Consider the following 56,903-nt stretch of genomic DNA (forward strand, 5'->3'; position numbering starts at 1 on the left):
CCGAGGCCACGCCGCCGGCGCGCCTCCGCCACCCGGCGGCCCACGTCGCCGGGACCGGCGACGGCTGTCTCCCTGCCCGCGGTCTCCGCACTCCCGCTCTGCGCGTCCGTGTTTTCGGACGGCGGTGCGCCCGGCGCCGTCTCGTCGTGGCCGGGGTGATGGACGTGGGCGTCCGGCCCGGGAAAGACGAGCGTGATGTCGCCCGTGTCCGACCACCGCACGTCGTACGGCGGGGTCCCGTCCTGGTGGTGGAGGCCGACGATCTCCCCGTCGCGCCGGACGACGCCCGTGGCCGGGCTCTCGACGATCAGCCGGTCCCCAACATGTGCGTGCATGACCGTGCCCTCTCACTGCGGATCCCCTTCCAGCATCGCTCCGCGACGCCGACCGCACCACAGGGCCGACGGTCCCGTCGAAGCGGGACCGTCGGTCCGCTGCGCCGGGACCCCCGGGCCGGTCCGAGGAGGCCGGGGCATGGCGGCCGCCGCCGGGTTCTGCTGGGCTCCGCCGGCCAGGCCGTGCTTCGTCACGCGCACAGTGCCGTGGCTGTCGTGCGGGGTGAGCCGCTGCCGAACGGGCCCCGCGGAGAGCTCGTGCGCCCCTTTCGGACCGTCGGCGGGCGGCGTGCGGCTCAGCGGCTGCGCAGAGCGGCGAGCGCCGCGTCCAGGTCGGCCGCGCGCGGCCGGTTGTGGGGCAGCTTTCCGAGCACGGCCGCCATGCCGCAGGTGTTCGTCAGGGCGGAGAAGACCAGGCCACCCGCGATGCCGGCGGAGATGAGCAGGAGGGCCGGGTGCACGAGCAGGCCGAGCAGGAGACCGAGCAGGACCAGGCTGCCGGCGGTGAGACGGACCTGGCGTTCCATGCTCCAGCCCGCCCGCGTGTCGCATGCGGCCGGTGTCTGCAGGTCGTGTCCCTCGGCGGCCCAGGCGCCGGTGCCGCCGACCAGGGTGGCGGTGCCGATGCCCTGCTCGGCCAGGAGCTTGCAGGCGTTCTCGGAGCGGGCGCCGGAGGCGCACACCACGAGGACGTCGCCGCGCTCGGCGGCGTGCCGGATCTCCGGCAGCGCGCGCCGGATGTGGTCGAGGGGGATGTTCACCGCGCCGGGCAGGTGGCCGGAGCCGTACTCGGCGGGCGTGCGCACGTCGATGACGGTGAACTCGTGCAGCCGGGTGCGGGCCTCGTCGGCGCGGAGGGCGGAGGGGGCGGAGGGGATGGTCATGGCAGAGGTGATCCTTGCGGGTCGGTACCGGGCGGTAGTGGTTCGAACTGCGACGTACGATACCCCTAGGGGTATCGACTGAAGGGGCGTGGAACGAGGAGTGGTCGTGGAACTGGAACTTGCGGGCGCGGACCTGGCTGCCGTGCTGAACCGGCTGCGCCGTGCGCAGGGTCAGATATCCGGCGTGATCCGGATGATCGAGGAGGGACGCGACTGCGAGGACGTCGTCACGCAGCTCTCCGCGGCCTCCCGCGCCCTCGACCGGGCCGGGTTCGCGATCATCGCGACCGGCCTGCGGCAGTGCGTGGCGGACATCGACTCGGGGCGCGGGGACGGAGAGGATCCGCACGCGATGCGCGCCAGGCTGGAGAAACTGTTCCTGTCGCTGGCGTGAGCCGGCGTGCCGCGGTGGCCGTCACAGCAGCGCGTCGATCAGCATGAAGGCCGCCACGGCCAGCAGCACCCCGGCGAAGATCCGCTGAAGCGTGTCGCCGGTGACCTTCGCGGCCAGCCGTTTCGCGTCCCACGCGCCGAGAATCGCGGCCCCGACGAACGGACCGACGACCGCCCAGTCCAGCTGCTGGACGGTACCCGCACGCGTCACCAGCGCCGCCACGGAGTTGGCGGTGATGACCAGCAGACTGGTGCCCACCGCGTTGCGCATCCGCATCCCGACCACGCCCACCAGTGCCGGTACGGCGAGGAAGCCGCCGCCGACGCCGAGGACGCCGGTGACCGCGCCGAGCCCGGCACCGGCCCCCGCGGCGCGCGTCTGCCGGACCGGCACAGCGCCCGCCGCGGCCGGCGCGGACCGCATCATGCGCAGGGCGGCCACCGCCGCGACGAGGGCGAAGGCCCCCGTCAGCACGGCGGCCGGCACCTGGGCGGCGAGCGCGCCGCCCAGCATGGCCGGGCCGATCCCGGCGGCCGCGAACAGCAGTCCCGTACGCCAGCGCACATGCCCGTCGCGGGCGTGCGCGAGCAGCGCGGTGGCCGAGGTCAGGGTGACGATGACCAGGCTGGCGGTGGTGGCCCCGACCGGGCTGAAGCCGAGCAGGTAGATCAGGGCGGGGACGGCGAGCACGCTGCCGCCGCCCCCGAGCGCGCCCAGCGCCACACCGATCACGGCGCCGGCGGTGAGGGCGAGGACGACCGCGCTCACGCGACGGTGCCGTTTTTGCCGCTCGCGTCCACCACCGGCAGTCCCTCCTTCGCCCAGGAACGCATCCCGCCGATCACGTCCACGGCCACCGCGCCGCGGGCCGCCAGCAGGCCGGCGGCCCGCCGGGAGCGGTTGCCGGAGCGACAGATCACGATCAGGGGCCGCGCCTGCGCGTGGGCGGGCAGCGCCGCCCCGACGGCCAGCGCGGACAACGGCAGGTGCAGGGCACGGGGGGCATGCCCCGACTGCCACTCGTACGGCTCGCGCACGTCCAGCAGCACGGCGTCGCCCGCGCCGTCGGCGGCACCGTGGCCGGTGCGCGCGGCCGCTTCCCGCGCGGTCACCCGGCCCGGACCCCCCTGGTCCCGTCGGAAGATGCTCATGTGGTTTCTCGCTCCTGTTTCCCGTGTCGGTACGGACGGTCGGCGGGGGCCGGTGCGGCGCCCGGAGCCGTCAGGGGTTGCGGATGGTGAGTCCTGCCGCCGCGGCGGCGTCGAAGGAGTCGTCCACGGCGACGACGTCCCGGCCGGCGGCGTCCAGCAGGGAGGCGGCGACGGCGGCCCGCGCGCCGCCCGCGCAGTGCACCCACACCTCACCGTCGGGGACCTCCGCCAGGCGGCGGTGCAGGGTGTGGACCGGAATGTGGACCGAGCCCTCGATGTACCCGCCCGCCCGCTCCGAGTCGCGCCGGACGTCGAGGACGACGACTCCCTCCGCCGGGTGCCGGCCCGCGAGGCCGGCGAAGTCGGACCGCGGGAAGGAGACCGGCGCCTCGCCCTCGCGCACCCATCGGGCGGGCTCGCCGGTGGCGGCGGCTGCCGGCCTGTCGATGCCCACCCGGACCAGCTCGCGCTGCGCTGCGGCGAGCTGGGCGGCCGATTCGGCGAGCAGGGTGACCGGCTTGCCCCACGGAATCAGCCAGGCCAGGTAGGTGGCGAGCTGGCCGTCGGCCTCGAAGTTGAACGAGCCGGACACGTGCCCGGCGGCGAAGGCGACACGGTTGCGCAGGTCGACCACCCACTCCCCGGCGGCCAGCCGGGCGGCGATCTCCTCGGCGTCGGCCACCGCGGGCGGGGTGAGGTCGACGGGAGCCGGTCCGGCGGCGTTGGCCGGACCCATGTGCGCGTAGTAGGCGGGGATGTCGTCCAGGCCGGCCAGCAGATCGGTGACGAAGGTGTCCACGTCCCGGACGAGGGCCTCGTTGGACGCCTTCTCCTTGCCGATGGTGGTGGCACCGCCCTCCGCCTGGGAGGAGGAGCAGAAGCTGCCGAACCCGTGGGTGGGGAGCACCGCCGCCGCCTCCGGCAGTTCGGCGGCCAGCCTGTGCACGGAGGCGTGCTGCGCACGCGCGAGGTGCTCGGTCAGTCGCGGTTCGACGAGGTCGGGGCGGCCGACGGTGCCGATCAGCAGCGAGCCGCCGGTGAACACCGCGACCGCCGTCCCGCCTTCCTCCAGCGCGTAGGAGGTGTGGTGCGGCGTGTGGCCGGGGGTGGCGAGCGCGCGCAGGGTCAGGCCGGCGTCGACCTCGGTCCGGTCGCCGTCGTGCACCGGCACCCGCGCGAAGGAGACCCGGGCCCCGGCGGGGACGTGGTACGCCGCCCCGGTGATCCGGGCCAGCTCCAGGCCGCCGGTCACGTAGTCGTTGTGCACGTGCGTCTCCACGACGTGGGAGATCCGCACCCCACGCCGTACGGCCGCCGCGATCACCTGGTCGACGTCGCGCGGCGGGTCGACGGCCACCGCCGTCCGCTCACCGCCGGCGAGATAGCTCCGGTTGCCGAGCCCCTGCACCTCGATCGTGTCGACGAAGAACACGCGTTACTCCCTTCCAGTGGAAAATTACCCCGGGGGGTATACATACGAAGGTAACACGAGTACCCCGGGGGGTATTTTGGAGGGCAGGGAGAACCCCGGAAAGCACCCCACGGACCGCTCGCCCCACCGGACGCCCGTCCACTGCCGTGCGAGCCACGAGAAGGGCCACCGCCATGCGCTACGACCGCACCGTCCACCTCGACACCGACTTCGCCACCGCCGTCGACCGCACCCGCGACGCCCTCGCCGCCCAGGGCTTCGGCATCCTCACCGAGATCGACGTCACCACCACCCTCAAGACCAAGCTCGGCCGCGCCGCGGAGGACATGGAGGACTACGTCATCCTCGGCGCCTGCAACCCGCCCCTCGCCCACCGGGCCCTGGACGTCGACCGCACCATCGGCCTGCTCCTGCCCTGCAACGTCGTCGTCCGCCGCGACGGCGACCGCACCGCCGTACAGGCACTCGACCCGGACACCATGGTGACCCTGACCGGCAGCGACGCCCTCCGCCCGGTCGCCGAGGAGGCCGGGCGGCGCCTCGACGCCGCCCTCGCCGACCTCACCGCGACGGACCTGAAAAGCTGACGGCGGACACCGGCCCGTCACCGGGCGGACGGTCGGCCCGGGGTTCCCGCTCCCGGCGCGCGGAGGGCGACGCCGTACCCGAGCCGGTGACGCGCCGCGCGGAGGGGATCAGTCCTGTGCCGCGGGCCGCACGATCAGCTCGTCGACGTCCCCGTTCGCCGGCTGGTCCAGGGCGAGGGCGCTGGCGTCGGCGATGGCCCGGGCGGGAACCGCCGACGGCGCGGCCGGTGTGCCCCTCGGGTCGTCACACGCGTTTGCCCACCGTCGGCAGCGGCAACCCGTACCCCCACGATCCGCCCCGCCGTTGTCGTCCGCGCCCGTGTCACTTCCGACGGTCGGCGCACGAGCCGGGGCGGTACACACGGGTCCGACAGGGGGTTGGGTGATGACGGTAGCGGCGCGGCAGGGTGGCGGCGGCGGAGGTTCCAGCGGGCTCTACGACGTACTGGAACTCATCCTCGACCGCGGACTGGTGATCGACGCCTTCGTGCGGGTCTCCCTCGTGGGCATCGAGATACTCAAGATCGACATTCGGATCGTGGTCGCCAGCGTCGACACGTATCTGCGGTTCGCCGAGGCGTGCAACCGGCTCGATCTCGAGGCCGGGCCGCGCAAGCCGGCGGGTCTCACGGAGTTGCCCGGAAAGATGATGGAGTCCGGCGCCAGGGGCAAGACGAAGGGCGTGCTGTCCGGTGCCGCGGAGACGGTCGCCGAGGCCTTCCAGCAGGCCCGCGGCCAGGACCGGAGCCAGGAGGGACGGTCCGGCACGCGCAGGAGGGCGGACTGAGCGACGACCGTGTGACCGGCCCCCCGCTGCCGTGGCGTGCCGTCCCGGTGCGGCGACCGGATCACCTCGCACCACCCCCGTGTCCGAGCCCTCGGCCGTGCCCCCCGCTCGGGGGCACGGCCGTGTCCGCACGCCGGGACCGGGAGGCCGCGCCCACCGTCGGTGGCTCACTCGTGCAGGCGACACCCCGGATCGGCCAGGGATGTCTCGACCGGTTGCGGAAAGACGTAGGGGCGACCAGTCAGGAGGTTGTCGTGGCCGATGAGTTCGCGTTGGGAGAAGTCCTGGCGGCTGCCGAGGACGCCGCGCCGATGGATTCCGTCGACGTCGTCGCACGCAACGTGCAGAAGCGCCTCGGGGCCGTCTCCGTCTCCTTCCTGTTCCTGGACTTCGTCGGCCAGGAACTGGTGCGGCTCACCGCTGCCGACGACGCCGAAGCCGGTGGCACCAGCCCCGTGCGCATCCCCGTGCAGGGCAGCGTCTACCAACTGGTCCTCCACGAGCAGCGGTTGCACCGGCAGCGGGACGCCGAGGGCCGGCAGCGGGTCATCGCGCCGGTCACCAACCGTGGCGACTGCATCGGTGTCCTCGAGATGACACTCCCCCACACCGACGGGGACGTGCTGCGGCACGTGGCGGAGGCGGCCCACGCCCTGGCGTACATCATCGTCACCGACCGCCGCTTCACGGACGCCTACCAGTGGGGACAGCGCACCAAGCCCCTGACGCTCGCCGCGGAGATCCAGCACCAGCTGCTTCCCTCCGCCTCCTGCTGCGAGGCACCCCAGTTCACCGTGGCCTGCGCGCTCGTCCCCGCGGACGACATCGGTGGGGACACCTACGACTACAGCCTGGACCGCGACACCCTGCACCTGTCGCTGACCGACGCCATGGGCCACGACGTGAACTCCGCCCTGCTGGCCACCCTTCTGCTCGGCGCCCTGCGCGGCGCCCGGCGCGCGGGGTGCAACGTCGGCGACCAGGCACACCAGGCCCACCAGGCGCTGCTGTCCCACGGACGCGGCGCCATGGCGACCGGGCAACTGCTCTGCGTCGACCTCGTGCAGGAGCGCGTGGAGCTGATCAACGCCGGTCATCCCTGGCCCCTGCGCCTGCGTGACGGAGTCGTGGAGGAGATCCCCCTCGGCATCAACCTGCCCTTCGGAGTCCCCTCGCCCGTCCCCTACCGCGTGCAGAAGCTCGACCTGCGCCCCGGTGACCGGATCGTCCTGCTCACCGACGGCATGCAGGACCGGGAAGCGGCGGCGGTCGACCTGCCCGCGCTGCTCCGCCGGACCCGCCGTCTGCATCCCAGACAGACGGTGCAGGCGCTGACGGATGCGGTGAAGGACGCCTGCCACGGCCGTCCCCAGGACGACGCCAGCGTCATGTGCCTGGACTGGTACGGCCGGACGGGCACCGCCTGAGGCCGCGCGGCCGGCGCATCCCACCGCGCGTCCCGCTCGTTTCGACGGCAGGCTGGCCGTATGGACGGCACACGGCCCATCGTGATCTACCCGCCCGCCGAGGACGGCGGCCGACGCGTCCGCGTCAATGAGCGTTTCGTCGGACTGGCGTACGGGCTGCTGGACGTCGTCGATTTCCTGCGCCTCGTCGGCCTGGACGACGTCGACGACGCGTGGGTGCGGCGGTCGGAGACGGTCGAGTGGCGCGGCGGCGGCCCGGAGGCCTGGACGCGCTGACGCGCCGGCCGGCCGGGAGGCGACGGGCGTCAAGGTGTCGTCGTCCCCGCCGAGGCCGTCCGACGGCGAGGGCTCCGATCGCCGGGCAGGAGGCCATCGCGCCGGTCCGCGCCTTCGGCGGTCGGGCTGCCGGGGGGAGCGCTTCGGTGCCCGGGGGGCACCGGGTCGTAGGATCCTGAGTGCCGGGACGACCGTGCGCGGCACGTGCGTTCGCGTGCGGAGAGGACCGTTCCGGCATCATGCGGAAGGTGCCGCCGGCGCCCTCCGGGAGGGAGCGGGAATGGCAAAGCCTCCGGCGCGGGAGCGCAGGCCGACGGCGCCTCACCTGAGGCTGGACGAGCTGCTGGAAGGGCTCCAGGCGCAGGTCGCGCAGGTGCGCGCAGCCCGGGACCGGGTGTCCACGCTGTTGGACGCGGTCCTCGCCATCGGCTCCGACCTGGATCTCGACGTGGTGCTGCGGCGGATCGCCGAGTCGGCCGTGGCCCTGGTGGACGCCCGGTACGGAGCGCTGGGGGTGCTGGGTGACGAGGGCCGGATCAGGCAGTTCATCACGGTCGGCATGGACGAGGAGACCGTCGGCGCGATCGGCCACTACCCCGAGGGCCGGGGCATCCTGGGACTGCTGGTCAGGAACCCGGAGTCGCTGCGCCTGGCCGATCTGGGCAGCCATCCCGAGGCGGTGGGCTTCCCGGAGGGGCATCCGGTGATGACCACGTTCCTGGGGGCGCCGGTCCGGGTGCGCGACGAGGTCTTCGGGAACCTGTACCTCACCGACAAGCGGGGTGGCGCGGAGTTCGACGAGGAGGACGAGGCGGTGCTGCGCACGCTCGCGGCCGCGGCCGGTGTGGCGATCGACAACGCCCGCCTGTACGAGGACACGCGTCGCAGGGAGCAGTGGCTGGAGGCGAGCAGCGAACTGACCCGCAGCCTGCTGTCGGGCACCGACCCCGACCTCGTCCTGCACCAGGTCGCCGCCACCGTCAGGACGCTGTCCGGCGCGGATCTGGTGACGGTGGCGGTGCCGTTCGACGGCGGCGAGGGGCTGGTGGTCGAGGCCGCCGAGGGAGAGGGCGCCGAGCGGGTGCGCGGGCTGGTGCTGCCCCCGGCCACGCAGGCCGCCGGGGTGTACCGCACCAATGAGCGCGTCACCAGCGGCTCGCTGTCCGACGAGCAGCGGGCGGACGGCGGCTGCGCGGCGGAGGTCGGGCTGGGGCCCGGCTTCCTGCTCCCGCTGGGAGGCGGCGAGCACGTGCGCGGCGTGCTGGAGGTCGCCAACCGTCCCGGCGGCCCGGAGTTCTCCGAGGCCGCCATGACCATGATCAGCGGTTTCGCCGACCAGGCCGCGCTGGCCCTGGAGATCGCCGAGCACCGGCGCGAGGCCGAGCACCTCCTGGTCCTGAGCGACCGCGACCGCATCGCCCGCGACCTGCACGACCTGGCCATCCAGCGGCTGTTCGCCTCCGGACTGACCCTGAACTCGGTGCTCGGCCGCGTCGGTGACCGGCCCCAGGTCGCCGAGCGGATCCAACGGGTCGTCGAGGACCTCGACGACACCATCAAGACCGTGCGGGGCACCATCTACGCCCTGGGCGAGCAGGACCGCCCCGGATCCCGCGGCGGGCTGCGCGCCAAGCTGCTCACCGAGACCGACCGGGCCGCCGGCGTCCTCGGCTTCAGCCCCGCGCTGCGCATGACCGGCCTGTTGGACACCGACGTGCCCGCCGGTCATGCCGAGCACCTGCTCGCGGTCCTGCGCGAGACGCTGTCGAACGCCGCCCGCCACGCGCGGGCCACCGCGGTCGAGGTCACCGCCGAGACCGACGGCACGTGGCTGCGGCTGCGCGTCGCCGACAACGGGCGCGGGGTCGACCCGGCCGTCACCCGCCGCAGCGGCCTGGCCAACCTGCGCCGGCGCGCCGCCGATCTCGCAGGCACCTTCACGCTCACGCCGAACCAGCCGACCGGCACCGTCGCGGAGTGGACGGTGCCCCTCCCCGCACCGGCACCGTCGTGAGCCGGAGCCGGAGCCGGAGCCGGAGCCGAAACCGGACGGTGGGCCGATCCCTCGCTCACGATCCCGTGCGTTCCCAGCCCCGGCGCGGGGTCCGGGCGCCGAGCCGGCTCTCGTCGCGGCTGCGGTAGACGATGTAGGGCCGGGTCAGGTAGCCCAGCGGCGCGGTGAGCATGTGGACGAGCCGGGTGAAGGGCCAGAACGCGAAGAGCAGGAGCGCGCTGAGGGCGTGCAGCCGGAACAGGATCGGGGTGCCGGCCATCAGGTCCGGGTCGGGCTGGAAAAAGAAGATCGACCGGAACCAGGGGGAGATGGTCTCGCGGTAGTTGTAGCCGCCGCCGACGAGGTTGGCGGCCACGGTGGCGGCGAGTCCCAGGGCGATGGTCAGGGTCAGGGAGACGTACATGGCCTTGTCGTTGCGGGTGGTGGCCGAGAACACCGGCCCGACGGTGCGACGCCGGTAGATCAGGATGGCGATTCCGCCCACGGTGGCGACGCCCGCGAGGGTGCCGAGCACGACGGCGGACACGTGGTAGGTGTGCTCGCTGATCCCCGCGGCGTCGGTCCAGCTCTCGGGAATGACGAGGCCGCCGATGTGGCCGATCAGGACGACGAGGATGCCGAAGTGGAACAGCGGGCTGCCGATGCGCAGCAGGCGCCGTTCGTACAGCTGGGAGGAGCGGGTCGTCCAGCCGAACTTGTCGTAGCGGTAGCGCCAGACGTGGCCGAGGACGAACACCGCCAGCACGACGTACGGCAGGGCGACCCACAGCAGGATGTCGCCGGTGCCGGCCTCGGCCGCGAGGATGGTGTGCTGCGCCGACGCGGTCATCGGGGTCCTCCTACGACGGGGTCCGGCAGGAATACCGGGGAGGCGTACGGGTCGAGGCCCACCTGCTCCTCGGGCGGGCCCTGGGCGGCGAGGCGCAGGACGGCCTCGCGGTCGTCGCCGGCCAGCGGGGGCAGGGTGGCCGACACGGAGGTCAGGACGTCCGCCCACGGGGAGCCCTCGTCGGCCAGGGCCAGCCGCAGCAGTTCCAGACCGGCGCGGTGTTCGGTGAGCAGCGTCGCGCCGGTGTCCGGGACGGTGGCGGCGAACTCGAGGACGACGGCGAGGTGATCGGGCAGTTCGTCGTCGGCGAGGCGCCATCCGGCCGCGGTGTAGGTCTGCTTCAGCCGCAGCAGCGCGAGGCCACGCTTGCGGGTGTCTCCGTGGGCGTAGTACGTCAGGTACGGGCAGCAGCGTTTGCGGTGGTCGAAGGTCTCCACGTAGGCGGCCGCCAGTTCGTCGGCAGGGGTGCGCTCGGTGTGCCGGGTGAAACGGATCAGGGGGTCCCGGACCTCGGGGGGCGCTGCCGCGGCGGCCCGGCGGGCCAGGTCGAGGCGGGGCCGGAGCTGGTCGTCCGGATAGGCGAGCAGCAGGGACTGGGTCTGCCAGGCGAGGGGGTGCCAGGGCTCCGTGCGGGGTGTGCGTGCGGTCTTCCTGATCATGGTTTCGGCTCCACCTCGCCGCCGCTGTCCGTGTCGCCGGTGGTACCGGTCCGTTTGTCCGGGAACAGGCCGGGTGGCGAGCTCTTGCCGTCCCAGTTGAGGAGGTTGACCCGGGTCGCCTTGTCGGTGGGCGCCGCGGGGGTGTCGGAGGTCTGCCGGTCGCGCAGGGCCTGGAAGTTCTCCACCGCGATCGGAGCGGCGCCGCCGGAGGTCTCACCGAAGGGGCCGGAGCCTCCCATGCCGGGGCCGCCCTCGTAGTCCAGGCTGCACTCGGTGGCCAGCTCCTCCAGCTTGTGCGCCTGTTCCGCGTGGGCGGGCGGGATGACGTAGCGCTCGTCGTACTTCGCCAGGGCCAGCAGCCGGTACATGTCGTAGACCTGCTCGCCGGTCATGCCGACCGACTCCGGGATGGCGTCGTCCGGCTCGCGGCCGAGGTTGATGTCGCGCATGTACGAGCGCATGGCGGCGAGCCTGCGCAGTACCGCGTCGACGGGCGCCGGGTCGCCGGCGGTGAAGAGCTGCGCGAGGTAGTCCACGGGGATGCGCAGGGTGTCGACCGCGGCGAAGAGGTTGCGGTGGTCCTCGGCGTCACGGCCGGTGTCGCGGACGGCGTCGACCACCGGGGAGAGCGGCGGGATGTACCAGACCATCGGCATCGTCCGGTACTCCGGGTGCAGGGGCAGGGCCACCTTGTAGGTGTTGATCAGGGCGTGGATCGGGGAGCGCTGCGCGGCCTCGATCCAGTCCCGGGGGATCCCGGAGCGCTCCGCCCCGGCGACGACCCGCGGGTCGTTCGGATCGAGGAAGACGCCGCGCTGGGCCTCGTACAGTCCGGTGTCGTCGGGGGTGGAGGCGGCTTCCAGGACCCGGTCCGCGTCGTAGAGGACGAGGCCGATGTAGCGCAGCCGTCCGACGCAGGTCTCGGAGCAGACGGTGGGCAGGCCGACCTCGACACGCGGGAAGCAGAAGGTGCACTTCTCGGCCTTGCCGGTGCGGTGGTTGAAGTAGACCTTCTTGTACGGGCAGCCCGTGACGCACATCCGCCAGCCGCGGCAGCGGTCCTGATCGACCAGGACGATGCCGTCCTCCTCCCGCTTGTAGATGGCGCCGGAGGGGCAGGAGGCCGCGCAGGACGGGTTGAGGCAGTGCTCGCAGATGCGCGGCAGGTAGAACATGAAGGTCTGCTCGAACTCGAACCTGATCTTCTCGGAGACCTCGTTCAGCAGCACGTCCTTCTCGCTGGTCGCAGCCGAGCCGCCGAGGTCGTCGTCCCAGTTCGCCGACCACTTGATCTTCATGTCCTTGCCCGTGATGAGGGACTTGGGGCGGGCGACCGGGGTGTGCTCCTGCAGCGGGGCGTTGGTCAGCGTCTCGTAGTCGTACGTCCAGGGCTCGTAGTAGTCGTCGAGGGACGGCAGCACCGGGTTGGAGAAGATCTGGATCAGCTTCTTGAACCGGCCGCCCGCCTTCAGCGCCAGCCGGCCCTTCTTGTTGAGTTCCCAGCCGCCCTTCCAGGTGTCCTGGTCCTCGTACCGGCGTGGATAGCCCTGGCCGGGTCGGGTCTCGACGTTGTTGAACCACACGTACTCGACGCCGGTGCGATTGGTCCACGCCTGTTTGCAGGTGACCGAGCAGGTGTGGCAGCCGATGCACTTGTCGAGGTTCATCACCATCGCCATCTGGGCCATCACGCGTCCGACGGCGGCTTCGCCACGGGGCATCAGTACGTCACCTCCTGGTTCGTGCGACGACGGATGACGGTGACCTCGTCGCGCTGGTTGCCGGTCGGGCCGAGGTAGTTGAAGGCGTAGGAGAGCTGGGCGTAGCCGCCGATGAGGTGGCTGGGTTTGATCAGCAGGCGGGTCAGGGAGTTGTGGATGCCGCCGCGCCGGCCGGTGGTCTCGGTGCGCGGCACGTCGATGAGCCGGTCCTGGGCATGGTGCATGTAGACGGTGCCCTCGGGCATGCGGTGCGAGACGACCGCGCGGGCGGCGACCACACCGTTGCGGTTGACCGCCTCCACCCAGTCGTTGTCCTTCACCCCGACCTTGGCGGCGTCCTGCGTGCTCATCCAGATCGTCGGGCCGCCCCGCGACAGCGAGAGCATGAACAGGTTGTCCTGGTACTCGGAGTGGATGGACCACTTGTTGTGCGGGGTCAGGTAGCGCACAGTCACGCCGAGCTCGCCCGTCTCCCCGATGCGGGGCTCGTCGAAGAGCGCATGCATGTTCAACGGGGGCCGGTACACCGGAAGTTGCTCACCTAGCGCGGTCATCCAGTCGTGGTCGAGGTAGAAGTGCTGGCGGCCGGTGAGGGTGTGCCAGGGCTTGAGGCGCTCGACGTTGACGGTGAACGGGGAGTAGCGGCGTCCTCCGGTCTCCGAGCCGGACCACTCGGGTGAGGTGATCACGGGGACCGGCGCGGCCTGGGTGTCGGCGAAGGTGATCTGCTTGCCCTCGTGCTCGGCCGCCAGGTCCGCCAGCCTCGTGCCGGTGCGGGCTTCCAGGGTGTGGAAACCCTGCGTGGCGAGGTGACCGTTGGTGGTGCCGGACAGGGCGAGGATCGCCTCGCAGGCGTGCGTGTCGCGGGCGATCGAGGGCCGCCCGTCGGCCGCGCCGCCGCGCACGGTGCCGTTCTTGTGGCGCAGGTACTCCAGTTCGCGGTCGACCTTGAAGGTGATGCCCTTGGTGGTCGCGCCCAGGGTGTCGAGCAGCGGGCCGAGGGCGGCCATCTTGTCGGCGACGGCCGCGTAGTCGCGCTCCACCGTCACCAGTTTCGGCATCGTGCGGCCGGGGACCGGCTCGCACTCTCCCGCCTTCCAGTCGAGCACCCGGCCGTGCGGGTTGGCCATCTCGTCCGGGGTGTCGTGCTGCAGTGCGGCGGCGACCACGTCGGTGCGGACGCCCAGGTGGTCGGCGGCCTGGCGGCTGAACTCCTTGGCGAGGGTGTGGAAGGCGTCCCAGTCGGTGCGGGTCTGCCAGGGCGGGGCGATCGCCGGGTTGAAGGCGTGCACGAAGGGGTGCATGTCCGTGCTGGACAGGTCGTGCTTCTCGTACCAGGTGGCGGCCGGCAGCACCACGTCGGAGAACACCGTGGTGCTGGTCATGCGGAAGTCCAGCGTCAGCAGCAGGTCGAGCTTGCCCTCGGGGGCGTCCTCCCGCCACACCACGTCCCGTGGGCGGGCGTCCGGCGGCGCCTCGGTCGCCCGGACCGCGTGGTCGGTGCCGAGCAGGTGTTTGAGGAAGTACTCGTTGCCCTTGGCCGAGGAGCCCAGCAGGTTGGCCCGCCAGATGGTCAGCACCCGCGGGAAGTTCTCCGGTGCGTCCGGGTCCTCGCCGGCGAACCGGAGTCGCCCCGCCTTCAGTTCGTCCACGATGTGCTCGGCGACCGGACGGCCCGCGGCGCCGGCCTCGTCGGCCAGGTCGAGGGGGTTGCGGTCGAAGGTCGGGTACGACGGCATCCAGCCCATCCGCGCCGACTGCGCGATGACGTCCGCCGTGGTCCTCCCGGCGAACGGGCCGCCCGTGCCCGGGCCGGCCGCCGCGAGGGTGTCGGCGGAGAACGGGTCGTAGCGGAACTGGTCGGCGTGCAGGTACCAGTAGGCGGTCTGGATCATCAGCCGGGCCGGCCGGTTCCAGTCGGCGGCGGTCGCGATCGCCGAGTAGCCGGTGATCGGGCGGACCTTCTCCTGGCCGACGTAGTGGGCCCAGCCGCCGCCGTTGACGCCCTGGCAGCCGGTCAGCGTCGTCAGGGTCAGGAAGGCGCGGTAGATGGTGTCGGAGTGGAACCAGTGGTTGGTGCCCGCCCCCATGATGATCATCGAACGGCCGCGGGACTCCTCGGCGTTCGCGGCGAACTCGCGCGCGATCCGCGCCGCCCGGTCCGCGTCCACTCCGGTGATCGCCGCCTGCCAGGCCGGGGTGTACGGCTCGGCCGCGTCCTCGTACGAGGAGGGCCACCGGCCGGGCAGGCCCTCACGGGCCACCCCGTACTGCGCGAGCATCAGGTCGTACACCGTGGTCACCAGGCGTCCGGCCACCCGGCGCACCGGCACGCCGCGCAGCAGCCCTCCCGCACTGCCGTCGGGGGCGTCGAAGCGTGGCAGGCCGACCGCGACCGGTGTCTCGCCGCCGCCCTCGGCGGACAGCAGCGGGTCGGTGTCCCCCAGGTCGAGGTTCCACTTCCCGGCGCCGGCCTCGCCGTAGCGGTCGCCGAGCGTGCCGTTGGGGACCACCGGCAGCCCGGTGGCGGCGTCCAGCAGCACCGTGCGGAACTCGGCGTGCTCCGCGGTGGCCGCCGCCCCGCCGAGGTCGGCGGCGGTGAGGAACTTGCCGGGTGTGTAGGTGCCCGGTTCACCGGTCGCCTCGTCGAGGGTGACCAGGAACGGCAGGTCGGTGTACCGCTTCACGTAGGAGGTGAAGTACTCCGTCCGGCGGTCGACGAAGAACTCCTTGAGGACGACGTGGCCCATGGCCATCGCCAGCGCGCCGTCGGTGCCCGGCTGGGCGGGCAGCCACTCGTCGGCGAACTTCACGTTGTCCGCGTAGTCCGGGGACACCGCGACGACCTTCTGGCCGCGGTAGCGGGCCTCGGCCATCCAGTGGGCGTCCGGGGTGCGGGTCACCGGCAGGTTGGACCCCCACATGATCAGGTAGCCGGCGTCCCACCAGTCCCCCGACTCCGGTACGTCGGTCTGGTCGCCGAACACCTGCGGCGAGGCCACCGGCAGGTCCGCGTACCAGTCGTAGAACGACAACATGGCGCCGCCGAGCAGCGAGTAGAAGCGGGCACCGGCGGCGTGCGAGACCATCGACATGGCCGGGATCGGCGAGAAGCCGGCGAGCCGGTCGGGACCGTGGGCCTTGATCGTGTGCACGTGCGCGGCCGCGACCATCTCGACCGCCTCGTCCCAGCTCGCCCGCACCAGGCCGCCCTTGCCGCGGGCCCGCTTGTAGCGGCGGGCGCGTTCCGGGTCGGTGACGATGTCCGCCCAGGCCGCCACCGGGTCGCCGAGGCGGGCCTTGGCCTCGCGGTACATCTGCAGCAGCACGCCGCGTACGTACGGGTAGCGCACCCGGGTGGGCGAGTAGGTGTACCAGGAGAAGGCCGCCCCGCGCGGGCAGCCGCGCGGCTCGTACTCGGGGCGGTCGGGGCCCACCGACGGGTAGTCGGTCTGCTGGGCCTCCCAGGTGATGATGCCGTCCTTGACGTACACCTTCCACGAGCACGAGCCGGTGCAGTTCACCCCGTGGGTGGAACGCACCACCTTGTCGTGCGACCAGCGGTCCCGGTAGAACTCGTCAGCCTGCCGGCCGCCCTTTCTGTGCAGGGTGCGCAGGTCGTCGGTGACCTCCGCCCTGGTGAAGAACCGGCGGCTGCGCACCAGCGCCTCCGCCAGATCGCCGTCCATGCCCGCCCGCTGCCGTTCCCGGCTGGTCTCCTTGCTCACCGCGCCACTCCGCCCCGGACGCCATGAACGTCCGTTCGAATTGTGATCGGTTCCGGCCGCAGTTGACTCTACGAGGATGATCCCCCCGGCGGTCAACACCACGCCACGAAACAACACACGTCACACAGGAGACCACCCGTGGACGGGGACACCCCGGCTCCGTGCGGTCGCGGCCGGGCCGGCGAAGCCCTGTGCCCCGCTCGGAACGAGCGGGGCACAGGGCTTCGGGGAGTCGTCACCGTGCCGGGGCCGGCGTGCGGGACCCGTCAGGCGGCCGGCCGGGACAGGGTGCTGCCCGCCCTGGTCCGGGCGGCCTCGACCGCCTCCCACTCCTCGGTGCTCAGGTTGGCGAGCGCGGCCGGGAAGACACCATCCTGTTCCTTGAGGATGTGGTCGCGCAGCACGGCCATGGCGTCCATCAGCCGGTCCGGCCAGTCCGGGTCCGAGGGCGCGCCGTCGGCGGCCTCGGCCAGAACCGACTCGACACGGCGGTGCTCGGCCTCCAGGGCGGCGATCTGCTCGGGGAAGTCCCCGGCCAGCGCCGGGAACAGACCTCCCTCCTCGACCTGGGTGTGCGGGCCGAGCACCCGCGCGATCTCACGGGCGGTCCGCGCCATCCGGGTCGTCTCACCGCTCCGGTGGGCCGGGCGGAGGTGACTGATCAGTCGCAGGACCTCCTCGTGCTCCTGGGTCAGTTCGTCGATCGTCTCCAGGGCCTGGCAGCCGCAGTACTCGCACATGGGTCTTCTCCGTAGTTCCTCGGCGCGTCGGTTCTTCGGCGCGTCGGTTCTTCGGCGCGTCGGTTCTTCGGCCCGTGGGTCCTGGGGCCCGTGGGTCCTGGGGCCCTCGGTCCTGGGGCCCTCGGTCCTGGGGCCCTCGGTCCTGGGGTCCTCGGTCCTGGGGCCGTCGGTCCTGGGGCCGTCGGTCGTCGGACCGTCGCCTCCGGTACGACGGGCCTCCGGTCCTCAGGCGGTGGTGCCTGCGGGGCGGTGGTCGCGGCGGTGGCCGTTGTTCCGCTTCCGCTCGTCGCCGCCCGCGGCCGCGCGGATCCCGGTGAGGGTGTAGGCGAGCGCCGCGGCGGCCACGACGGCGAGCAGGGCGAGACCGGCGGCGTAGGTGCCGTACGCGCCGTACAGCGAGCCCATCACCAGCGGCGGCAGGAATCCGCCCAGGCCGCCCGCGGCACCGACGACGCCGGTGACGGAGCCGACCTGGTTGGCCGGGGTGAGGAGGGCCACCAGGGCGAAGGTGGCGCCGCTGGCCGCGCCGAGCGCGGCGCCCATGGCCAGGAAGGCGACGGTGCCGACCGGTGCCAGTGGCGGGGTGAACGACTGGGTGACCGCGCCGGCCACCACCACGGCCAGTGAGCCGGCCAGGACCCGGACCGGGCCCATGCGGTCCGACAGCCAGCCGCCGACCGGACGCATCGCCACCGCCAGCAGCACGAACCCGGCCATCCGGTTCGCGGCGTCGGCCTGGGTGAGCCCGTAGCCGGTCTTGAGGTAGGTGGGGAGGTAGACGGAGAAGGCGACATAACCGCCGAACGCGACCGCGTACAGCGCCGACGCCTGCCAGGTGATGGGCAGCCGGGCGGTGGCGGCCAGCCTGCGGGCCAGCGGCTCGGTCGGCACGGTGCGGCCGGGCGCGTCGCGCAGCAGCAGCGCGGCGGCCACCGCGTACACGGCCAGCACCGCTGCGGTGATCAGGAACGGGGTGGACATGCTGTTCGCGTCGACCAGCTTCACCGTGGTCAGGGCGCTGATGGCGGTGCCGCCCATGCCGGCGCCGAAGACGCCGATGGCGAGACCCCGCCGCTCGGGCGGGAACCAGGCGTTGACGAGCGGCACGCCGACGGCGAAGGCGGTGCCGCCGACACCGAGGAAGAGCCCGCCGACCAGGAGGGCCGCGAGGGAGGAGTGACCGGCCAGGCCGAGGTAGAGCACGGGCACGATGGTGGCCGCCGACACGATCGGGAACATGACCCGTCCACCGAACCGGTCGGTCAGGGCACCGACCGGGATACGGCCCAGCGATCCGACCACGACCGGGACCGCCACCAGCAGCGACTGCTCGAAGGACGACAGGTCGAGACTGTCCTTGAACCGCGGGCCGAGGGGGCTGAGCAGCGCCCAGGCCCAGAAGTTCACCGCGAAACCCACGGTGGACAGCGCCAGCATCAGCCACGCCCGGCGGGACACCGGCGCCGGTGATGCCGAGCTGCCGCTCTTCGACTTCGACGGCTGGACCATGTTGTCCATCCCTTCCCTCTCCAAGGTGGTGCTTCGCACCGGGAATCGCGCACGCCCCGCAGGCCTCTTGCCCGGGAAACGGAATCCCGTCACCACTGTCCGCGCCGGGACGCGCCACGGGCATGGGCCAAGGGTCCCTGCCGAAGGACGGACGGTCCTCACCTTCCGGGCCGGCCGTCCCGCACGCCTCCGCCTCACCGGCTTGCCCGCACGGCTCCCGTGAAACAACGGCAGGGCCGGTCGGCCCGGACCCTACGGGGGAAAGGGCCGGTCGGCCCTACCCCCGCACCACGACCACGGGGACGATGGACGGATGTCCCAGAACGATGCCTTTCGCGCACTCGACCGGCAGGAGTGCCTGCGTCTGCTCTCCAGGATCCCGGTCGGCCGCGTGGTCTACACACGGCAGGCACTGCCCGCGGTCCTCCCCATCAACTTCTCCCTGGACACCGACAACTCCGTGCTGCTGCGCACCTCGCCGGACTCCGACCTCGTCCGCGCCATCGACGGCGTCGTGATCGCCTTCGAGGCCGACGAGTTCGACGCGGCGACCCAGTCCGGCTGGAGTGTCGTCGTCACGGGACGGGCCACCGTGGTGACCGACCCCGCCGAGCACGAACGGCTGTCGCAGTCGGGGCCCGTCTCCTGGATGCCCCTGCGCGACGCGGTGTTCGTACGGATCGACTCCGAGATGACCAGCGGACGCGAGCTCAAGGGAACGCGCGCTTCCCTGTGACGGGCGGCCTGCCGGGTTCCCGGACGCGCTGAGCGTGAGGGCCGGGCCGACGGTTGCGTACCGTCGGCCCGGCCCTCTTCCCGCACCCGGTGCGGGAGGCCCCCGGACGAGAGGCGACCGGCCCCGTCCGGCGCCGCGGAGTCAGGGGGGCGGTGGAGTCAGGGGTGCGGCGTGCCCGCGCGGGGGGTGCGGCCGCCCTCGGGGCCGTACCCGAAGCGGATCAGCAGCTGTGGGCAGCAGCGCCGCCTCGGGCCGGCGATCGCGGCCCGCAGGTCCGGCCATTCCATCGCCTGGTGCAGCATCGACGTGCGCAGCCCGTGCCGGGTCGCCGTGAGCAGCACGCGTTCCAGTGCCTGGCCCGCCCGCACCCAGTCCTCCCGCCGGTCCCGGGGCGTCCACAGCAGCGCCACCTGGGCGTGGCGCTCGAACCGCAGGGCGGGCAGCCAGCGGGCGGGCAGCGTCCCGGTGAAGTCCCGCACCGGCATCCGCCCGGAGGCGTCCAGCGGCCCCAGCGCCGTGGCCGGAATGCCGTAGGAGGCGTCCGTTCCCGGAGCGGTGATCCAGCCGCGCGCCTCGGCCACCCGGTCCCGGTGGACGGCGTTGCGCATCTCCGCCGCCTGGGTCAGGCGCAGCAGGCGGCGGGTTCCCAGGATGTCGGGCACCTCCAGGTGCGCGCCCTCGGCGCGGGCGGCGCCGATCATCTCGGTCACGATCGGCTCCGGGACCGGGCGTCCGGTGAACGGCATCCGGCTCGTGTGACGGCGCTCGACCGCGTCGTACAGATCGTGCAGGGGCGGCGGGTCCGCGCGGTGCCCCGCCAGCTGCACCGTGGCCAGCAGGTCGGGGTCGTCCACCGCGGGCAGCAGCCGGACCAGGGGGTCCCAGCCCAGGTGCGCGGCGGCCACCCGGAGGTTGAGGACGGCCGCGCCCACCGACAGGTGCAGGGCGCGCAGATCGGGGTCGGCCATCGGCAGTCGTCGCCGCCGGTCCACCCGGACCTCGATCGAACGGCTCTCGGGGTCCAGGCCGAACCGCCAGGGCTGCGTGTTGTGGATCGAGGGCGCGGCCACCGCCGCGGCCAGCAGGGCCTGAACGGCTGTGGCGTCGACGATTTCCCTGGTCTGCATCACGGCTCCTTCACACGCTTTCCTCTGTACCCCCGAGCCTGCGTCGCCGCGCCCGGCCCGCGGGAGGGTTGACCGGCCCCGTCCTGGGGGCCGTACGTCCTCGGTGTCCGGCGGCGCCCGTGGCCGGCCGTACGGCCCACGCCGTCGCCGCCGGTCAGGTGACGGGCAGGGCCGTGGCGAGCAGGACGACCCCGAGCGAGCCGACGAGGGAGACGACCGCCAGGGCACGGGCCAGGGCGGCGCGGCCCCTGGCGTGGGCGATGCCGTGTCCCGCCGCGGCGAGCATCACCACCGCGAAGAGGGCGAGCTTGGTCGCCAGGGTGCGGCCGTAGCCGGGTTCGGCGAGCGAGGCCCAGGTGACGCCCCGGTGCCAGGCCATGGCCCAGCCCGTGCCCAGTTGCACGGGCAGGAACACGGCCCCGGTCAGGAGGCCGAACCGGCGGCCCGCCGCGGCGGTGAAACGGTCCTTGGCGTCCGGGGCGAGCAGGTGGCGGGCGAGCGGCAGGACCACCAGGGAGAGGGCCAGCTGGCCGCCGACCCACAGGGCGGCGCCGGCCACGTGCGCGAACCGCACCAGGGACCACAGGCCGACGGTGTCCATCAGCCGCTCACCTCCACCATGCCGTGGGCCCCGGCTTCGGCGTGGCGCATGTCGTGGTCGACGAAGGGGTAGTGGCCGGCCTCCGGGAACGTCGTCTCCACGAAGCCGCCCTGCGCGGCCGCCAGGTCCAGTACCTGCGCGCCGCCCGCCCCGCCCGGTTCGAGGAGGTGGGCGCCCTCCTTGTACACGGTGTCGAACACGGTGCCGACGATGTGGAAGGCGATGCCGTCGCTGGGCCCGGCGGCGACCACCCAGAAGCGGGCCCGTTCACCGGCCCGCAGCTTCAGGGGCCGCTGGGCGTACTGGTTCGCCATGCCGTTGAACACCCAGGCGTCCGGCGTGTTCTTCCGCATCTTGGTCACCTGGGCGGTGCTGCCGGGCGTGCCGAGGTACAGCTCGGAGGAGACCAGCACGTATTCGCGGTCCACCTTCGCGAGGTTGGGCGGGTCGATGACGACGGCGCCGTACATGCCGTTGCCCATGTGCTGGAGCATCGGTGCGGTGCTGCAGTGGTACAGCCAGGCCCCGGCGCGCTCGGCGCGGAAGCGGTAGACCAGGCGTTCGCCGGACTCGATCGTGCGCATGGGCCGGTCGGGGGCGAGGGCGCCGGCGTGGAAGTCGATACCGTGCCCCATGCCCGCGTCGTCGTTGACGAGGGTGACCTCGAAGACGTCGCCGACCTTGCCGCGCAGGGTGGGGCCGGGGGCGGTGCCGCCGAAGGTCCACATCTGCTGCCGCACGCCCGGTGCCACTTCGACGGTGGTGTGCGCGGCGTGCAGCTCGACCCGGTGGACGGTCCCGCCGGACGCGGGCGCCAGGGCCGCGTCGCGTGACCGCCAGCCGGCGGAGTAGTCGGCGGAGAGGTCGAGGGTGCCGTCGTCGGGAGCGGCGACCGAGGTGTGTCCCTGGTGGCCGGCGGTGTCCGTCGCCGGGGCGTCCTTCACGACGATGTCCATGGTCATCCCGGCCGCCCGGTGGCCCGGCAGGGTGCACCAGGCCTGGCTGTCGCGGGTGACCGGCCCGAGGTCGAGGACGCGGGTGTCGCCCTTGGCGAGCATCGGGGTGGCGGGACCGTCCTCGACCTTGAGGTCATGGCGCTGGGTGTCGTCGTTGGTGACCTCCAGCCGCAGCGAGGTGCCCGCCGCGACCTCGACGCGGGCCGGCCGGATGCGCATGTCGGCCATGGTGACGGCGACCGTGCGGGTGGCGCCGGCGCCCGCACCCGCCGTCCCGGCGGCGTTCGTCCCGCCGGCCGGGTCTCCTCCGCTGTTGGCCACCAGTACGGCCAGGACGGTGAGTACGGCACCTGCGGCGGTGCCCCACAGTGCCGGGCGCCGTGACCCGCCGCCCGTGTCCGACGGCAGTCCCTTGCCGCCTCGGACGAGCACCGGCACGGCCAGGGCGAGGAACGCGCCTGCGGACAGTGCCGCCAGCAGCAGGCCCGCCGTCGGCGCCGGGCCGGGCAGCGGGAGAGCCGCCAGCGCGACACCGGTGTTGAGCGCCGCCGCCCTCGGCAGCCAGCCCCGCTCGAGCAGCGCCCGGACGGCCGCACGGTCCCGCGGCCCCGTGCTGAGGACGACGGGCAGCAGATAGGTGAGCGCGCCGATCAGGACCTGGGCGACGAAGCCGACGAGCAGGACGGGGAGCAGGGCGTCGATCGCGGTCTGCGCCGCGGCGAGCGGCGCGGTGGCCAGCCGGGCGAGGTCCACCGTCACCGCGACCGCCAGCCAGCAGGTGGCGGCGGCGAGCGTCCAGGCCGCCGCTGCGGAGACGGGCCGGCTGTGGCGCGCGGTACGGGCGAGCAGGTGGGCGGCGAGGGCCACTCCCGCCAGGTAGAGGGCGAGGCCCGCCACGGCCGGCCAGCGCCGGCCGAAAGCCAGGGCGGTGACCGCCGTCGCCAGCCCGCCGCCGGCGAGCCACAGCACCTGTCGGGACACCTTCGTGGTGCGGCCCTTCATCCGTACTCCGAGCACGGTGGGCCACAGCATGAACAGCGTGCCGAGGACGGGCAGCCCGATCCAGCCGAGCAGCGTGACGTGCAGGTGCGCCAGGCGCAGCCCGGCGTACCGGTCGGGCCCGCCGGCCCCGCCGCCGGCCAGCAGCGCGCCGAGGACGGTGCCCGCGATCAGGGCGGCCGTGGCCGCCCGGTAGTAGGAGACGATCGGCTTGAGCCGTCCGCCGAGGGCGCCCCGGCCGAGACGGACCAGCATGACCAGGTGCGCGGTGGCGGCGGCGACCAGTGCCACGGCGGCGACGGCGGTCAGCAGCGGCCGGGCGGCCCACACGCCGAGGAGCAGCCCGGCCACGGCGAGGTTGGCCGTGGCCAGCCGGGCGGTGCTCCGGCGCTCGTCGGGGATCCTCGCGTGCAGCAGGGCGACGGCGAAGTGCTCGCTCCAGACCAGGACGGCGGTGGTGACGGCGCCGAGCAGGAACATGTGCACGGCCAGCCAGCGGGCCACCGGCAGCGACTCCTGCGCCGCGACCGCCGCCAGGGCCAGGCCCAGCCATGCCACGACCAGGGCGTGGGCGCGCAGGTGGCGGGCCTTCACCCCGGACTCCCGGAACCGGCTCGGGTACCTGCCCGCTCCGCTCACGTCACCGGTCGGGGGCGGTCCACCGACGACGGCGGTCATGCCGCTCCCCCGTGCCCGGTCGTGCCCGTACCTGAACTCATGCCCGTACCTGAACTCATGCCCGTACCCGTACCCGCACCCGTACCCGAATCCATGCCCGTACCCGCGCCCGTACTCGTGCCCGTACTCGTGCCGCCGTCCCGCCCCGGCGCGGCGGCGCTCACGCGTCGGCGGGGCCGCCCACCCTCCGGGGCGGTGCCGGCCAGCAGCGCGGCCAGTTCCCGGCGGCGGGGGAAGGAACCGGGGACATAGCCGCACCACGGCTCCTCGGCGTACGGGTCGCCGGTGACGCCGTAGGCCCGGGACCGCGAGCCACCGCAGACCCGGCGGAACTCGCAGGCGCCGCACCGGCCGCCCAGCCGGTCGGCGTCCCGCAGACCGGTGAACAGCTCCGAGGTGCGGTAGATCTCCGTCAGCGGTGTCTCGCGGACGCTTCCGGCGCCCAGCGGCAGGAATCCGCTGGGGTGCACGGTGCCGGTGTGGGACACGAACACGAAGCCGCGGCCCGCGTTGACGTCGAGCGGCGGGCGGCGTGTCCGGCGCGCTCCGGTGTCCAGGCCCAGTTCGGCGGCCCGGTCGCGCAGCTCCCGGTACAGCGGGCCGAGTCCGAGCACCGCCACGTGGTCGTCGCCGGCGGCGGCCAGGACCTGGCGTTGCAGGGCGACGCGGCGGAAGTGGTGGGCCTCGGTGGTCTTGGCCGGCACGGTCAGACCCACGTCGTGAACGAAGTTGAGGACGTCCTCCACCTCGCCCGGAGTGAGCGCGCCGAGGCTGCGGCCACGGCCGGTGGGGACCAGGAAGAAGGCGCTCCACAGCATCGCGCCGTGCTCGGCGACGAGGCGGACGACGTCGGGCAGGTCGTGCAGGTTGTGCCGGGCGACCGTGGTGTTGATCTGCACCTTCATGCCGAGGGCGCGAGCGGTGTCCCAGGCGTCCAGGGTCCAGCGGAACACCCCGGGCACCCCGCGGAAGGTGTCGTGGACCTCCGCGGTGGAGCCGTCCAGGCTCAGGGAGAGGCCGACCGCACCGGCCGCGTGCAGGTCCCGCAGCCGCTCCGCGGTGAGCGTCGGGGTACCGGACGGGGACACCGCGACCCGGACGCCGATCTCGCGGCCGTGAGCGACGAGTTCGTTCAGGTCCGGGCGCTGGAAGGGGTCGCCGCCGGTGATCACGAACAGCGGGGCGGGCTGCCCGAAGGCGGCCACCTGGCCCAGCAGGTCCTTGGCGGCGGCGGTGTCCAGTTCGCGCGGATCGCGGTCGGGCACGGCCTCGGCACGGCAGTGCAGGCAGGCGAGCGGGCAGGCCCGGGTGGACTCCCAGATGACGATGAAGGGCCGCTCCCCCGCGTCGTGGCGCTGGCGGCGGATGGCACGGGCGGCGTCCGCACGGGCGACGCCGGACTGGGCGGTGTCTGCATGAGTGGCGCCGGACTGGGCGGTGTCGGTCATCGTACGGCCCTGCCCAGCGCCCTGAGGCTGTGTCCGGCCGCCCTGGAGTCAGGGCAGACGAGGCGGGCGGCCGGACGGTGACCGGGCCGGACCGTGCGCGGCACCCACCGCGGGTGGCATCGATGGGCTCGGCCTCGAGGGCGGTCGACGTGGTCGTGCACGGTGTACCTCCGGATCGGTCGCCGTCAGCATCCACCGGCGGCAGTGGTCGGCGCGGCGGCCGATGGTCTTCTCCCCCAGGGCCGACGGTCCCTCTCCGGCAGGCGTGAACAGGGCCGAACGGGCCGTCGGGGCGGAGGCGGGCGGGGCGGAGGCGGGCGGGGCGGCGGCGGGCGGGGCGGCGGCGGGCGCTGGGGACGCTGCGGCGAAGACCGCGCGCCTTCTCCGGGAGGGGGCGACGAAAGCGGCGCACCTTGTCCGCGGGCGACGACGAAAGCGGTGCGTCGTGTCCTGCCGCCTCCGGAACGACGACGGACGACAGCGCTGCCGAGGGAAGGCACACCTCCGCACCCCGCCCACGGAACAACGGCCGCGGCAACCCGCCGCAGCCACCGTGCCCGGCAGCACGCCAAGGGGGCACGCCAAGGGGGCACGCCAAGGGGGCACGCCAAGGGGGCACGCCAAGGGGGCACGCCAAGGGGGCACGCCAAGGGGGCACGCCAAGGGCGTACCGCCCGGGCGTGCCGCCCGGGCGTGCCGCCCGGGCGTGCCGCCCGGGCGTGCCGCCCGGGCGTGCCCCCTCCGGGGACGGGATCCGCGGTCCTCTCGTGCGTGCCGGCGTCGCGGGTTCAGGCGTGGTGCGAGGAGCGGGACGTCAGGGCGTCCGCAGTGGCCACCAGTGCGACGCCCAGGCCGGTCAGTGCGGTGCCCAGGCCGGTGACCAGGGTGGTGAGGTGCCATGCCTGGTACGCGGACATCAGGGAGGCGCGCAGGGTCTGGCCCATGAACGCGGTCTGGCGCAGCTCGGCGAGCTTCTCGTCGTCGCCCGCGGCGTGCAGTTCGGCGCTGAGTTCGGCGTAGGTGCGGCCGCCGGTGGCGTGGGCGAGGTTGCCCTTGATGAACTCGGCGTACGCGTGCGCGTCGGGGCCGGTTTCCACCGGGCGGCCGGCATGGGCGGCGAGTTCGGCGGGCAGGCCGCGGTCCGGGAAGGTGATCTTCTGGGCGGCCAGTTCGTCGCGTATCTCCTTCCTGCCGCTACGGCCGCGCCACAGCATGACCGGTCCGGCGACTGCCAGGGCTGTCCCGACGGTCCCGAGCAGGATGCCGGCCCGGCGTGGTGATCCGTCCATGACGTGTCGTCCCTCTTTCCTCGTGTTTCCTCGTGTTCCGGCGGGTACGGAGCTGTCCCGCCGTCGGCGGCGGGGGCGGCCGGGCGCCCCCCCCGGGCCGGGGGGGGGGGGGGGGGGGCCCCCGGGGGGGGCCCCCCCCCCCCCGCCCCGGGGGCCCCCCCCCCCGACACCACCCCCCCGGTTGTCCCCGCGGCGCCGGGGGGCCCGGGCGGGGCCCCGCGGGGGGGGGCGCCCCCGGGGGGCCCCCCCCCCGGGGCGGGGGGGGGGGGGGCGGCTCAGCAGTGGCTGAGCCGCAGCCGCCAGGCCTCGGGGCCGCTCTCCAGGTACTCCACCGAGAAGACTCCCGGGCTGCGCTGCTCGATCTGGGCGAGCAGGGGCAGCGGGTCGTGCGGGGCGACCAGGATCACCGCGGTGCCCGCCGGGACGGCGTCGAGCGCGCCGAAGACCGCCGCGTGCCGCAGCGAGTGCGGAACCTCCCGCACGTCCAGTTCGGGCTCGGCCGCCTCCTGTGCACCGCCGCAGCCGCAGACCCCGCCGCAGCCGCCGGTCCCGCCGGTCCCGTCGGTCCGTTGTCCTCGCATGTCGTGTCCTTCCTCGTCGTTCTCGTCGTTCTCGTCGTTCTCGTCGTCCTGCGCCTGTGGGGCACCGCTGTCGACCGCCGTACCGTTCGCGAGCCGGTGGTGCATGTCCGCGAGCAGCGACGCCAGGGAGACGTCGGGCGTCATGGCGAGCAGGGGGAGCACCAGGCCGTTCTCCTTGGCCACGTGCTCCTCGAACAGCACCTGCAGGGCCCGGGCGTCGGCCGCCGCGCCGGCCGGGCCGGGTGCGGAGCGCAGGGCGTCGACGAGCCCGGTGAGACAGCGGTGTTCGCCGACGAGGCTCTCGATGAGCAGGCGGGCCTCGGGCATGCGGTGGGCCGCGGGGTAGAGCGCGGCCTCCTCGACGGCGGCGTGCGGCAGCAGCGAGCGGTCGCAGAAGGCCACGAGGCCGGTGTGGATCCGCTCGGCGGCGGCCGGGTCCCGGTCCACGGCGGTCAGCAGCATCGTCACCCGCCCGGCCAGCTCACCGGCCAGGCGGGCGTGGTGGGCCTCGGCCCCTTCGAGGGCCGCGGCGTCCTCGGGGGCCGAGGCGAGGGTGAGCATGCTCATCGGGTGTCTCCAGCAGGTCACGGTCGGCTCGGCCGGCCGGTGGCGGGTGGGGCGTTCGGTAGCGGGTGGGGCGTTCGGTAACGGGTGGGGCGTTCGGTAACAGGTGAATGGGTGGATCGTCCGGTGGCTGGTGGCTGGTGGCTGGGTGGGTCGCCCGGCGGTGGGGGTGGCTGGTTGGGTCGCCCGGTGGCGGGTGCGCGGGCCGTTCGCGGCCTGCGGTGCGGAAGCCGGGGGCGTACAGGGCTCCGGGGAGCGTGCGGTGCCGCCGGGCGTACAGGTCGTACGCGTCCGTACGGCGGTCCTTCGTGCCGTCCGAGGGCTCCGGGCCGTGCGGCCCGTTCGTGGCCGTGCGGGACACGCGGCGCCCTCCCGGCTGTCGGCGTCGGTCGGGGCACTGCTGCGTCCGGCCGCGAGGGGCGGCCGGACGCACGACCGAACCGGGCCGCGCTCCGTACGCGCTGTGCCCGCGGTGGCCGGGGACGGGGGGATTCGGCCACCCGGCAGGCACGTGATGCGGTCGTCCGGACGGGCCTGCGCGGTTCGGTCAGTGCCCAGCATGCACCTCCGGACCCACCTGCTCCCCGGCCGACCGGGCCCCGCCGCCAGGGCCGTTCGGCCCTGTTGCGGCCGGCCGGATGGGGCCGGAAAGCCGCCCGGCAGGGACCGCCGGCCCCGGGTGCGCCGGCGTGCGCGCCCATAGCGTTCCGGCCATGGAGAACGATCAGAGCGCGCGGCGTCAGGCGCCGCGCACCGGTGAGGGCTGGCCGCTGGCCGCCCGCAGACTGCTCACCCGTCGCGAGGTGTCCGCCGACGGGCGCGCCGTGTTCGGCGAGGGGGACCCGGCCTGGGAGGGCTTCTACCGCGACCGCTGGTCGCACGACAAGGTGGTGCGCTCCACGCACGGGGTCAACTGCACCGGTTCCTGCTCGTGGATGGTGTACGTCAAGGACGGGATCATCACCTGGGAGCACCAGGCCACCGACTATCCCTCGATCGGTGCGGACTGCCCCGAGTACGAGCCGCGCGGCTGTCCGCGCGGCGCGTCCTTCTCCTGGTACACGTACTCGCCCAGCCGGGTGCGCTACCCCTACGTCCGCGGCGCCCTGCTCAAGCTGTGGCGCGAGGCCAGGCGGCGCCTCGGCGACCCCGTGGCGGCCTGGGCCGAGATCACCTCCGACCCGGCGAAGGCCCGCGCCTACAAGCGGGCCCGCGGCAAGGGCGGCCTGGTGCGCGCGGACTGGGACGAGGTGAGCGAGCTGGTCGCCGCCGCGCAGGTGCACACCGTCAAGGAGTACGGCCCCGACCGGGTCGCGGGTTTCTCCCCCATCCCGGCGATGTCGATGGCGTCGTTCGCGGCGGGCGCCCGGTACCACTCGCTGATCGGCGGCACCCTGCTGTCCTTCTACGACTGGTACGCCGACCTGCCGATCGCCTCGCCGCAGGTCTTCGGCGACCAGACCGACGTACCGGAGGCGGCGGACTGGTGGAACGCCGGCTACCTGATCATGTGGGGCTCCAACATCCCCGTCACCCGCACGCCCGACGCGCACTTCCTGACCGAGACCCGCTACAACGGCACCAAGGTCGTCGCGGTCAGCCCCGACTACGCCGACAACGTCAAGCACGCCGACGAGTGGCTCGCCCCGCACCCGGGCACGGACGGGGCGCTGGCGATGGCGATGGGCCACGTGATCCTGCGCGAGTTCCTGGTCGACCGCGAAGTGCCCTACTTCCGGGACTACCTGGGCAAGTTCACCGACGCCCCGTTCCTGGTGACCCTGCGCGAGCACGACCGCGGCCTCGTCCCGGACGGGTTCCTGACCGCGGCCGACCTCGGGCACGACACGGAGAACGCCGAGTCCAAGACCGTCCTGCTCGACTCGGCCACCGGTGAACCGGTCGTGCCCAACGGCTCGCTCGGCTTCCGCTGGGGCGAGGCCGGGAAGGGCAGCTGGAACCTCGACCTGGGCGACACCGTGCCCGAGCTGAGCCTGCTCGGCAGTGCGCAGGACACCGTGGCCGTGGCGCTGCCCCGCTTCGACGAGGGCGACACCGAGGGCGGCTCGGTCATGGTCCGCGGGGTGCCCGTGCGGCGGATCGGCGGGCGCCTGGTCACCACGGTCTTCGACCTGATGCTGGCGCAGTACGGCGTCGCGCGCCCCGGTCTGCCGGGCACCTGGCCCACCTCGTACGACGACGCGGCCGAGCCGTACACGCCCGCCTGGCAGGAGACGGTCACCTCCGTCCCCGCCGAGCAGGCGGCGCGCATCGCCCGCGAGTTCGCCCGCAACGCCGAGCGCACCAACGGCCGTTCCATGATCGCCCTCGGCGCCGGCACCAACCACTGGTTCCACTCCGACACCATCTACCGGGCTTTCCTGGCGCTGACGACGATGACCGGCTGCCAGGGCGTCAACGGCGGCGGCTGGGCGCACTACGTCGGCCAGGAGAAGGTCCGCCCGGTCACCGGCCTCCAGCACCTCGCGTTCGCCTTCGACTGGCAGCGCCCCACCCGGCACATGGCGGGCACGTCGTACTGGTACCTGAACTCCGACCAGTGGCGCTACGAGGCCTTCGGGCCGGACGAGCTGGCCTCGCCGCTGGGCGAGGGCCGCTTCAAGGGCAAGGGGTTCGCGGACACCCTCGCGCAGGCCGTGCGGCTGGGCTGGACGCCCGGTCACCCCGGCTTCAACCGCAACCCGCTCGACCTGACCGACGAGGCGGCCGCCGCGGGCCGCCCGGTCGCCGAGCACATCGTCGACGAACTGAAGTCCGGGCGGCTGCGGTTCGCCGCCGAGGACCCCGACGACCCGGCCAACTTCCCGCGGGTGCTGACCGTGTGGCGGGCCAACCTGCTCGGCTCCTCCGGCAAGGGCAACGAGTACTTCCTGCGCCACCTGCTGGGCACCGACGCGGCGGTGCGCTCCGAGGAGACCCCGCCCGAGAGCCGTCCCGAGGAGGTGGTGTGGCGGGAGGAGGCCCCCGAGGGCAAACTCGACCTGCTGGTCACCATGGACTTCCGGATGACGTCCACCGGCCTGCTCTCCGACGTCGTCCTGCCGGCCGCCACCTGGTACGAGAAGGACGACCTGTCCAGCACGGACATGCACCCCTTCGTGCACGCCTTCACCCCCGCCATCTCCCCGCCCTGGCAGGCCCGCACCGACTACGACACGTTCCTGACCATCGCCGACAGGTTCAGCGACCTGGCCGCCGAGCACCTCGGCAGCCGCACCGACGTCCTCGCCGTGCCGCTGCTGCACGACACCCCGGACGAACTCGCCCAGCCGGGCGGGGTCGTACGGGACTGGAAGGCCGGCGAGTGCGAGCCGGTTCCCGGGCGGACCATGCCCAAGCTGGTCGTCGTCGAACGGGACTACGCCGCCACCGCGCAGAAGATGCGCGCCGTCGGCCCCCTCCTCGACACCCTGGGCACCACCACCAAGGGCGTCACCGTGCACCCGGACCAGGAGATCGACGAGCTGCGGCGGCGCTGCGGGACCGTCCGCGACGGTGTCGCCGCCGGGCGGCCCTCGCTGGCCACCGCGTCCGACATGTGCGAGGCGATCCTCGCGCTGTCCGGCACCACCAACGGGCGGCTGGCCACCGAGGGATTCCGCGAACTGGAGCGGCAGACCGGCAGCGAGGGTCTGGTCGAGCTGGCCTCGGAGCGGGAGGCGGAGCGGATCACCTTCGCCGACACCCGCACCCAGCCGCGTGCCGTGATGACCTCCTACGAGTGGTCGGGCAGCGAGACCGGCGGGCGCCGCTACTCGCCGTTCGTCATCAACACCGAGCACTTCAAGCCCTGGCACACGCTCACCGGCCGCCAGCACTTCTTCGTCCAGCACGACTGGATGACCGAACTCGGCGAGCAACTGCCCGTCTACCGGCCGCCGTTGAACACCCCGCGGCACTACGGCGACGAGCACCTGCACGAGGACGGCCGGGCGGAGGTCACGGTCCGCTACCTGACCCCGCACTCGAAGTGGTCCATCCACTCGAACTACCAGGACAACAAGTACATGCTCGACCTGTCCCGCGGCGGCCCGGTCATCTGGATGTCGCTGGAGGACGCCGAGAAGATCGGCGTCAGGGACAACGAGTGGATCGAGGCGTACAACCGCAACGGCGTCGTCGCCGCCCGCGCCGTGGTCACCCACCGCATGCCCGCCGGCACCGTGTACATGTACCACGCCCAGGACCGCAACGTGAACGTCCCGAAGACCGAGGTCAGCGGCAGGCGGGGCGGCATCCACAACTCCCTGACCCGGCTCCTGCTCAAGCCCACCCATCTCGCGGGCGGCTACGCCCAGTTCACCTACGCCTTCAACTACTACGGCCCGACCGGCAACCAGCGCGACGAGGTCACCGTCATCCGCCGCCGCAGCCAGCAAGTGGAGTACTGACATGCGAGTGATGGCCCAGATCGCGATGGTGATGAACCTCGACAAGTGCATCGGCTGCCACACCTGCTCGGTCACCTGCAAGCAGACGTGGACCAACCGCACCGGAGTCGAGTACGCCTGGTTCAACAACGTCGAGACCAAGCCCGGCGTCGGCTACCCGCGCCGCTACGAGGACCAGGAGCACTGGAAGGGCGGCTGGATGCTCGACAAGCGCGGACGCCTCGTCCTGCGCTCCGGCGGGCGGCTCAAGCGGCTGATGTCGCTGTTCTCCAACCCCGACCTGCCGTCCATCGAGGACTACTACGAGCCGGTCACCTACGACTACGACAACCTGATCAGCGCCCCGGCCGGGCCCGACATGCCGGTCGCCCGCCCCCGCTCGGTCCTCACCGGCAAGCCCACCGCCATCACCTGGGGCGCCAACTGGGAGGACGGCCTCGGCGGCGCGGCCGAGAACGCCGGCGGCGACCCCAACCTCACCGGGGAGTGGGCCGAGAAGGTCAAGTTCGAGTTCGAGCAGACCTTCCTCTTCCACCTGCCCCGGCTGTGCGAGCACTGCCTCAACCCGGCCTGCGTGTCGGCCTGTCCGTCCGGCGCGATGTACAAGCGGGTCGAGGACGGCATCGTCCTGGTCGACCAGGACAAGTGCCGCGGCTGGCGGATGTGCGTGACGGCGTGCCCCTACAAGAAGGTGTACGTCAACCACGCCACCGGCAAGGCCGAGAAGTGCACCTTCTGCTTCCCGCGCATCGAGGCCGGCCAGCCCACCGTCTGCTCCGAGACGTGCGTCGGACGGCTGCGCTACCTCGGGCTGCTCCTGTACGACGCCGACCGGGTGGGCGAGGCCGCCGCGACCCCGGACGAGAAGGACCTGCTGGACGCCCAGCGCGGCGTCTTCCTCGACCCGCACGATCCCGAAGTGGCCGCCGCGGCACGGGAGTCCGGCATCCCGGAGGACTGGCTGGACGCCGCCCGCCGCTCCCCCGTGTACGACCTGGTCGCGCGGTACGAGGTGGCCCTCCCGCTGCACCCGGAGTACCGCACGCTGCCCATGGTCTGGTACGTCCCGCCGCTCTCCCCCGTCCTGGACGCCGTGGACGCGGCGGGCGGGAACCAGGACGACCCGGACCACGTCTTCGCCGCCGTCACCCGGCTGCGCATCCCCCTGGAGTACCTGGCGGAGCTGTTCGCCGCCGGCGACACCGACGTCGTCGCCGGGGTGCTGATGAAGCTCACCGCGCTGCGCTCGTACATGCGCGAGCGCTCCCTCGGCGAGGAGGGCGACGAGGCCGTGCTGAAGGCCGTCGGCCTCACCGTCCGGGAGGCCGAGGACATGCACCGGCTGCTCGCCGTCGCCAAGTACTCCGACCGCTACGTCGTGCCCGCCGCGCACAAGGAGGACGCGGCCGCGCTGAGCGCGATGGAGAACCGCTGCCCGGTCGAGTCGTCCGGCGAACCGGCCGACGCCGGTGGCCGACGGGTGATGCTCGGCATCCCCACCCTGCGCCGCAAGCCCACGGGAGACCCCGCATGAGTCCGCTGCCCTCGACGATCCCCGCCCTGGTCCGCACCCGTGTCCGGGCGGCCGTGCGCCGCCCGGCCCGGCTCACCCCCGAAGAGGCCGAGGCGCGCACCCTGGTGCTGCGCATGTGCTCCCTGCTGCTGCAGTACCCCGACGCCGAACTCACCGCGGCCCGGCCGGTGCTGACCGCCACCGCCGGGGCGCTGCCGGCCACGCCCGCCGCCGGGCACCTGGCCGACTTCACCTCCTGGTTCGCCGGCCAGGAGCCGGAGGACCTGGAGCGGCACTACGTCGAGATGTTCGACCTGCGCCGCAAGAGCAGCCTCTACCTCACGTACTACCTGCACGGTGACACCCGCCGCCGGGGCATGGCCCTGCTCACCCTGAACCAGCGGTACAAGGCCGCGGGCTGGGACACCGACGGCGGTGAACTGCCCGACCACCTGCCGGTCGTGCTGGAGTTCGCCGCCCTCGCCGGCCCCGGTGGCGGCGAGGCGCCGCTGCGCCAGCACCGCCGCGGCCTGGAGCTGATCCACCGGGCCCTGACCGACGCCGACTCGCCCTACCGGCACGTCCTGGCGGCGCTGCTCACCCTGCTGCCGCCGCCCACCGACGCGGACCGCGCGGCGGTGGCCCGGCTCGTCGCCGAGGGCCCGCCGAACGAGGACGTCGGACTCGACCCCTACGGCACCTACGGAGACGGGGAGTTCGCCCCTCCGGGCACCTTCGTGCCGCCGGTGCCCGCTCCGCCGACCCGTGTGCCGCCCACCCCGACCAGCCGTACGGAAGGCCCCCGATGAACGCCGCGCTGTCCCCCTCGGCCGCCGCCCCGGCAAGCGGTGCCGATCTCCTGCTGTGGGTCGCCGTGCCCTACGTCTGCCTCGCCGTGTTCGTGGCCGGGCACGTCTGGCGCTACCGCCAGGACCAGTTCGGCTGGACCTCCCGCACCAGCCAGCTCCTCGAACACCGCTGGCTGCGCTGGGGCAGTCCGCTGTTCCACCTCGGCGCCTTCATGGTCATCGCCGGGCACGTGGTGGGGCTCGCCGTTCCCGACGCGTGGACCGAGGCCGTCGGCATCACCGAGCACGCCTACCACACCACGGCCGTCTGGGCCGGTTCGGTGGCGGGCATCGCCATGGTGACCGGGCTGGGCATGCTGTGCGCCCGCCGGCTCCTCACCCGGCAGATCCGCCTGGGCACCGACCGCAGCGACAAGGTCCTCTTCCCGCTGCTGTCCGCGACCGTCCTGCTGGGCATCACGGCCACGGCCGCGCACAACGTCTTCGGCGCCGGCTACGACTACCGCTCGACCGTCTCCGTCTGGTTCCGCGGCCTGTTCGTCCTCCAGCCGGAGCCGGAGGCGATCGCCGGGGCCCCGCTGCTGTTCCAGCTGCACGCCCTGAGCGCCTTCCTGCTCTTCGCGGCCTGGCCGTTCACCCGGCTCGTCCACGTGTGGAGCGCGCCGATCGGGTACCTCGCCCGCCCGTACCTGGTCTACCGGCGGCGAACCGCGCCGGCACCGGCTCCGGGCGCGGGGGCGGGCCGCCGCGGCCGGCCGGCCGCGGGTTCCGGGCGAGCCGCATGAGTCACTCGAGCGCGCTCGCCCCCGACACCCCGGAGGACGCGGCCGTCCGGCGCCGGTCCGCGGTGGGGGCGAGCCGCCGCACGGGATGGGTGATGGTCCTCACCGGGACCGTCGGCTGGCTGGCCTCCTTCCAGCTCACCGTGGACGACTGGCGGCTGCTCCGCGACCCGTCCTACCGGCCGCCCTGCAACATCAGTCCCGTGGTGAGCTGCGGCAGCGTCATGTCCAGCCCGCAGGGCAGCCTGTTCGGCTTCCCGAACATGCTGCTGGGGCTGGGCGCGTTCGCCGCGGTGACCGCCCTGGGGGTCGCCGTGCTCTCGGGAGCACGCCTGCACCGCCGGCTGTGGCTCGCGCTCACCGCCGGCGCGCTGGCGGGAGTGGTGTTCGTCCACTGGCTGATCGGCCAGTCGCTGTACACGCTCGACAAGCTCTGCCCCTACTGCGCCGTCGTGTGGGTCGTGACGATCGCCCTGTTCTGGTACACCGCACTGCACTGCCTGGAACGCGGGATCGTCCGCGTCCCCCCGGGGGCGTGGGCGGTCCTGCGGGACACGCACTGGATGCTCCTGGGCGCCTGGTACGCGGTGATCGCGCTGCTCGTCCTCACCCGGTTCTGGCCGTACTGGAGCAGCCTGGTGTGACGAGCCCGGCCGACGCCCTCGCCCCTCCCCCGTCCCTGACCTGAGAAGGTGCCCCACATGACCGTCACCGTGATCGCCGACCTGGCCGCCGAACTGCCCGTACCGGAGGACGGCACCCTCAGCCGCGTCCTGTACCGCGACGACCGCCTCCGGGTGGTGGGCTTCGCCTTCGCCGCCGGCCAGGAACTGACCGAGCACACCTCCGCCCTGCCCGTGGTCGTCCAGGTCGTCCGGGGCAGGCTCGACCTCACCCTGGGCGAGGAGAGGACGCAGGCGGGTCCGGGAAGCTGGATCCACCTGCCCGCCCGCCTGCCGCACACGGTGCGCGCCACCGAGCCCAGCGTCATGCTGCTGACCATGCTGCCCGCCCCGGAGCCGTCCGGACCCGGGGCGCCTTCCACGGTCTGACCCGCGCCCGTCGGCGCGACCACCGCAACCGCGGCAACCGGCCGAGGTCGGCTCGTGCGACCGCCGCGACCGGCCGGCGCCGCTCGCGCGGGTGTCCCGATCAGCCGGTCACGCTGTCCGCCGGTCCCGCTGTCCGCCGGTCCCGCTCACGCGAACTCCAGCACGTCCCGGACCGGGCGGCGGGGGGTGCCCGGCCCCCGCGGGCCGTAGCCGAGACGCAGCACCATCTGTACGCTGCCGGTGCCCGACCCCGGGTCGCGCGTCAGCAGGCGCAGGGTGCGGTCCTCCAGGGCGTGGGAGGTCAGGGAGGTGGCCAGGTCCGCCAGCGTGGCCTCCAGCAGGACCCGTTCCATGGCCTGGCCGCCTCGCAGCCAGTCGGCGAGACCGTCGCCCGGGGTGCTCAGCAGGGCGAGCAGCGGGGTGCGCTCGAAGTCGGTGGTGCCGAGGTCGGCCACCTGCCGGCGGCCCGAGAAGTCCCGTACCGGAGCCCTGCCGTCCCGCCTGCGCGGCCCGAACGCGTACTCGGGGACACCGTCGACGGCGGTGTCCGCCTCGGCTCCGAGCCGCGTCCAGCGGATCAGGTCCTCGTTGACGTGCGGGTCGATGACGTCACGGCTCTCGGCGTCGCGCACCAGGTCGAGCACGGTCTCGGAGTGCCACGGGCCGGGGAAGTCCAGCGCGGCCCCCTCCCGCGCGGCGGCGTCCTGCAACGCGGCCCGCACCTCCTCGGGGATCTCCTTCTCGGCGAAGGGATGGCGGCTGGTGTGCCGCTGCCGGATCGCCGGGTGCAGCCGCGCCGGCTCCTCGCCGCCCGCGGCCCCGGACGCGTCGGCCAGATGGACGGCGGCGAGCAGCAGCGGGTCGTCCGGCTCGGGCAGCAGCGTCGTCCGCGGCACGAGGTCCGCGTGGGCCGCGGCGACCCGCAGGTTGAACAGGGCGGCCCCGCACCCGATGTACAGCGCCCGGTTGTCGGGATCGGAGCGGGGCATGGCCCGCTCGAGGTCGGCCCGCAGCAACAGGACGCGCTCGCCGCTCAGCCAGCGGAACCGCCAGGGCTGCGCGTTGTGCATGGACGGCGCTGTGGCGGCCTCGGCCACCAGCGCGCTCACCGTGTCCGCGTCGAGCGGTCGCTCGGCCATGGCATCCTCCTCGCACGGCGCCGGGGTGACACCGGTCCCCGGTGCCGGGTACCCCGGCCGGCGGGACCGTGTGCGTTGCGGCGCACCGTCGGTGTTCCTGCGTTCCTGCCCTCCACACACCACGCGGAGGGCGGAACCCGCAACGTCCCCATGGTCCCCGAGCCGGGGCCGGTCGGCCCTCCCGTCCTCACACGACCGCCGCCGGGGGCGGGGTGCCGGGTCCCGGACGGCGCACACGCCGAAGCCCCCGGCGCGCTCGTGGCGCGGGCCCGGACGGGGGCGCGGCACGGGGCGCGGGGGCGGGGGACGTGGCGGGGCGAGCCGGGAGGCCTGAGGCCCCACGGCTCGCCCGGCGGCTTCAGCGGCCTTCGTGCCTGAGCCGGTCCTGGGCCTGGGTGGCGATCACCGCGGCCTGGATCCGGCGCTCCACCCCGAGCTTGGCCAGCAGCCGGGAGATGTGGTTCTTCACCGTCTTCTCCGCCAGGTACAGCCGCTGGCCGATCTGGCGGTTGGTCAGCCCCTCACCGATGAGGGCCAGGATCTCCCGCTCCCGCTCCGTCAGTCCCGGCAGGGCGTCGGGCTCGGGCTCCGGCTCCTGGCCCTGGCGCAGGCGGGCCATCAGCTTGGCGGTGGCGCTGGGGTCGAGCAGGGACTGGCCGGCGGCCACCGTCCGCACGGCCGACACCAGGTCGGAGCCCTGGATCTGCTTCAGCACGTAACCGGAGGCGCCCGCCATGATCGAGTCCAGCAGTGCCTCCTCGTCGTCGAACGAGGTGAGCATCAGGCAGGTCAGTTCCGGCATCTGGGAGCGCAGCTCCCGGCACACGGACACCCCGTCGCCGTCCGGGAGGCGCACGTCGAGCACGGCGACCTGGGGGCGCAGTGCGGGCACGCGCACCAGGGCCTGCTCGGCGGTGGCGGCCTCGCCGACCACGGTGATGTCCGGCTCGTCGTCGAGCAGGTCGTGCACCCCGCGCCGAACCACCTCGTGATCGTCCAGCAGGAAGACCCGGATCGGGTTGCCGGGTCCGGGCTGCTCGCCGTCCGCCATCAGATACTCCTTGTTCCGCATCGTCCGAATTCCGACCGGGCCTCGCCCGAACGGGTACTGCCGGCCATTGTCCCAGTAGATCCTGCTCGATACCGGGCCGAAGGGCCAGGGCCGACCGACCCTACTCGCCCCGGTGCCCCGTTCTCCGTCCGGCCACCCGATCGTCCCACTCCGGGCCGCGCCCGACCCGGCCGGGGGGGGGCACGAACGACCGGAAGCACCGCCGCCGGTGGGCGGAGGTGCTTCCGGTCCGTGCGATCACGCGGTCCTCACAGGAGCCAGCGGTTGCGGCTGACGAAGGGGAGCCGCGCCCAGATCCGGCCCAGGCCCCAGGTGGCTCCGGCGCCCGCCGCCGCGAGGGCGATCAGGACGAGGGCGTAGACGAGGTGGTAGTCGGCGAACGGGTTGGTCGACATGCTCGCCGTTCCGTCGGAGAGGTGCTTGGCCGGTGGCCACTCCGCGACCCACATGAGCGCCATCATCACGGTCCCGGCGACCGCGGCGAGCCGCAGGCCGATCCCCGCGATCAGGGCGAGGCCGATGCCGAGCAGACCGAGCATGAACAGCCAGTCCGCCCAGGCCGCGCCGGCCCAGTCGTGGAACGTGGACTCCATCGGCCCCACGGCGACCGAACCGAGGAATCCCTTCGTGGGCGAGCCGCCGTCGATCCATCCCCTGCCGGAACCGGTGGCGTAGCCGAGGCCGAAGGTCTTGTCGAGGAAGGCCCACAGGAAGACGAAGCCGGTCAGCAGGCGAAGCCCGGCGAACACGTACGCCCGCGTCGCGGTGGCCGCGGCGGTCGCCTCGTCGGCGGAGGCGGGAGCCGTCGAGGTCCGCCCCAGGGAGGGGAAGCGGAATCCCAGGTGCCGGTGCGGGTGGTCGTGGAGTGCCATGATGCTCATCCCTTTCGAGGGGTGGGAGGCGCCGGTTGCGGTGGACTCTCGTTGCACCTTCAATGTCCCGCGTCGTCAGCTCCCCCGAGAGGGGCTGCAGGACCCCGGACCACGGGCCGAACGTCCCGTGTGTGCGGGGCTGTTCGGGATCGGGGGTCGGCGTTCAGGCGGTGCGGGGCAGCCCGTACAGGGAGCGGCCCGCGGCCAGCTCCCGCCCGGTGACCAGTTCGGGTCCGATGCGGACGAAGACCTCCCGCGGCGCGGGCACCCAGGAGCCGGGGCCGGTGCGGGCCAGGCGGTCGATCTCGGCCGGGTCGGTCACCACCGACGCCCGCCCGGTGACGACGACGCTCCAGCCGGAGTGCCGGGTGACGTCGACCTCGTCGGTCTCGAAGGCCACCACCGCGCCGTCGACGGCGCGGGCCAGTTCCGAGGCCGCGGAGGTGCGCAGCAGGACGGCGCCGTCGTGGTCCAGGGTGAAGTTGACCGGCAGCACCGCGGGCAGGGCCCGTCGGGTGTAGACGACGCGGCCGACGGGCGCCCGGGCCATCAGCCGCAGGCAGTCGTGCCGCTCGAGTTCGCGGAAGCCGTCGTTGGAGTACATGGAACAGCCCGTCCTTCGCCTGGTCCAGCGGTGTCACGTCCTTCCACTGTGAGCCGGAGGGGTTCCCGGGAACGAGGGCCATGGGTCCCGGCCCGGCCGGAGAACGCCCCGTCGTCGCACGGCCGGTCGGTACGGTGTCCCGCTCCCGGCCCGGGGAGCGGGGGATTACGTTGGGGGCATCGACGCAGGACATCGGGTGAGGGAGACGGCATGACCGACAAGAGGGCGGCGAAGGTGCCCCGCGCGGCGTACGAGCGGGAGCTGCTGCGCCTGCAGACGGAGCTGGTGAAGCTCCAGGAGTGGGTGCGCGCCGAGGGCGCCCGGCTGGTCGTGGTGTTCGAGGGCCGGGACGCGGCGGGCAAGGGCGGCACCATCAAGCGGGTCGCCGAGCACCTCAACCCCCGCGCGGCGCGGATCGCGGCGCTGCCCAAGCCGACCGAGCGCGAGCGGACCCAGTGGTACTTCCAGCGGTACGTGGAGCATCTGCCGGCCGCCGGGGAGATCGTCCTGTTCGACCGTTCCTGGTACAACCGGGCCGGCGTCGAGCACGTGATGGGCTTCTGCACCAAGGAGGAGCACCAGCTGTTCCTGCGGCAGTGCCCGATCTTCGAGCGGATGCTGGTCGAGGACGGCATCCTGCTGCGCAAGTACTGGTTCTCGGTGAGCGACACCGAGCAACAGGATCGTTTCCGGCGGCGGTTGGAGGATCCTCTGCGCCGCTGGAAGCTGTCCCCCATGGACCTGGAGTCGATCACCCGCTGGGAGGCGTACTCCCGGGCCAAGGACGAGATGATGGTGCACACCGACATCGTCGAGGCACCGTGGTTCGTGGTGGAGAGCGACGACAAGCGCCGGGCGCGGCTGAACATGATCGCCCATCTCCTGGACTCCGTGCCGTACCACGACGTGCCGCCGCCGGTGCTCGAGCTGCCGTCCAGGCCGTCGTCGACCGGCTACGAGCGCTCGCCGCGCGATCTGCGGACGTACGTCCCCGATCACGCGGCGAACCTCTGAGCAGAGACCGCAGGTCCCCGGTCGGGGGCCGAAGGGCCCCCGGGCCACGGGCGTCACCGCGTCGCACCCGCCGTATGCGGGCCGCCCGGGGGCGCCGGCGTCCGTGAGATCCTTCGGCCCGAGGAGGATCATGTCCGAGAGTTCCGTCCGCCACGACCGCGGGTGGCGCCGTCTGCTGCCCGGACTCGGCGCGCTGTGCGGCTACCGGCGCGCGTGGCTGAAGGGCGACGTGCTGGCCGGGATGACCGTGGCCGCGTATCTCGTGCCCCAGGTGATGGCCTACGCCGGTGTGGCCGGCCTGCCGCCGGTCGCCGGACTGTGGGCGATCCTGCCCGCGCTCGCCCTGTACGCCGTGTTCGGCTCCTCCCGCCTGCTGTCGGTCGGCCCGGAATCGACGACCGCGCTGATGACGGCGACCGTGGTGGGGCCGCTCGCCGCGGGCGATCCGGCGCGGTACGCGGCGCTGGCAGCCGCCCTGGCCGTCGCGGTCGGCCTGTTGTGCGTGCTGGCGTGGGCGGCGCGGCTCGGCTTCGTCGCGGACCTGCTGTCCCGGCCGGTGCTGATCGGCTATCTGGGCGGCGTGGCGCTGATCATGATCGTGGACCAGCTGACCGAGCTGACCGGTGTCCGCACGACGGGTTCCGCCTTCTTTCCCCAGCTGTGGTCCTTCGTCACGCACGTGGGGGACGCGCACACGGCCACGGTGGTGGGTGCCGCCGTGGCGCTCGTGGTCCTCTTCACCGTGGCCCGTCTCCTGCGTGCCGTCCCCGGCCCCCTGCTCGTCGTGGTGGCCGCAACGGCGGCGGTCTCCCTCTTCGGCCTGGACGACCGGTTCGGCCTCGAGGTGATCGGCGACGTCCCCTCGGGCCTGCCCGTCGCGGCCCTGCCGGGTCTGACGGACCTGCCCCGGCTGGTGCTTCCCGCCGTCGGGATCCTCCTGGTCGGCTACACCGACTTCATCCTCACCGCGCGGGCCTACGACCGGCGCGACGACGGGGGCACCGGGCTCGACGCCAACCAGGAGTTCCTCGCCCTGGGGGCCGCCAACCTGGGCGCCGGCGCGCTGCAGGGCTTTCCGGTCAGCAGCAGCGCCAGCCGCACCGCGCTCGCCTCCTCGGCCGGCGCGCGCAGTCAGGCGTACTCGCTGGTCGCCGGGGCGGGCGTCCTCTGCGTGCTGCTGTTCCTGAGCCCGCTGCTGTCGCGGACCCCCACGGTGGTCCTCGGAGCGCTCGTCGTCTACGCGGCCGTGCGCATGATCGACCTGGCGGGGTTCCGGCGCCTGGCGTCCTTCCGGCGCCGCGAACTCCTGCTGGCGCTCGGCTGCCTGACCGGGGTCCTCGCCCTGGACATCCTGTACGGCGTGCTGGTCGCCGTCGGCCTGTCCGTGGCCGAGCTGCTCTCCCGGGTGGCCCGCCCGCACGACGCCGTCCAGGGTCTGGTTCCCGGTGTCGCGGGCATGCACGACGTCGACGACTACCCGCAGGCCCGCACGATCCCCGGTCTGCTGGTCTACCGCTACGACTCCCCCCTCTTCTTCGCCAACGCCGAGGACTTCCGCCACCGCGCCCTGGCTGCCGTCGACGAGCAGCCGGAGCCGGTCCGCTGGTTCGTCCTGAACGCCGAGGCGAACGTGGAGGTCGACATCACCGCGCTGGACGCGCTGGACGCCCTGCGCCGCGAACTCACCCACCGCGGCATCGTCTTCGCCCTGGCCCGCGTCAAGCAGGACCTGATGGACGACCTGACGGCGTACGGTCTCACCGAGACGGTGGGCCGCGACCGCTTCTTCCCCACCCTGCCGACGGCCGTGGCCGCGTACCGGACGTGGCGCCACGACCGGTAGGCCGTGGCGGCGTGCACCCCGGTGGGGCGCGCCGGACAGGGCCGGGCGGGAGACCGTCCCGGTGCCGACCGGCCCCGTGCCGGAGCGGACCGCGGGGGCTGACGGTCCCGAACCGGTGGGCCGTTCGGCCCTGCTTCGCCCCGGGCCGGGAAACAACGCCGGAACACGGCCGGGTGCCTGCTACACAGAAGGTGCCGCCCCACGCGACGCGGCGCACTTCCCCCTCGTCCCCCTGCCCGGGAGGCTCCATGCTGTCCGCAGAATCCGCCGCCGTCGTCCGTGCGACCCTGCCCGCCGTGGCCGGCGCGCTCGACGAGATCACCACCCGCTTCTACGGCGCGATGTTCCGCGACCGGCCGGAACTGCTCGACGGGATGTTCAACCGCGGCAACCAGGCCAGCGGAGCACAGCGCCGCGCCCTCGCCGGTTCGATCGCCGGGTTCGCCACCGCGCTCCTCGACGACCCGGACACCCGCCCGGACACCCTGCTGGACCGCATCGCCCACAAGCACGCCGCCGTCGGTGTCACCGACGACCAGTACACCATCGTGCACAAGTACCTCTTCGGCGCGATAGCCGAGGTTCTCGGCGACGCCGTCACCGCGGAGGTGGCGGCCGCCTGGGACGAGGTGTACTGGCTGATGGCCGGCGCCCTGATCGGCCGGGAGGCCCGCCTGTACCAGGACGCGGGCGTGGAGCCCGGCAAGGTGTGGCGGCAGTGGACGGTCGTCGAACGCCGGACCGAGACCGCGGACGTGGTGTCCTTCCTGCTCCGTCCCGCCGACGGCCGGCCGGCGCCGCGCGCGCGGGCGGGCCAGTACGTGAGCGTCCGGGTCCGGATGGCCGACGGCGTGCACCAGCTGCGCCAGTACAGCCTGTCCGGCGACCCGGGCGGCGACCTGCGGCGGATCACCGTCAAGCGGGTCGCCGGGACGGCCAAAACGCCGGACGGCGAGGTCTCCGGCCTGCTCCACGAGCAGGTCCGCGAAGGCGACGAGCTGGCGCTCTCCGCGCCCTTCGGCGATGTCTTCCTCGACGACCCGGCCGACGCCGGCACCCCGGTCACGCTGGTCTCCGCGGGCATCGGCGGCACCCCCATGACCGGCATCCTGGCCCACCTCGAAGCCCTGGGTTCGACCCGCCCGGTGCTCGTCCTGCACGCCGACCGCTCCCCCGCCGACCACGCCCTGCGCGCCGACACCCGCACCCTCGTCGAGCGGCTGCCGAACGCGCGCGCCGTGTTCTGGTACGAGCGTCCCGGTGCGGAGGAACCCGACGCCCGCGAAGGCCTGATGAACCTCGACGGCGTCGAAGTGCCCGTCGACTCGACGGTGTTCCTGTGCGGTCCGCTGCCGTTCATGCGCGAGGCGCGCGCACAGCTGCTGCGCGCCGGGGTTCCGGCACGGAGCATCCGCTACGAGGTCTTCGGTCCCGACCTGTGGCTGCCCGGCACGGCGGCCTGACGGCGGGACGCGCCGGGGCCCGAGGCCGCGGCGGGTGCGGGCCCGGTCGGTGACGGTTCACCGGCCGGGCCTCTCGCGTGGCCGCCCGACGGCGGTGTCCGGGCCGTTCGGACCGCACCGGTGCCGACGCCCCCCCTGCCGGCGGCGGCCGGCGTGGGAGAGGCTGTGGCCGTGGGTCCCCGACCAGGTGACCGGAACGAGGAGTCGTGTGATGGCCAAGGCGTATCTGGTGGGCAGCGGGATGGCGGCACTCGCCGCGGCCACGTTCCTGATCCGTGAGGGCGGGTTCGACGGTTCGGACATCCACCTCTTCGAGGAGAAGCGGGACATCGGCGGCAGCCTGGACGCGGGCGGCACGCCCGAGACCGGGTACACCATGCGCGGCGGGCGGATGTTCGAGGCCGAGTACCGCTGCACGTACGACCTGCTGTCCGGCATTCCCTCCCTCGACGACCCCTCGGTCTCGGTCACCCAGGAGATCCTCTCCGGGCACGAGGAGTCCGCCTGGGACGACGTCGCGCGGCTCGTCGACGGGGACGGGAGGATCGTCGACACCCGGTCGATGGGGTTCTCCGAACGCGACCGCCTGGACCTGGTGCGCTGTCTGGCCGCGCCCGAGGGGCACTTCGACGGCAAGCGGATCAGCGACTGCTTCGGCGAGCACTTCTTCACCACGAACTTCTGGTTCATGTGGTGCACCACGTTCGCCTTCCAGCCCTGGCACAGTGCGATCGAGTTCCGCCGCTACCTCAGGCGCTTCGTCCACCTCCTCCCCGGGTTCGCCTCCATGTCGGGCATCCAGCGCACCCGCTACAACCAGTACGACTCCCTCGTGCGTCCGCTGAGCGCGTGGCTGCGCGAACGGGGCGTCACCGTGCACACCGGCTGCCACGTCACCGACCTCACACTCGCGCCGGGGCACCGCAGCACCACGGTCGAGACCGTCCACCTCTCCCGGCACGGACGGGACGAGGAGATCGCCGTGGCCCCCGAGGACCTGGTCCTGGTGACCAACGGGTCCATGACCGACGCCTCCAGTCTCGGCTCCCACACCGCCGCGCCGCCCGCGCACCCCCACCGTTCGGACTCCTGGCTGCTCTGGCACCGGCTGTCCCGCGGTCGTGCCGACTTCGGGAACCCGGCCGCCTTCGACAAGCGCGTCAAGGAGTCCCGCTGGGAGTCGTTCACGGTCACCGCCGAGGACCCCGCCTTCCTGGACGCGCTCGCGGAGTTCAGCGGCCGCGAGACCGGCCGGGGCGGCCTGATGACCTTCACCGGCTCCAACTGGCTGCTCACCCTCGTCGCCCAGCGTCAGCCCGTCTACCGCGACCAGCCCGACGGCGTCTCGGTGTGGTGGGGCTACGGCCTGTTCCCGGGCCGTGCGGGCAACCACACGCCGAAGCCGATGACGATGTGTTCCGGCCGGGAGATCCTCGAAGAGGTGCTGCACCACCTGCCGTTCGACGAGACGGTGCGGAACCGGGTCCTGAAGACCTCCACCGTCGTGCCGTGCCTCATGCCGTACATCACCAGTCAGTTCCTGGCCCGTCACCGTCACGACCGCCCGAAGGTCGTCCCGGACGGCTCGGTCAACCTCGCCTTCATCGGCCAGTTCGCGGAGGTGCCCGACGACGTCGTCTTCACCGTCGAGTACTCCGTGCGCACCGCGTGGACGGCCGTGGCCCAGCTCCTCGGCCTGCCCTCGGGGCCGCCCGAGGTCTACAAGGGGCACCACGATCCGCACGTGCTGGCCGCCGCGCTGGAGACCATGCACCGCCGGTGAGGCCGGGGGCGCGGCCTGTGCCCCCGGCCACAGCACAGGCCCGGACGGTGTCACCGCGATCGCGGTGACACCGTCCGGGCCGTTCGTCACCGGTGCCGGTCCCGGTGCCAGTCCCGGTGCCGGTGTCGGTCCCGGTGCCGGTCCCGGTGCCGGTGCTCCGAACGCTCTCGCGCACCGCGGCGGGCCGGCCCCGCCCAGCCGATCGCGACGGCCAGGAACAGGCCCGTCAGCCCGGCGGGGGCGGCGAGCAGGGCCCAGGTCCGGCCGGAGCCGATGCCGCCGGCCGTCATGAGGACCGCCGAGCCCGACGCGGCGGCCAGGCCGACGCACAGGAGGGTGACGAAGAGGGGGGCGCAGTGGTGACGGGCGGGCCGGGGCGGGGCCTGGCCCAGTGTCGCCCAGTCACGCAGGGTCTCCCGCACCTCACGCCGTCGCTGCACGGCCACGCGGATCCACAGACCGGCCGTGACGGCCGCGCCCGATCCGGCCACGGCCACCGGCGGCCACCACGTCCGGGCGACCAGCAGCAGCACGGCCACGCCCGCGACCGTGGTCCATCCGCTCAGACAGGCCGCCGCGGCGTGGCGGCGGGAGTCGGGCCGGTCGGCGCCCGCCCGCACCTCCGCGAGGGCGGGCAGGTACCAGACGCAGCCGGCGGCGGTCACCAGGGTCGCGCCCAGGGCCAGGACAGGCTGTGCCACGGCTCACCCCGCCGTTTCGGTCTCGGCGATCTCCGGGTGGTGCAGGTCGAACGCCGGCGACTCGGAGCGGATCCGCGGGAGCGAGGTGAAGTTGTGGCGCGGCGGCGGGCAGGAGGTCGCCCACTCCAGGGAGCGGCCGTAGCCCCACGGGTCGTCGACCTGGACCGGCTTGCCGTACCTGGCGGTCTTCCACACGTTGTAGAAGAACGGCAGGATCGACAGGCCCAGCAGGAACGAGCCGATCGTGGACAGGGTGTTGAGGGCGGTGAAGCCGTCGGCGGCGAGGTAGTCGGCGTAGCGGCGCGGCATGCCCTCGGTGCCGAGCCAGTGCTGGACCAGGAAGGTGAGGTGGAAGCCGACCGTGAGGGTCCAGAAGGTGACCTTGCCGAGGCGCTCGTCGAGCATCTTGCCGGTGAACTTCGGCCACCAGAAGTGGAATCCGGCGAACATGGCGTACACGACCGTGCCGAACACCGTGTAGTGGAAGTGCGCCACCACGAAGTACGAGTCGGACAGGTGGAAGTCCATGGGCGGCGAGGCGAGGATGACACCGGTCAGTCCGCCGAAGACGAACGTGATCAGGAAGCCCGTCGTCCACAGCATCGGCGTCTCGAAGGAGAGACTGCCCTTCCACATCGTGCCGATCCAGTTGAAGAACTTCACCCCGGTGGGCACCGCGATCAGGAACGTCATGAAGGAGAAGAAGGGCAGCAGCACACCGCCGGTGACGTACATGTGGTGCGCCCAGACCGTCACCGACAGGCCGGCGATGGCGATGGTGGCGCCGATCAGGCCCATGTACCCGAACATCGGCTTGCGCGCGAACACCGGTATCACCTCGGAGACGATCCCGAAGAACGGCAGCGCCAGGATGTACACCTCGGGGTGGCCGAAGAACCAGAACAGGTGCTGCCACAGCAGCGCGCCGCCGTTGGCCGCGTCGAAGATGTGGCTGCCGAACTTGCGGTCGCACTCCAGGGCGAAGAGAGCCGCCGCCAGCACCGGGAACACCAGCAGGATCAGCACGGCGGTCAGCAGCACGTTCCAGGTGAAGATCGGCATGCGGAACATGGTCATGCCCGGTGCGCGCATGCAGATGATGGTGGTGATGAAGTTGACCGCGCCCAGGATCGAGCCGAAGCCGGAGAGCGCCACACCCATGATCCACATGTCGGACCCGACGCCGGGCGAGTGGACGGCGTCGGACAGCGGGGCGTACAGGAACCACCCGAAGTCGGCCGCGCCCTCGGGGGTGAGGAAGCCGAACGCCGCGATCGACGACCCGAACAGGAACAGCCAGTAGGCCAGCATGTTCAGCCGGGGGAAGGCCACGTCCGGGGCGCCGATCTGCAACGGCATGATCCAGTTGGCGAAGCCGGTGAACAACGGCATGGCGAACATCAGCAGCATGATCGAGCCGTGCATCGTGAACGCCTGGTTGAACTGCTCGTTCGACATGATCTGCAGCCCGGGGCGGGCGAGTTCGGCGCGCATGAAGAGCGCCATCACGCCGCCGACGACGAAGAACACGAACGCGGTGACCAGGTACAGCGTCCCGATCTTCTTGTGGTCGGTGGTCGTCAGCCACTCCGTCCAGGACGGCCGGGGCGGCCGGGCCGCCGCCCGGACGGCCGGGCCGGCCTCCCGGGGCGCGGGACGCCTCGGTGCGTCTCCCGCGTGTGTCACCTGGTCCAACTGCGCCTCGTCCATCGGACGGCGTCCTCCCCATCTGTTCCTGTGGCTCAGGGGCCGGGAAGCACGCACGTGCAGCAGCCACGGCAGGGCGGGGCCCTGTGCACGGTGGATGACGCGGCACTCCCGGCCGCTGCCACATGATCGCCGCAGGGGACCCCCGTCCCACTAGGGTCGAACGGCCCCGGCACGGTCCCCCGTACGGGCCCGACAGTCCCTCCCTTCACCGGGCCGCCCGGCCCGGCGAAGGCGCCGGTCAGTGGGCCGTCAGCCCGTGCGCGCGGAACTGGCCGCGGACCCGGTCCACCAGGGCCGCGTCGGGGACGGGTGTGTCCCGCAGCGGGAAGGGGATGCCCAGGGCGTCGTACTTGGCCGCCCCGAGCTTGTGGAAGGGCAGGACGTCGACCCGCTCGACGCTGTCGAGGCCGGACAGGAAGCGGGCCAGCCCGTCGACGGCCTCGGGGTCGTCGGTCCAGCCGGGGACCAGCACGTACCGGACCCACATCCGCTTGCCCAGCCGGTCGAGGCGGGTGGCGAAGTTGAGGGTGGGGACCACCTCGCCGCCGGTCAGCTTCCGGTAGGTGGGGACGTCGAAGGACTTGACGTCCAGCAGCACCAGATCGACGTCGGCGAGCAGTTCGTCCGTCGCTCGGGCGCCCAGGAACCCGGAGGTGTCCAGCGCCGTGTGCAGTCCGGCCTCCTTGCAGCGGCGCAGCACGGCGCCGGTCAGCGCGGGCTGGAGCAGGGGCTCCCCGCCGGTGATGGTGACTCCGCCGCCGGCCGCGGTGATGAACGGCCGGTACTTGTCGATCTCCGCCATCACCTCGTCGACGGTCGCCTCCCGCCCGTCCCGCATGTGCCAGGTGTCGGGGTTGGCGCAGTACAGGCAGCGCAGGGGGCAGCCGCTGACGAAGAGGACGAACCGGGTCCCGGGACCGTCCACGCCGGTGGACAGGTCCCAGGAGTGGATCCGGCCCTTGGTGCGGCCGACGGCGGTGCTCACAGCGATCCGTGGAAGGTGCGGCTGATCACGTCGAGCTGCTGCTCGCGGGTCAGGCGGACGAAGTTGACGGCGTATCCCGAGACCCGGATCGTCAGCTCCGGGTACTTCTCGGGGTGGGCCATCGCGTCCTCGAGGGTGGCACGGTTCAGGACGTTGACGTTCATGTGGAACCCTCCGGCGGACATGTAGCCGTCGAGGATGCCGACCAGGTGCCCGGCGCGCTCCTCGGGGACGTGCCCCAGTCCCTCCGGGGTGATCGTCGTCGTCAGCGAGATGCCGTCCCGCGCCGCTTCGTACGGCAGCTTGGCCACCGAGAGGGCCGAGGCGGCGACGCCGTGCCGGTCCCGGCCGTTCATCGGGTTCGCGCCCGGCGCGAAGGGCTGGCCGGCACGTCGGCCGTCGGGGGTGTTGCCGGTGTGCTTGCCGTAGACGACGTTGGAGGTGATGGTCAGGACCGACTGGGTGTGCTCGGCGTCCCGGTAGGTGGGGTGCTTGCGCACCTTCGCCATGAACGACTCCACCAGGTCGACGGCGAGGGCGTCGGCGCGGTCGTCGTTGTTGCCGTAGGCCGGGAACTCGCCCTCGGTGCGGAAGTCCACGGCGAGCCCGGTGGCGTCCCTGACGACCTGCACCCGGGCGTGCTTCACGGCGGAGAGGCTGTCGGCGGCGACCGAGAGGCCGGCGATGCCGCAGGCCATGAAGCGGTGGACCGGGTAGTCGTGCAGGGCCATCTCGATGCGCTCGTAGGCGTACTTGTCGTGCATGTAGTGGATGACGTTGAGCGCGTCGACGTAGGTCCGTGCCAGCCAGTCCAGGACCTTGTCGTAGGCCGCCGACAGTTCCTCGTAGTCGAGGTACTCGCCCGTCAGCGGGGGCATCTCGGGGGTGATCTGGTCGCCGGTCATCTCGTCCCGGCCGCCGTTGACGGCGTACAGCAGTGCCTTGGCGAGGTTGACGCGGGCGCCGAAGAACTGCATCTGCTTACCCACCGCCATCGCGGAGACGCAGCAGGCGATCGCCGTGTCGTCGCCGGTGCGCGGGCGCATCAGCTCGTCCGACTCGTACTGGACGGCGCTGGTGTCGATGGAGACCTGCGCGCAGAACTCCTTGAAGCCCTTCGGCAGCTGCGGCGACCACAGCACGGTCAGGTTCGGCTCGGGGGCGGGTCCGAGGTTGTACAGGGTCTGCAGGAAACGGAAGGAGGTGCGGGTGACCAGGGGGCGGCCGTCGTCGCCGATGCCGCCGATCGACTCCGTCACCCACGTCGGGTCGCCGGAGAACAGGGCGTCGTACTCGGGGGTGCGCAGGAAGCGGACGATCCGCAGCTTGATGACGAAGTCGTCGATCAGTTCCTGGGCCCGGGTCTCGTCGAGGACCCCTTCCGCCAGGTCGCGCTGGAGGTAGACGTCCAGGAAGGTGGAGGTGCGTCCGAGCGACATCGCCGCGCCGTTCTGCTCCTTCACCGCCGCCAGGTAGCCGAGGTACAGCCACTGCACGGCCTCGTGCGCGGTGGCCGCCGGCCGGGAGACGTCGCAGCCGTAGGTGGCCGCCATGCGGGTCAGCTCGGTCAGCGCCCGGACCTGCTCGGCCAGTTCCTCGCGGTCCCGGATGACGTGTTCGCTCGACGGCAGGGCGTCGAGCCCCGCGCGTTCGGCGCGCTTGGCCTCGATCAGCCGGTCGGTGCCGTACAGCGCGACGCGCCGGTAGTCGCCGATGATGCGGCCGCGGCCGTACGCGTCGGGGAGCCCGGTGATGATGCCGACCCTGCGGGCCGCCTTCATGGCGGGGGTGTAGGCGTCGAAGACACCGTCGTTGTGGGTCTTGCGGTAGGTCCCGAAGACCTTGTCCACGAACGGGTCGGCCTCGTAGCCGTACGCCTTCAGGCCGTTCTGCACCATGCGCAGGCCGCCGTTCGGCATGATCGCGCGCTTGAGCGGGGCGTCGGTCTGCAGGCCGACGATCAGCTCGCGGTCGCGGTCGATCCAGCCGGGGGCGTGCGAGGTGATCGTCGAGGGGGTCGCGGTGTCCACGTCGAGGATGCCGCGCTCACGCTCCTCGGGGAACAGCGCGCTGACCTTCTCCCAGACGGCCCGCGTACGGCCGGTGGGACCGGTCAGGAAGGCCGCGTCGCCCTCGTACGGGGTGTAGTTGGCCTGGATGAAGTCGCGCACGTCGATGCGTTCGCGCCAGGTGCCGCCGCGGAACTCCCGCCAGGCGTCGGCGGTCCGGGGGCCGGCTGTCATCGTCGTGGTCATCACGGGTCCTCTCGGTGAGCCGTTGTCTCCCTGACGATGTTGCCCGTCCCGGCCGGCGGTGGGCAGTGCCGGTCAGTGCACGCGCGGGTCCCGCCCGGCCCCGCTGTTCCGGGACCTTCGGCCCGCGCGCCGTGGAGCCGTGGGGCCATGGAGCCGCGAGGCTGCGAGGGCCGCGAGGGCGGGAAGGCGGGCGTCGCTCAGGCCCGGGGCGGGGGGGACCGCCGGGTCGGGTACCGGCGGGCCCCCGCAAGCAGGACCCGGGACCGGCCGCCGCAGCTCGCTCCGGTGCCGACCGGCCGCCGGGCCGCGAGGCCGTCGGCGGGCGTCGCTCAGGCCCGGGGCGGGAGGGGACCGCCGGGTCGGGTACCGGCGGGCCCCCGCAAGCAGGACCCGGGACCGGCCGCCGGGGCGAGAGGCGGCGGGGCGGCCCGGCCCCGGGCAGCCGTGCACCGCCGGCCGCGGGAGTCGCGGTCGGCGGCAGGAGGAGTCGCGGTCGGCGGCGACGGGACTCACGGTCGACGACAGGAGGACTCACGGTCGGCGGCGGAGGGTGGACGGTCCCGGGCCCGCCGAGCGCCGTACGGAGCCGGAGCGGCCGGGTCGGTCAGGGCTGTCCCGTTCGGCCGGGCCGCACGAGCACGGCGGGAGGAACCCACCGGGCGAGCCGTTGCCCGTGTGCGCTCTCCCGGCCGGCCTGGAGAGCGCACGCGGGTGGGTTCAGTCGTGCGGGACCACCGCGACGGGACAGGCGACGTGGTGCAGGGCGGCGTGCGCCACCGGCCCCGTGTGGGCACCGAGGCGGTGGGCGCTCGCCCGGCGGCCCACCACGAGGAGCCCGGCATGCTTCGCGGCGTGCACCAGCGTGACGGCGGCCCGTCCCTCACTCACCGTCTCGGTCACGCGGACGGTGGGGTACTTCTCCCGCCAGGGGCGCAGCACGGCGGCCACGGCGCCTTCCTCGGCCGCCAGCGCCTTCGGGCCGGGCGCCGGTTCGACGGCGGCGGGTGCGGCGGTCTCCGCCGGGTCGAAGGCGGGGCGGTTCGGCACGCGGAAGGCGTGCACCACGCGCAGGCCGGTGCCGCGGCGGTGGGCGGCGTCGAAGGCGAACTCGACGAGTTCGTCGCAGGGGTGGCCGATGTCCAGTCCGAGGACGACCGGGCGGAAGGGGGTCTCGGGGATCTCCTCCGGCGCGATGCCGTCCACGGCCGGCAGGTGGTCGCCCGCCTCGCCCCGGCCCGCCCGCACCAGCACCACGGGCTTCGGGGACCGGGCGACCACGCGCTGGGACACCGATCCCGTCACGAACCCGCCCACGGCGCCCAGACCCAGCGACCCGAGAACCAGCAGCTCGGTCTCGGCGGCGGTGGCGATCAGGGCGGCCACCGTGGCGTCGCACACGAGACGCTCGGTGATCCGCAGATCCGGATGCGCCGCCCGGACGGCTTCTGCCGCCTCCCGCAGGACCTGTTCGGCCCACTGGTGCTCGGTGCGGTCCAGCGGTACGTCCGGTGCCGGTCGCGGGTGGCGGTGCCAGGCGTGCACGATCCTGAGCCCGGTGCCCCGGCGTCCGGCTTCCCGGGCCGCCCAGTGCGCGGCCGCGAGACTCGCGGGCGAGCCGTCGACCCCTACGGCGATGTCGTGAAGCATGACGCATCCCTCCCGGTCCGTGGGACCTGTTGACACCCCCAGCCTGCCCCAGGTGGAGGCCGGCGGCCCCCGGGCCGAACAGCCCGGGCACCGGCCCTTTGGGCCCTCGGCGGGCCGGGGGCCGGCCCGGGGCCGACCGGCCCCCGCGGGCGGGACCGCCGGCACCTCGCGTGCGGCGGCTCCCGGACCGACGCTGGAAGCATCACGCCCCACACCTGAGGAGCACAGCGTCATGGCGCGTTACGTGTACGACTTCACCGAGGGTGGCCGTGACATGGCCGGCCTGCTCGGCGGCAAGGGAGCGAACCTGGCCGAGATGACCCGTCTCGGACTGCCGGTGCCCCCGGGATTCACCATCACCACGGAGGCCTGCCGGGCCTTCCTGGAGTCCGGCGGCGAGCCCGCGGGCATGTGGGAGGAGGTCTCCGCACACCTGTCGTCCGTCGAGGACGCCGCGGGCCGGCTGCTGGGCCGGCCGGACGACCCGCTGCTGCTGTCCGTCCGCTCCGGCGCCCGGTTCTCCATGCCCGGCATGATGGAGACGATCCTCGACATCGGTCTCAACGACGAGTCCGTCCTCGGTCTGGCCAAGGTCTCCGGCAGCGAGCGCTTCGCCTGGGACTCCTACCGCCGTCTCGTCCAGATGTTCGGCAGCACGGTCATGGGGGTCGACACCGCGCACTTCGAGCGGGCCATCGCCTCGCTGAAGGACGTGCGCGGGGTCCGGGACGACGTCCACCTGGACGCCGGCGACCTCACCCAGCTGGTGGAGACGTACAAGAACATCATCCACCGGGAGACCGGCGAGGACTTCCCGCAGTCCCCCGCCGAGCAGCTGCGCCGCGCGATCCTGGCCGTCTTCGAGTCCTGGAACGGCGAACGCGCCCGCGTCTACCGGCGCCGCGAGCACATCGCCGACGACCTCGGCACCGCGGTCAACGTGCAGCGCATGGTGTTCGGCAACCTCGGTCCCGACTCCGGCAGCGGCGTCGCCTTCACCCGGGACCCGGCCACCGGACGCCCGGGCCTGTACGGCGACTACCTGTCCAACGCCCAGGGCGAGGACGTCGTCGCCGGCATCCGCAACACCGTCCCCCTCGACGAACTGGGCCGGCTGAACCCGGACGCGTTCGCCCGGCTGCGCGACCACATGGAGACGCTGGAGCGGCACTACCGGGACCTGTGCGACATCGAGTTCACCGTCGAGCGCGGCACGCTGTGGATGCTCCAGACCCGGGTGGGCAAGCGCACCGCGGAGGCCGCCTTCGCCATCGCCGCCGCACTGGCCGACGAGGGGCTCATCACCGCGGACGACGGCCTCGCCCGGGTGAACGGCGAGGGTCTCGCCCGGCTGATGTTCCCGCGCTTCGACGCCTCGGCGGGCGGTGAGCCGCTCGCCCACGGCATCCCGGCCTCGCCCGGTGCCGCGGTCGGCGCGACGGTCTTCTCGTCCGCGGAGGCCGTACGGCGCGCCGCGGCCGGCGAGAAGGTGGTGCTGGTCCGGCAGGAGACCACCCCCGACGACCTGCCCGGCATGATCGCCGCCCAGGCGGTGCTCACCAGCCGCGGTGGCAAGACGAGCCACGCGGCCGTCGTCGCCCGCGGCATGGGGAAGGTCTGCGTGTGCGGCGCCGAGGAACTCTCCGTCGACCTCGAGGCGCGGCGCTTCACCACGCCCGACGGCACCGTCGTCGAGGAGGGCACGGTCGTCTCCGTGGACGGTTCCGCCGGAGCCGTGTACGCGGGCGCGGTGCCGCTGGCCGACTCGGCGGTCATGCGCTTCCTGGAGGACGGCCGTGCGGAGGGGCACGCGGCCGACGTGGTCGACGCGGTGGCCCGCGCCCTGGACCGGGCGGACGCCGTCCGGCGCCTGGAGGTGCGCGCCAACGCCGACACCCCCGAGGACGCCGCCCGCGCACGCCGGTTCGGCGCGCAGGGCATCGGTCTGTGCCGCACCGAGCACATGTTCCTCGGCGAGCGCCGCAAGCTGGTCGAGGAGATGATCCTGGCCCGCACGGAGGCCGAGCGCGAGCGGGCCCTGGCGGCTCTCCTGCCGCTCCAGCGCGAGGACTTCACCCGCATCCTGGAGGCGATGGACGGCCTGCCGGTCACCATCCGGCTGCTGGACCCGCCGCTGCACGAGTTCCTGCCGGACCACACCGAACTCGCCGTCCGGGTCGCCGCCGTCGAGGCCCGCGGCGAACTGCCCGACGCGCACGACACCGAGCTGCTGACGGCGGTGAACCGCATGCACGAGGAGAACCCGATGCTCGGGCTGCGGGGCGTGCGCCTCGGCCTGGTGGTGCCCGGTCTGGTCGCCATGCAGGTGCGGGCGATCGGTGAGGCCGTGGCACGACGGGTGTCGGCCGGCGGCGACCCCCGGGCGGAGATCATGGTCCCGCTCGTGGGGGACGTGCGCGAGCTGCGGATCGTGCGGGAGGAGGTGCGGCGCGTGCTCGACGAGGTCTCCGCGGCGTCGGGTGTCTCCGTCGACTGCCCCGTCGGAACGATGATCGAGCTGCCCAGGGCGGCGCTGACGGCCGGCCTGATCGCCGAGGAGGCGGAGTTCTTCTCCTTCGGCACCAACGACCTGACCCAGACCACCTGGGGCTTCTCCCGGGACGACGTGGAGGCGGAGTTCTTCTCGGCCTACCTCGACAAGGGCGTCTTCCCCGTCTCCCCCTTCGAGACGCTCGACCGGGAGGGCGTGGGCCGGCTGATCGGGATCGCCGTCGCCGAGGGCCGCGCCACCCGGCCCGGGCTGAAGATCGGGGTGTGCGGCGAGCACGGCGGGGACCCCGACTCGGTGCACTTCTTCCACGCCGCGGGCCTGGACTACGTCTCCTGCTCGCCCTTCCGGGTGCCGGTGGCGCGGCTGGAGGCCGGACGGGCGGCGCTGGAGGAGGCCGACGTCAGCGACAGCAGGTGAGCGGGACCCTCGGCCCCGGTACCGGGGTCGGCCGACCCTGGGACCGGGGCACCGCGCGCAGCAGGCTTGGGGTGTACCGGAACGATCACGAGGAGCGGATCACATGACTGCCAAGGACATGGCTGCGGTTGAGGTCACCACCACCGTGCTGGTGCGCGCCGAGGGCGAGGTGGACGAGGAGTCCCTCGCGTACCTGCGGGAGAAGGTGGGTGCCGCGCTCGACCGGCGCGGGCTCCCGGCCGTCAGCGGCGAGGTGCGCGTGACCAGGGCCGTGGCCCACCACGTCGAACTGCCCTGGTCGGCCGCCGCCGAGATCCGGGTGGGGAACGAACTCGTGGTCGTCCACGCCCGCGAGGCCAGCGCGCGCGAACTCGCCGACCGGCTGCAGGACCGGCTGCGCGACGGAACCGAACGCGTCGCCCACCGCGGGGACGTGACCCGCAGGACGGCCACGCCGCCGCCGTGGCGCGGCGGCCCGCAGCAGTAGGGCCCGCGGGCCCGTGCCCGAACCGGCGGGGGGCGGGGGGGCGCGGCGGGGCCCCCCCCCCCCCCCCCCCCCCGGGCGGCCCCCCCCCCGCCCCCCCCCCCCCGCGGCGCGCAGGTGTACACGGGCCTCGGGGCGGCGCGCCGGCGGGCGCCCGCTGGGGGGCCCCGCCCCGGCGGGGGGGGGGCGCCCCGCCGCTGTGGGCCCCGGGGCCCGGGCCCCCCCCGGGGGGGGGGGGGGGGGCCGGGGGGGCCCCCCGCCCCCCGCCCACGCCCGTGAGGAGAACCCCCGTGACACACCGCACCGTCGGCGAAGTGATGACCAGGGACGTCGTCGAGGCACGCCGGACGACGCCCTTCAAGGAAGTCGTGCGGCTGCTCGA

The 56,903-nt window shown here is 73.4% G+C and carries 46 protein-coding genes (2 of these 46 running past the window's edge); 20 read left to right on the forward strand and 26 right to left on the reverse strand.

The genetic code is table 11. The features are described from left to right. Window positions 1–335 carry the 5' end (the start) of a pyridoxamine 5'-phosphate oxidase family protein gene (locus ACGFQC_RS18500; protein ID WP_363090510.1) on the reverse strand. It extends 589 nt beyond the left edge of the window, so the window shows 335 of its 924 coding nt (coding positions 1–335); it begins with the start codon at window positions 333–335; the stop codon falls past the left edge of the window. A gap of 296 nt (window positions 336–631) precedes the next feature. Continuing rightward, window positions 632–1,219, reverse strand: coding sequence for a rhodanese-like domain-containing protein (locus tag ACGFQC_RS18505; protein WP_363090509.1), 588 nt, complete (start codon window positions 1,217–1,219; stop codon window positions 632–634). Between the two features lie 106 nt (window positions 1,220–1,325). On the opposite strand from ACGFQC_RS18505, the gene ACGFQC_RS18510 reads away from it, so the two are divergent. Next, window positions 1,326–1,613 carry a metal-sensitive transcriptional regulator gene (locus tag ACGFQC_RS18510; RefSeq protein ID WP_363090508.1) on the forward strand — a complete coding sequence of 96 codons (288 nt, stop codon included), beginning with the start codon at window positions 1,326–1,328 and terminating at the stop codon, window positions 1,611–1,613. A 21-nt stretch (window positions 1,614–1,634) separates the two neighbouring features. Here ACGFQC_RS18510 and ACGFQC_RS18515 read toward each other — a convergent pair whose 3' ends face one another. The 3 genes from ACGFQC_RS18515 to ACGFQC_RS18525 all read right to left on the reverse strand — a co-directional run bounded on the left by ACGFQC_RS18515 (window position 1,635) and on the right by ACGFQC_RS18525 (window position 4,196). Further along, complete coding sequence (locus tag ACGFQC_RS18515) at window positions 1,635–2,381, reverse strand: sulfite exporter TauE/SafE family protein (RefSeq protein ID WP_363090507.1); 747 nt, start codon at window positions 2,379–2,381, stop codon at window positions 1,635–1,637. Next, window positions 2,378–2,764 (reverse strand): rhodanese-like domain-containing protein, encoded by a 387-nt coding sequence (locus ACGFQC_RS18520; RefSeq protein ID WP_363090506.1) that lies wholly within the window; start codon window positions 2,762–2,764, stop codon window positions 2,378–2,380. Before ACGFQC_RS18520 ends, ACGFQC_RS18515 begins: the two co-directional genes overlap by 4 nt. 70 nt (window positions 2,765–2,834) lie before the next feature. After that, window positions 2,835–4,196 (reverse strand): MBL fold metallo-hydrolase, encoded by a 1,362-nt coding sequence (locus ACGFQC_RS18525; protein WP_363090505.1) that lies wholly within the window; start codon window positions 4,194–4,196, stop codon window positions 2,835–2,837. Window positions 4,197–4,369: 173 nt separating this feature from the next. On the opposite strand from ACGFQC_RS18525, the gene ACGFQC_RS18530 reads away from it, so the two are divergent. From ACGFQC_RS18530 to ACGFQC_RS18550, 5 genes are all read left to right on the forward strand, one after another. Further along, entirely contained in the window at window positions 4,370–4,783 is a 414-nt protein-coding gene (locus tag ACGFQC_RS18530) for a DUF302 domain-containing protein (RefSeq protein ID WP_363090504.1), read from the forward strand. A gap of 382 nt (window positions 4,784–5,165) precedes the next feature. Continuing rightward, complete coding sequence (locus ACGFQC_RS18535) at window positions 5,166–5,570, forward strand: gas vesicle structural protein GvpA (protein ID WP_363090503.1); 405 nt, start codon at window positions 5,166–5,168, stop codon at window positions 5,568–5,570. A gap of 311 nt (window positions 5,571–5,881) precedes the next feature. Then, window positions 5,882–6,997, forward strand: a complete 1,116-nt coding sequence (locus ACGFQC_RS18540; RefSeq protein WP_363090623.1) for a PP2C family protein-serine/threonine phosphatase — start codon at window positions 5,882–5,884, stop codon at window positions 6,995–6,997. A 60-nt stretch (window positions 6,998–7,057) separates the two neighbouring features. Further along, window positions 7,058–7,273, forward strand: coding sequence for a hypothetical protein (locus tag ACGFQC_RS18545; protein ID WP_363090502.1), 216 nt, complete (start codon window positions 7,058–7,060; stop codon window positions 7,271–7,273). Between the two features lie 280 nt (window positions 7,274–7,553). Beyond that, window positions 7,554–9,287 (forward strand): GAF domain-containing protein, encoded by a 1,734-nt coding sequence (locus ACGFQC_RS18550; protein ID WP_363090501.1) that lies wholly within the window; start codon window positions 7,554–7,556, stop codon window positions 9,285–9,287. Between the two features lie 55 nt (window positions 9,288–9,342). Here the strand turns inward: ACGFQC_RS18550 and narI (ACGFQC_RS18555) are convergent, their stop codons facing one another. The 6 genes from narI (ACGFQC_RS18555) to ACGFQC_RS18580 all read right to left on the reverse strand — a co-directional run bounded on the left by narI (ACGFQC_RS18555) (window position 9,343) and on the right by ACGFQC_RS18580 (window position 18,473). After that, window positions 9,343–10,116: a respiratory nitrate reductase subunit gamma gene (gene narI, locus ACGFQC_RS18555; RefSeq protein ID WP_363090500.1), complete on the reverse strand. Its 774-nt coding sequence runs from the start codon at window positions 10,114–10,116 to the stop codon at window positions 9,343–9,345. Further along, entirely contained in the window at window positions 10,113–10,775 is a 663-nt protein-coding gene (gene narJ / locus ACGFQC_RS18560) for a nitrate reductase molybdenum cofactor assembly chaperone (protein WP_363090499.1), read from the reverse strand. The genes narI (ACGFQC_RS18555) and narJ (ACGFQC_RS18560) overlap by 4 nt, the downstream gene beginning before the upstream one ends. Next, window positions 10,772–12,496, reverse strand: coding sequence for a nitrate reductase subunit beta (gene narH, locus ACGFQC_RS18565; RefSeq protein WP_363090498.1), 1,725 nt, complete (start codon window positions 12,494–12,496; stop codon window positions 10,772–10,774). The genes narJ (ACGFQC_RS18560) and narH (ACGFQC_RS18565) overlap by 4 nt, the downstream gene beginning before the upstream one ends. Next, window positions 12,496–16,185 carry a nitrate reductase subunit alpha gene (locus tag ACGFQC_RS18570; RefSeq protein ID WP_363090622.1) on the reverse strand — a complete coding sequence of 1,230 codons (3,690 nt, stop codon included), beginning with the start codon at window positions 16,183–16,185 and terminating at the stop codon, window positions 12,496–12,498. Before ACGFQC_RS18570 ends, narH (ACGFQC_RS18565) begins: the two co-directional genes overlap by 1 nt. Before the next feature lie 305 nt (window positions 16,186–16,490). Beyond that, entirely contained in the window at window positions 16,491–16,964 is a 474-nt protein-coding gene (locus tag ACGFQC_RS18575; protein WP_363090497.1) for a hemerythrin domain-containing protein, read from the reverse strand. 225 nt (window positions 16,965–17,189) lie between these two features. Next, window positions 17,190–18,473, reverse strand: a complete 1,284-nt coding sequence (locus tag ACGFQC_RS18580; RefSeq protein WP_393288421.1) for an MFS transporter — start codon at window positions 18,471–18,473, stop codon at window positions 17,190–17,192. 313 nt (window positions 18,474–18,786) lie between these two features. Between ACGFQC_RS18580 and ACGFQC_RS18585 the strand changes: the two genes are divergently transcribed. Next, window positions 18,787–19,209, forward strand: a complete 423-nt coding sequence (locus ACGFQC_RS18585) for a pyridoxamine 5'-phosphate oxidase family protein (RefSeq protein ID WP_363090496.1) — start codon at window positions 18,787–18,789, stop codon at window positions 19,207–19,209. Window positions 19,210–19,367: 158 nt separating this feature from the next. On the opposite strand, the gene ACGFQC_RS18590 is transcribed toward ACGFQC_RS18585, so the two are convergent. The 6 genes from ACGFQC_RS18590 to ACGFQC_RS18615 all read right to left on the reverse strand — a co-directional run bounded on the left by ACGFQC_RS18590 (window position 19,368) and on the right by ACGFQC_RS18615 (window position 27,455). After that, complete coding sequence (locus ACGFQC_RS18590) at window positions 19,368–20,336, reverse strand: Acg family FMN-binding oxidoreductase (protein ID WP_363090495.1); 969 nt, start codon at window positions 20,334–20,336, stop codon at window positions 19,368–19,370. A 154-nt stretch (window positions 20,337–20,490) separates the two neighbouring features. Continuing rightward, complete coding sequence (locus ACGFQC_RS18595; RefSeq protein ID WP_363090494.1) at window positions 20,491–20,937, reverse strand: hypothetical protein; 447 nt, start codon at window positions 20,935–20,937, stop codon at window positions 20,491–20,493. Then, window positions 20,937–23,570, reverse strand: a complete 2,634-nt coding sequence (locus ACGFQC_RS18600) for a multicopper oxidase domain-containing protein (RefSeq protein ID WP_363090493.1) — start codon at window positions 23,568–23,570, stop codon at window positions 20,937–20,939. The genes ACGFQC_RS18595 and ACGFQC_RS18600 overlap by 1 nt, the downstream gene beginning before the upstream one ends. Next, window positions 23,567–25,018 (reverse strand): TIGR04053 family radical SAM/SPASM domain-containing protein, encoded by a 1,452-nt coding sequence (locus tag ACGFQC_RS18605; RefSeq protein WP_363090492.1) that lies wholly within the window; start codon window positions 25,016–25,018, stop codon window positions 23,567–23,569. The genes ACGFQC_RS18600 and ACGFQC_RS18605 overlap by 4 nt, the downstream gene beginning before the upstream one ends. 788 nt (window positions 25,019–25,806) lie before the next feature. Continuing rightward, window positions 25,807–26,307, reverse strand: a complete 501-nt coding sequence (locus ACGFQC_RS18610) for a hypothetical protein (RefSeq protein WP_363090491.1) — start codon at window positions 26,305–26,307, stop codon at window positions 25,807–25,809. Between the two features lie 275 nt (window positions 26,308–26,582). Next, window positions 26,583–27,455, reverse strand: a complete 873-nt coding sequence (locus ACGFQC_RS18615; RefSeq protein ID WP_363092945.1) for a DUF2249 domain-containing protein — start codon at window positions 27,453–27,455, stop codon at window positions 26,583–26,585. Window positions 27,456–28,165: 710 nt separating this feature from the next. Here ACGFQC_RS18615 and ACGFQC_RS18620 point away from each other — a divergent pair. The 6 genes from ACGFQC_RS18620 to ACGFQC_RS18645 are packed head-to-tail and all read left to right on the forward strand — an operon-like array spanning window position 28,166 to window position 36,020. Further along, window positions 28,166–31,864: a nitrate reductase subunit alpha gene (locus ACGFQC_RS18620; RefSeq protein WP_363092944.1), complete on the forward strand. Its 3,699-nt coding sequence runs from the start codon at window positions 28,166–28,168 to the stop codon at window positions 31,862–31,864. A 1-nt stretch (window position 31,865) separates the two neighbouring features. Further along, a complete protein-coding gene (narH, locus tag ACGFQC_RS18625) occupies window positions 31,866–33,398 on the forward strand; it encodes a nitrate reductase subunit beta (protein WP_363092943.1) in 1,533 nt (510 codons plus the stop codon). Then, window positions 33,395–34,186, forward strand: coding sequence for a nitrate reductase molybdenum cofactor assembly chaperone (gene narJ, locus ACGFQC_RS18630; RefSeq protein ID WP_363092942.1), 792 nt, complete (start codon window positions 33,395–33,397; stop codon window positions 34,184–34,186). The genes narH (ACGFQC_RS18625) and narJ (ACGFQC_RS18630) overlap by 4 nt, the downstream gene beginning before the upstream one ends. After that, a complete protein-coding gene (gene narI / locus ACGFQC_RS18635) occupies window positions 34,183–34,971 on the forward strand; it encodes a respiratory nitrate reductase subunit gamma (RefSeq protein WP_363092941.1) in 789 nt (262 codons plus the stop codon). The genes narJ (ACGFQC_RS18630) and narI (ACGFQC_RS18635) overlap by 4 nt, the downstream gene beginning before the upstream one ends. Then, window positions 34,968–35,612, forward strand: coding sequence for a vitamin K epoxide reductase family protein (locus tag ACGFQC_RS18640; protein WP_363092940.1), 645 nt, complete (start codon window positions 34,968–34,970; stop codon window positions 35,610–35,612). The genes narI (ACGFQC_RS18635) and ACGFQC_RS18640 overlap by 4 nt, the downstream gene beginning before the upstream one ends. A gap of 57 nt (window positions 35,613–35,669) precedes the next feature. After that, entirely contained in the window at window positions 35,670–36,020 is a 351-nt protein-coding gene (locus ACGFQC_RS18645) for a cupin domain-containing protein (protein ID WP_363092939.1), read from the forward strand. Window positions 36,021–36,166: 146 nt separating this feature from the next. Here ACGFQC_RS18645 and ACGFQC_RS18650 read toward each other — a convergent pair whose 3' ends face one another. From ACGFQC_RS18650 to ACGFQC_RS18665, 4 genes are all read right to left on the reverse strand, one after another. After that, entirely contained in the window at window positions 36,167–37,159 is a 993-nt protein-coding gene (locus ACGFQC_RS18650; RefSeq protein WP_363092938.1) for an Acg family FMN-binding oxidoreductase, read from the reverse strand. A 358-nt stretch (window positions 37,160–37,517) separates the two neighbouring features. Next, window positions 37,518–38,210: a response regulator transcription factor gene (locus tag ACGFQC_RS18655; protein ID WP_363092946.1), complete on the reverse strand. Its 693-nt coding sequence runs from the start codon at window positions 38,208–38,210 to the stop codon at window positions 37,518–37,520. A 269-nt stretch (window positions 38,211–38,479) separates the two neighbouring features. Beyond that, the gene (locus ACGFQC_RS18660) at window positions 38,480–39,103 is read right to left on the reverse strand and encodes a DoxX family membrane protein (protein WP_363092937.1); all 624 of its coding nucleotides are present in this window, start codon (window positions 39,101–39,103) and stop codon (window positions 38,480–38,482) included. A gap of 163 nt (window positions 39,104–39,266) precedes the next feature. After that, window positions 39,267–39,707 (reverse strand): pyridoxamine 5'-phosphate oxidase family protein, encoded by a 441-nt coding sequence (locus ACGFQC_RS18665; protein ID WP_363092936.1) that lies wholly within the window; start codon window positions 39,705–39,707, stop codon window positions 39,267–39,269. Between the two features lie 210 nt (window positions 39,708–39,917). Here ACGFQC_RS18665 and ppk2 point away from each other — a divergent pair, with 210 nt between their 5' ends. The 4 genes from ppk2 to ACGFQC_RS18685 all read left to right on the forward strand — a co-directional run bounded on the left by ppk2 (window position 39,918) and on the right by ACGFQC_RS18685 (window position 45,810). Continuing rightward, complete coding sequence (gene ppk2 / locus ACGFQC_RS18670) at window positions 39,918–40,721, forward strand: polyphosphate kinase 2 (RefSeq protein WP_363092935.1); 804 nt, start codon at window positions 39,918–39,920, stop codon at window positions 40,719–40,721. 130 nt (window positions 40,722–40,851) lie between these two features. After that, the gene (locus ACGFQC_RS18675) at window positions 40,852–42,564 is read left to right on the forward strand and encodes a sulfate permease (RefSeq protein ID WP_363092934.1); all 1,713 of its coding nucleotides are present in this window, start codon (window positions 40,852–40,854) and stop codon (window positions 42,562–42,564) included. A gap of 248 nt (window positions 42,565–42,812) precedes the next feature. After that, complete coding sequence (locus ACGFQC_RS18680; RefSeq protein WP_363092933.1) at window positions 42,813–44,027, forward strand: globin domain-containing protein; 1,215 nt, start codon at window positions 42,813–42,815, stop codon at window positions 44,025–44,027. 211 nt (window positions 44,028–44,238) lie between these two features. Next, on the forward strand, window positions 44,239–45,810 hold the full coding sequence (locus tag ACGFQC_RS18685) for an oleate hydratase (RefSeq protein ID WP_363092932.1): 1,572 nt from the start codon (window positions 44,239–44,241) through the stop codon (window positions 45,808–45,810). Window positions 45,811–45,896: 86 nt separating this feature from the next. Here the strand turns inward: ACGFQC_RS18685 and ACGFQC_RS18690 are convergent, their stop codons facing one another. From ACGFQC_RS18690 to ACGFQC_RS18710, 5 genes are all read right to left on the reverse strand, one after another. Beyond that, window positions 45,897–46,511, reverse strand: a complete 615-nt coding sequence (locus tag ACGFQC_RS18690) for a hypothetical protein (protein WP_363092931.1) — start codon at window positions 46,509–46,511, stop codon at window positions 45,897–45,899. A gap of 3 nt (window positions 46,512–46,514) precedes the next feature. Continuing rightward, window positions 46,515–48,221 carry a cytochrome c oxidase subunit I gene (gene ctaD, locus ACGFQC_RS18695; RefSeq protein WP_363092930.1) on the reverse strand — a complete coding sequence of 569 codons (1,707 nt, stop codon included), beginning with the start codon at window positions 48,219–48,221 and terminating at the stop codon, window positions 46,515–46,517. A 238-nt stretch (window positions 48,222–48,459) separates the two neighbouring features. Continuing rightward, entirely contained in the window at window positions 48,460–49,206 is a 747-nt protein-coding gene (gene pflA, locus ACGFQC_RS18700) for a pyruvate formate-lyase-activating protein (protein WP_363092929.1), read from the reverse strand. Beyond that, on the reverse strand, window positions 49,203–51,461 hold the full coding sequence (pflB, locus tag ACGFQC_RS18705; protein WP_363092928.1) for a formate C-acetyltransferase: 2,259 nt from the start codon (window positions 51,459–51,461) through the stop codon (window positions 49,203–49,205). Before pflB ends, pflA begins: the two co-directional genes overlap by 4 nt. A gap of 717 nt (window positions 51,462–52,178) precedes the next feature. Next, complete coding sequence (locus ACGFQC_RS18710) at window positions 52,179–53,108, reverse strand: universal stress protein (protein ID WP_363092927.1); 930 nt, start codon at window positions 53,106–53,108, stop codon at window positions 52,179–52,181. Between the two features lie 232 nt (window positions 53,109–53,340). Between ACGFQC_RS18710 and ppdK the strand changes: the two genes are divergently transcribed. From ppdK to ACGFQC_RS18725, 3 genes are all read left to right on the forward strand, one after another. Continuing rightward, the gene (gene ppdK, locus ACGFQC_RS18715; RefSeq protein ID WP_363092926.1) at window positions 53,341–56,037 is read left to right on the forward strand and encodes a pyruvate, phosphate dikinase; all 2,697 of its coding nucleotides are present in this window, start codon (window positions 53,341–53,343) and stop codon (window positions 56,035–56,037) included. Between the two features lie 103 nt (window positions 56,038–56,140). Continuing rightward, entirely contained in the window at window positions 56,141–56,524 is a 384-nt protein-coding gene (locus tag ACGFQC_RS18720) for a hypothetical protein (protein ID WP_363092925.1), read from the forward strand. Window positions 56,525–56,811: 287 nt separating this feature from the next. After that, a protein-coding gene (locus ACGFQC_RS18725) for a CBS domain-containing protein (RefSeq protein ID WP_363092924.1) crosses the window boundary here: on the forward strand, window positions 56,812–56,903 show its beginning. It continues 556 nt past the right edge of the window; the window shows 92 of its 648 coding nt (coding positions 1–92); its start codon is at window positions 56,812–56,814; its stop codon lies off the right edge, out of view.

The sequence above is a fragment of the Streptomyces sp. NPDC048734 genome, from assembly GCF_043198675.1.
GTDB lineage: Bacteria > Actinomycetota > Actinomycetes > Streptomycetales > Streptomycetaceae > Streptomyces.

Excerpts from the sequence above, each read along its gene's own strand:
- ACGFQC_RS18505 (WP_363090509.1), bottom strand. The coding sequence starts at position 1,219 with ATGACCATCCCCTCCGCCCCCTCCGCCCTCCGCGCCGACGAGGCCCGC.
- ACGFQC_RS18520 (WP_363090506.1), bottom strand. The coding sequence starts at position 2,764 with ATGAGCATCTTCCGACGGGACCAGGGGGGTCCGGGCCGGGTGACCGCG.
- ACGFQC_RS18530 (WP_363090504.1), top strand. The coding sequence starts at position 4,370 with ATGCGCTACGACCGCACCGTCCACCTCGACACCGACTTCGCCACCGCC.
- ACGFQC_RS18540 (WP_363090623.1), top strand. The coding sequence starts at position 5,882 with ATGGATTCCGTCGACGTCGTCGCACGCAACGTGCAGAAGCGCCTCGGG.
- ACGFQC_RS18545 (WP_363090502.1), top strand. The coding sequence starts at position 7,058 with ATGGACGGCACACGGCCCATCGTGATCTACCCGCCCGCCGAGGACGGC.
- ACGFQC_RS18550 (WP_363090501.1), top strand. The coding sequence starts at position 7,554 with ATGGCAAAGCCTCCGGCGCGGGAGCGCAGGCCGACGGCGCCTCACCTG.
- narI (WP_363090500.1), bottom strand. The coding sequence starts at position 10,116 with ATGACCGCGTCGGCGCAGCACACCATCCTCGCGGCCGAGGCCGGCACC.
- narJ (WP_363090499.1), bottom strand. The coding sequence starts at position 10,775 with ATGATCAGGAAGACCGCACGCACACCCCGCACGGAGCCCTGGCACCCC.
- narH (WP_363090498.1), bottom strand. The coding sequence starts at position 12,496 with ATGCCCCGTGGCGAAGCCGCCGTCGGACGCGTGATGGCCCAGATGGCG.
- ACGFQC_RS18570 (WP_363090622.1), bottom strand. The coding sequence starts at position 16,185 with ATGGACGGCGATCTGGCGGAGGCGCTGGTGCGCAGCCGCCGGTTCTTC.
- ACGFQC_RS18575 (WP_363090497.1), bottom strand. The coding sequence starts at position 16,964 with ATGTGCGAGTACTGCGGCTGCCAGGCCCTGGAGACGATCGACGAACTG.
- ACGFQC_RS18580 (WP_393288421.1), bottom strand. The coding sequence starts at position 18,473 with ATGGTCCAGCCGTCGAAGTCGAAGAGCGGCAGCTCGGCATCACCGGCG.
- ACGFQC_RS18585 (WP_363090496.1), top strand. The coding sequence starts at position 18,787 with ATGTCCCAGAACGATGCCTTTCGCGCACTCGACCGGCAGGAGTGCCTG.
- ACGFQC_RS18590 (WP_363090495.1), bottom strand. The coding sequence starts at position 20,336 with ATGCAGACCAGGGAAATCGTCGACGCCACAGCCGTTCAGGCCCTGCTG.
- ACGFQC_RS18595 (WP_363090494.1), bottom strand. The coding sequence starts at position 20,937 with ATGGACACCGTCGGCCTGTGGTCCCTGGTGCGGTTCGCGCACGTGGCC.
- ACGFQC_RS18600 (WP_363090493.1), bottom strand. The coding sequence starts at position 23,570 with ATGACCGCCGTCGTCGGTGGACCGCCCCCGACCGGTGACGTGAGCGGA.
- ACGFQC_RS18605 (WP_363090492.1), bottom strand. The coding sequence starts at position 25,018 with ATGACCGACACCGCCCAGTCCGGCGCCACTCATGCAGACACCGCCCAG.
- ACGFQC_RS18610 (WP_363090491.1), bottom strand. The coding sequence starts at position 26,307 with ATGGACGGATCACCACGCCGGGCCGGCATCCTGCTCGGGACCGTCGGG.
- ACGFQC_RS18615 (WP_363092945.1), bottom strand. The coding sequence starts at position 27,455 with ATGAGCATGCTCACCCTCGCCTCGGCCCCCGAGGACGCCGCGGCCCTC.
- ACGFQC_RS18620 (WP_363092944.1), top strand. The coding sequence starts at position 28,166 with ATGGAGAACGATCAGAGCGCGCGGCGTCAGGCGCCGCGCACCGGTGAG.
- narH (WP_363092943.1), top strand. The coding sequence starts at position 31,866 with ATGCGAGTGATGGCCCAGATCGCGATGGTGATGAACCTCGACAAGTGC.
- narJ (WP_363092942.1), top strand. The coding sequence starts at position 33,395 with ATGAGTCCGCTGCCCTCGACGATCCCCGCCCTGGTCCGCACCCGTGTC.
- narI (WP_363092941.1), top strand. The coding sequence starts at position 34,183 with ATGAACGCCGCGCTGTCCCCCTCGGCCGCCGCCCCGGCAAGCGGTGCC.
- ACGFQC_RS18640 (WP_363092940.1), top strand. The coding sequence starts at position 34,968 with ATGAGTCACTCGAGCGCGCTCGCCCCCGACACCCCGGAGGACGCGGCC.
- ACGFQC_RS18645 (WP_363092939.1), top strand. The coding sequence starts at position 35,670 with ATGACCGTCACCGTGATCGCCGACCTGGCCGCCGAACTGCCCGTACCG.
- ACGFQC_RS18650 (WP_363092938.1), bottom strand. The coding sequence starts at position 37,159 with ATGGCCGAGCGACCGCTCGACGCGGACACGGTGAGCGCGCTGGTGGCC.
- ACGFQC_RS18655 (WP_363092946.1), bottom strand. The coding sequence starts at position 38,210 with ATGGCGGACGGCGAGCAGCCCGGACCCGGCAACCCGATCCGGGTCTTC.
- ACGFQC_RS18660 (WP_363092937.1), bottom strand. The coding sequence starts at position 39,103 with ATGGCACTCCACGACCACCCGCACCGGCACCTGGGATTCCGCTTCCCC.
- ACGFQC_RS18665 (WP_363092936.1), bottom strand. The coding sequence starts at position 39,707 with ATGTACTCCAACGACGGCTTCCGCGAACTCGAGCGGCACGACTGCCTG.
- ppk2 (WP_363092935.1), top strand. The coding sequence starts at position 39,918 with ATGACCGACAAGAGGGCGGCGAAGGTGCCCCGCGCGGCGTACGAGCGG.
- ACGFQC_RS18675 (WP_363092934.1), top strand. The coding sequence starts at position 40,852 with ATGTCCGAGAGTTCCGTCCGCCACGACCGCGGGTGGCGCCGTCTGCTG.
- ACGFQC_RS18680 (WP_363092933.1), top strand. The coding sequence starts at position 42,813 with ATGCTGTCCGCAGAATCCGCCGCCGTCGTCCGTGCGACCCTGCCCGCC.
- ACGFQC_RS18685 (WP_363092932.1), top strand. The coding sequence starts at position 44,239 with ATGGCCAAGGCGTATCTGGTGGGCAGCGGGATGGCGGCACTCGCCGCG.
- ctaD (WP_363092930.1), bottom strand. The coding sequence starts at position 48,221 with ATGGACGAGGCGCAGTTGGACCAGGTGACACACGCGGGAGACGCACCG.
- pflB (WP_363092928.1), bottom strand. The coding sequence starts at position 51,461 with ATGACCACGACGATGACAGCCGGCCCCCGGACCGCCGACGCCTGGCGG.
- ACGFQC_RS18710 (WP_363092927.1), bottom strand. The coding sequence starts at position 53,108 with ATGCTTCACGACATCGCCGTAGGGGTCGACGGCTCGCCCGCGAGTCTC.
- ppdK (WP_363092926.1), top strand. The coding sequence starts at position 53,341 with ATGGCGCGTTACGTGTACGACTTCACCGAGGGTGGCCGTGACATGGCC.
- ACGFQC_RS18720 (WP_363092925.1), top strand. The coding sequence starts at position 56,141 with ATGACTGCCAAGGACATGGCTGCGGTTGAGGTCACCACCACCGTGCTG.